Source organism: Telluribacter roseus (genome assembly GCF_017355915.2).
Classification (GTDB): Bacteria; Bacteroidota; Bacteroidia; order Cytophagales; family Spirosomataceae; genus Telluribacter.
The window spans coordinates 173,015-230,685 of record NZ_JAFEUV020000008.1 but is presented as its reverse complement, the minus strand read 5'-3'; the positions used below and the strand labels follow the sequence as shown (position 1 = coordinate 230,685).

At 51.7% G+C, this 57,671-nt stretch carries 47 protein-coding genes (2 of these 47 running past the window's edge); 27 read left to right on the top strand and 20 right to left on the bottom strand.

Annotation, left to right across the window (positions count from 1 at the left end):
* Positions 1–532, bottom strand: partial view of a MotA/TolQ/ExbB proton channel family protein gene (locus JTN23_RS16260; RefSeq protein WP_247236039.1) — the 5' portion only. The gene continues 143 nt to the left of window position 1, outside the view; 532 of the gene's 675 nt are visible here — the first part of the coding sequence; it begins with the start codon at positions 530–532; the stop codon falls past the left edge of the window.
* Between the two features lie 337 nt (positions 533–869).
* On the opposite strand from JTN23_RS16260, the gene JTN23_RS16255 reads away from it, so the two are divergent.
* The 11 genes from JTN23_RS16255 (at position 870) to JTN23_RS16205 (ending at position 10,242) form a co-directional block, all read left to right on the top strand.
* Positions 870–1,220, top strand: coding sequence for a hypothetical protein (locus JTN23_RS16255; RefSeq protein ID WP_247236038.1), 351 nt, complete (start codon positions 870–872; stop codon positions 1,218–1,220).
* Between the two features lie 520 nt (positions 1,221–1,740).
* Positions 1,741–2,469: a hypothetical protein gene (locus JTN23_RS16250; RefSeq protein WP_247236037.1), complete on the top strand. Its 729-nt coding sequence runs from the start codon at positions 1,741–1,743 to the stop codon at positions 2,467–2,469.
* Between the two features lie 90 nt (positions 2,470–2,559).
* Entirely contained in the window at positions 2,560–3,003 is a 444-nt protein-coding gene (locus JTN23_RS16245; protein WP_247236036.1) for an ABA4-like family protein, read from the top strand.
* A gap of 90 nt (positions 3,004–3,093) precedes the next feature.
* Entirely contained in the window at positions 3,094–3,495 is a 402-nt protein-coding gene (locus JTN23_RS16240) for a hypothetical protein (protein WP_247236035.1), read from the top strand.
* A gap of 132 nt (positions 3,496–3,627) precedes the next feature.
* Complete coding sequence (locus JTN23_RS16235) at positions 3,628–4,461, top strand: MbnP family protein (protein ID WP_247236034.1); 834 nt, start codon at positions 3,628–3,630, stop codon at positions 4,459–4,461.
* 4 nt (positions 4,462–4,465) lie between these two features.
* Positions 4,466–5,554 carry a cytochrome-c peroxidase gene (locus JTN23_RS16230; protein WP_247236033.1) on the top strand — a complete coding sequence of 363 codons (1,089 nt, stop codon included), beginning with the start codon at positions 4,466–4,468 and terminating at the stop codon, positions 5,552–5,554.
* 42 nt (positions 5,555–5,596) lie between these two features.
* On the top strand, positions 5,597–6,535 hold the full coding sequence (locus JTN23_RS16225) for a transporter (RefSeq protein ID WP_247236032.1): 939 nt from the start codon (positions 5,597–5,599) through the stop codon (positions 6,533–6,535).
* A 91-nt stretch (positions 6,536–6,626) separates the two neighbouring features.
* Positions 6,627–7,847, top strand: a complete 1,221-nt coding sequence (locus JTN23_RS16220; protein WP_247236031.1) for a thioredoxin family protein — start codon at positions 6,627–6,629, stop codon at positions 7,845–7,847.
* Positions 7,848–8,063: 216 nt separating this feature from the next.
* Complete coding sequence (gene ffh / locus JTN23_RS16215) at positions 8,064–9,386, top strand: signal recognition particle protein (RefSeq protein WP_247236030.1); 1,323 nt, start codon at positions 8,064–8,066, stop codon at positions 9,384–9,386.
* Positions 9,387–9,447: 61 nt separating this feature from the next.
* Positions 9,448–9,915, top strand: a complete 468-nt coding sequence (locus tag JTN23_RS16210; protein ID WP_247236029.1) for a hypothetical protein — start codon at positions 9,448–9,450, stop codon at positions 9,913–9,915.
* Positions 9,916–9,924: 9 nt separating this feature from the next.
* Positions 9,925–10,242: a DMT family transporter gene (locus JTN23_RS16205; protein ID WP_247236028.1), complete on the top strand. Its 318-nt coding sequence runs from the start codon at positions 9,925–9,927 to the stop codon at positions 10,240–10,242.
* Between the two features lie 62 nt (positions 10,243–10,304).
* Here the strand turns inward: JTN23_RS16205 and JTN23_RS16200 are convergent, their stop codons facing one another.
* Together JTN23_RS16200 and JTN23_RS16195 are read right to left on the bottom strand one after the other, a co-directional pair.
* A complete protein-coding gene (locus tag JTN23_RS16200; protein WP_247236027.1) occupies positions 10,305–12,008 on the bottom strand; it encodes a S41 family peptidase in 1,704 nt (567 codons plus the stop codon).
* 135 nt (positions 12,009–12,143) lie between these two features.
* Positions 12,144–14,123, bottom strand: coding sequence for an acetoacetate--CoA ligase (locus JTN23_RS16195; protein ID WP_247236026.1), 1,980 nt, complete (start codon positions 14,121–14,123; stop codon positions 12,144–12,146).
* Positions 14,124–14,415: 292 nt separating this feature from the next.
* On the opposite strand from JTN23_RS16195, the gene JTN23_RS16190 reads away from it, so the two are divergent.
* Entirely contained in the window at positions 14,416–16,158 is a 1,743-nt protein-coding gene (locus tag JTN23_RS16190; protein ID WP_247236025.1) for a pseudouridine synthase, read from the top strand.
* 92 nt (positions 16,159–16,250) lie between these two features.
* Here the strand turns inward: JTN23_RS16190 and JTN23_RS16185 are convergent, their stop codons facing one another.
* The 4 genes from JTN23_RS16185 to JTN23_RS16170 form a co-directional block, all read right to left on the bottom strand.
* Positions 16,251–17,060: an FKBP-type peptidyl-prolyl cis-trans isomerase gene (locus tag JTN23_RS16185; RefSeq protein ID WP_247236024.1), complete on the bottom strand. Its 810-nt coding sequence runs from the start codon at positions 17,058–17,060 to the stop codon at positions 16,251–16,253.
* A gap of 232 nt (positions 17,061–17,292) precedes the next feature.
* Positions 17,293–17,949 carry an endonuclease III gene (nth, locus tag JTN23_RS16180; protein ID WP_247236023.1) on the bottom strand — a complete coding sequence of 219 codons (657 nt, stop codon included), beginning with the start codon at positions 17,947–17,949 and terminating at the stop codon, positions 17,293–17,295.
* Positions 17,950–18,049: 100 nt separating this feature from the next.
* Entirely contained in the window at positions 18,050–18,298 is a 249-nt protein-coding gene (locus JTN23_RS16175; protein ID WP_247236022.1) for a hypothetical protein, read from the bottom strand.
* The gene (locus tag JTN23_RS16170) at positions 18,273–18,872 is read right to left on the bottom strand and encodes an RNA polymerase sigma factor (RefSeq protein ID WP_207507275.1); all 600 of its coding nucleotides are present in this window, start codon (positions 18,870–18,872) and stop codon (positions 18,273–18,275) included. The genes JTN23_RS16175 and JTN23_RS16170 overlap by 26 nt, the downstream gene beginning before the upstream one ends.
* 552 nt (positions 18,873–19,424) lie before the next feature.
* Between JTN23_RS16170 and JTN23_RS16165 the strand changes: the two genes are divergently transcribed.
* Positions 19,425–19,730: a (2Fe-2S) ferredoxin domain-containing protein gene (locus JTN23_RS16165; protein WP_247236021.1), complete on the top strand. Its 306-nt coding sequence runs from the start codon at positions 19,425–19,427 to the stop codon at positions 19,728–19,730.
* Positions 19,731–19,786: 56 nt separating this feature from the next.
* Positions 19,787–20,482, top strand: a complete 696-nt coding sequence (locus tag JTN23_RS16160) for a YjjG family noncanonical pyrimidine nucleotidase (RefSeq protein WP_247236020.1) — start codon at positions 19,787–19,789, stop codon at positions 20,480–20,482.
* A gap of 12 nt (positions 20,483–20,494) precedes the next feature.
* On the opposite strand, the gene JTN23_RS16155 is transcribed toward JTN23_RS16160, so the two are convergent.
* Positions 20,495–20,893, bottom strand: a complete 399-nt coding sequence (locus JTN23_RS16155; RefSeq protein WP_247236017.1) for a group III truncated hemoglobin — start codon at positions 20,891–20,893, stop codon at positions 20,495–20,497.
* Between the two features lie 199 nt (positions 20,894–21,092).
* Between JTN23_RS16155 and argB the strand changes: the two genes are divergently transcribed.
* The 6 genes from argB to JTN23_RS16125 all read left to right on the top strand — a co-directional run bounded on the left by argB (position 21,093) and on the right by JTN23_RS16125 (position 33,522).
* Complete coding sequence (gene argB / locus JTN23_RS16150) at positions 21,093–21,881, top strand: acetylglutamate kinase (protein ID WP_247236015.1); 789 nt, start codon at positions 21,093–21,095, stop codon at positions 21,879–21,881.
* Between the two features lie 118 nt (positions 21,882–21,999).
* Positions 22,000–23,355: a cytochrome c gene (locus tag JTN23_RS16145; RefSeq protein ID WP_247236013.1), complete on the top strand. Its 1,356-nt coding sequence runs from the start codon at positions 22,000–22,002 to the stop codon at positions 23,353–23,355.
* Positions 23,356–23,373: 18 nt separating this feature from the next.
* Positions 23,374–26,808: a VCBS repeat-containing protein gene (locus tag JTN23_RS16140; protein ID WP_247236011.1), complete on the top strand. Its 3,435-nt coding sequence runs from the start codon at positions 23,374–23,376 to the stop codon at positions 26,806–26,808.
* A 12-nt stretch (positions 26,809–26,820) separates the two neighbouring features.
* Positions 26,821–28,140, top strand: coding sequence for a vanadium-dependent haloperoxidase (locus JTN23_RS16135; protein ID WP_247236009.1), 1,320 nt, complete (start codon positions 26,821–26,823; stop codon positions 28,138–28,140).
* 283 nt (positions 28,141–28,423) lie between these two features.
* A complete protein-coding gene (locus JTN23_RS16130) occupies positions 28,424–31,777 on the top strand; it encodes a SusC/RagA family TonB-linked outer membrane protein (protein WP_247236007.1) in 3,354 nt (1,117 codons plus the stop codon).
* Positions 31,778–31,815: 38 nt separating this feature from the next.
* On the top strand, positions 31,816–33,522 hold the full coding sequence (locus JTN23_RS16125) for a SusD/RagB family nutrient-binding outer membrane lipoprotein (protein ID WP_247236001.1): 1,707 nt from the start codon (positions 31,816–31,818) through the stop codon (positions 33,520–33,522).
* 84 nt (positions 33,523–33,606) lie between these two features.
* Here JTN23_RS16125 and JTN23_RS25930 read toward each other — a convergent pair whose 3' ends face one another.
* Both JTN23_RS25930 and argH read right to left on the bottom strand, forming a co-directional pair.
* The gene (locus tag JTN23_RS25930; protein WP_247236000.1) at positions 33,607–35,133 is read right to left on the bottom strand and encodes an FG-GAP repeat domain-containing protein; all 1,527 of its coding nucleotides are present in this window, start codon (positions 35,131–35,133) and stop codon (positions 33,607–33,609) included.
* Positions 35,130–36,467 (bottom strand): argininosuccinate lyase, encoded by a 1,338-nt coding sequence (gene argH, locus JTN23_RS16115; RefSeq protein WP_247235999.1) that lies wholly within the window; start codon positions 36,465–36,467, stop codon positions 35,130–35,132. The genes JTN23_RS25930 and argH overlap by 4 nt, the downstream gene beginning before the upstream one ends.
* A 678-nt stretch (positions 36,468–37,145) precedes the next feature.
* Here argH and JTN23_RS16110 point away from each other — a divergent pair.
* Complete coding sequence (locus tag JTN23_RS16110; protein ID WP_247235998.1) at positions 37,146–37,334, top strand: hypothetical protein; 189 nt, start codon at positions 37,146–37,148, stop codon at positions 37,332–37,334.
* A 143-nt stretch (positions 37,335–37,477) separates the two neighbouring features.
* Positions 37,478–38,398 carry a DUF1338 domain-containing protein gene (locus JTN23_RS16105; protein ID WP_247235997.1) on the top strand — a complete coding sequence of 307 codons (921 nt, stop codon included), beginning with the start codon at positions 37,478–37,480 and terminating at the stop codon, positions 38,396–38,398.
* Positions 38,399–38,473: 75 nt separating this feature from the next.
* On the opposite strand, the gene JTN23_RS16100 is transcribed toward JTN23_RS16105, so the two are convergent.
* Positions 38,474–40,435, bottom strand: a complete 1,962-nt coding sequence (locus tag JTN23_RS16100; RefSeq protein ID WP_247235992.1) for an SGNH/GDSL hydrolase family protein — start codon at positions 40,433–40,435, stop codon at positions 38,474–38,476.
* 280 nt (positions 40,436–40,715) lie between these two features.
* Between JTN23_RS16100 and JTN23_RS16095 the strand changes: the two genes are divergently transcribed.
* Positions 40,716–41,798, top strand: coding sequence for a glycoside hydrolase family 43 protein (locus tag JTN23_RS16095; RefSeq protein ID WP_247235988.1), 1,083 nt, complete (start codon positions 40,716–40,718; stop codon positions 41,796–41,798).
* 77 nt (positions 41,799–41,875) lie between these two features.
* On the opposite strand, the gene katG is transcribed toward JTN23_RS16095, so the two are convergent.
* From katG to JTN23_RS16080, 3 genes are all read right to left on the bottom strand, one after another.
* Positions 41,876–44,146, bottom strand: coding sequence for a catalase/peroxidase HPI (gene katG / locus JTN23_RS16090; RefSeq protein ID WP_247235986.1), 2,271 nt, complete (start codon positions 44,144–44,146; stop codon positions 41,876–41,878).
* A 342-nt stretch (positions 44,147–44,488) separates the two neighbouring features.
* Positions 44,489–45,079, bottom strand: coding sequence for a hypothetical protein (locus JTN23_RS16085; RefSeq protein ID WP_247235978.1), 591 nt, complete (start codon positions 45,077–45,079; stop codon positions 44,489–44,491).
* Between the two features lie 65 nt (positions 45,080–45,144).
* Entirely contained in the window at positions 45,145–45,663 is a 519-nt protein-coding gene (locus JTN23_RS16080) for an outer membrane beta-barrel protein (RefSeq protein ID WP_409049455.1), read from the bottom strand.
* On the opposite strand from JTN23_RS16080, the gene JTN23_RS26045 reads away from it, so the two are divergent.
* Positions 45,616–45,747, top strand: coding sequence for a hypothetical protein (locus JTN23_RS26045; RefSeq protein ID WP_409049456.1), 132 nt, complete (start codon positions 45,616–45,618; stop codon positions 45,745–45,747). The two genes, JTN23_RS16080 and JTN23_RS26045, sit on opposite strands and share 48 nt — an antisense overlap.
* 53 nt (positions 45,748–45,800) lie before the next feature.
* Here the strand turns inward: JTN23_RS26045 and JTN23_RS16075 are convergent, their stop codons facing one another.
* The 5 genes from JTN23_RS16075 to JTN23_RS16055 form a co-directional block, all read right to left on the bottom strand.
* Positions 45,801–46,394, bottom strand: a complete 594-nt coding sequence (locus JTN23_RS16075; RefSeq protein WP_247235976.1) for an outer membrane beta-barrel protein — start codon at positions 46,392–46,394, stop codon at positions 45,801–45,803.
* A gap of 180 nt (positions 46,395–46,574) precedes the next feature.
* Positions 46,575–47,453 (bottom strand): NAD(P)-dependent oxidoreductase, encoded by an 879-nt coding sequence (locus JTN23_RS16070; RefSeq protein WP_247235974.1) that lies wholly within the window; start codon positions 47,451–47,453, stop codon positions 46,575–46,577.
* Positions 47,454–47,598: 145 nt separating this feature from the next.
* Positions 47,599–49,212 (bottom strand): acyl-CoA carboxylase subunit beta, encoded by a 1,614-nt coding sequence (locus JTN23_RS16065; RefSeq protein ID WP_247235973.1) that lies wholly within the window; start codon positions 49,210–49,212, stop codon positions 47,599–47,601.
* A 173-nt stretch (positions 49,213–49,385) separates the two neighbouring features.
* On the bottom strand, positions 49,386–50,378 hold the full coding sequence (locus JTN23_RS16060; RefSeq protein WP_247235971.1) for an MlaD family protein: 993 nt from the start codon (positions 50,376–50,378) through the stop codon (positions 49,386–49,388).
* Between the two features lie 50 nt (positions 50,379–50,428).
* Entirely contained in the window at positions 50,429–51,229 is an 801-nt protein-coding gene (locus JTN23_RS16055) for an N-acetylmuramoyl-L-alanine amidase family protein (protein WP_247235963.1), read from the bottom strand.
* A gap of 47 nt (positions 51,230–51,276) precedes the next feature.
* On the opposite strand from JTN23_RS16055, the gene JTN23_RS16050 reads away from it, so the two are divergent.
* The gene (locus JTN23_RS16050) at positions 51,277–54,300 is read left to right on the top strand and encodes a putative LPS assembly protein LptD (RefSeq protein ID WP_247235961.1); all 3,024 of its coding nucleotides are present in this window, start codon (positions 51,277–51,279) and stop codon (positions 54,298–54,300) included.
* 107 nt (positions 54,301–54,407) lie between these two features.
* Here JTN23_RS16050 and JTN23_RS16045 read toward each other — a convergent pair whose 3' ends face one another.
* The gene (locus JTN23_RS16045; RefSeq protein ID WP_247235959.1) at positions 54,408–54,812 is read right to left on the bottom strand and encodes a DUF1573 domain-containing protein; all 405 of its coding nucleotides are present in this window, start codon (positions 54,810–54,812) and stop codon (positions 54,408–54,410) included.
* 225 nt (positions 54,813–55,037) lie between these two features.
* On the opposite strand from JTN23_RS16045, the gene JTN23_RS16040 reads away from it, so the two are divergent.
* Entirely contained in the window at positions 55,038–57,446 is a 2,409-nt protein-coding gene (locus JTN23_RS16040; RefSeq protein ID WP_247235957.1) for an alpha-ketoacid dehydrogenase subunit alpha/beta, read from the top strand.
* Between the two features lie 11 nt (positions 57,447–57,457).
* Positions 57,458–57,671: the beginning of a sugar transferase gene (locus JTN23_RS16035; RefSeq protein WP_247235955.1), read on the top strand. It continues 389 nt past the right edge of the window; the window shows 214 of its 603 coding nt (coding positions 1–214); its start codon is at positions 57,458–57,460; its stop codon lies beyond the right edge, outside the window.

Below are 57,671 nucleotides of genomic sequence, written 5' to 3'. Positions count from 1 at the left end.
ATGTAATCATCTTCTCGTACATACCACCCGCGATCGTACTGATGTTGAAGTCGTTGGAGATAGAGATATCGTAGAAAATACGGATGATGCCCGAGATCGTACCTACGAAACCAAGCATGGGTGCAATACCGGCAATAACCCCCAGGTAAGGCAGGTTACCTTCCATCCGCTGCAGCTCGATCTGGCCCGCGTTCTCTATAGAAGTTTCAATGTCTTTGATCGGGTAGCCGATCCGGCCGGTAGCCCGCTCGAATATACGCCCGGCGGCGGTACGCTGGTTACGGCAGAGCGACTCAGCTGATTTGAGGTTACCCTGCTGAATAAAGTCTTTTACGTTATCGACAAAACCCTGTTCGATCTTTCCATTGGCAGTAATAGCCAGAAAGCGCTCAATGATCAGAAATAGAGTTCCCAAAAACAGCAAGCCAAGAGGAAGCATTACCCAGCCTCCTTTCATCAAAAGGTCAATGACGGAAAGGCCTTGCTCTGCAGCCGGAGCTGCCATGGTAGAGTCGACTTGAAGAAGCATCATATAAACAATAAAAGTGAAAAGTTTAAGACTGAATGGTACGTATCAATACATTTCAAAACAACTTCTGACAATAAACGGACTACTCCCGCTCTTATTGTTCAAAGTCCAAAGATAGAGATTTTACTTTTCAGGAGGAATGTAACCTGTTCTTTCCTCACGTCTGTTCTGATTTTTTGTCACCACTACCGGATTTCCGGGTTGATGAAAAAGGCTATAAAATCCGTTCCTGCCCCTGTACTACGCAACTTGTGGGCAAGGATTACTGGAACGCTTTTTTACCTTTGTCCTGATCAATTATTTACCAACTGGTAATATTCATACGTCTAAATCATATCTGATGAAACCATTCTTCACTCCGGACCTGGTACGTCAGCTGCCCGTAGCAGTTGTAAGCGGTGGTATCATAGCCATGGTCTGCTTCAAGAGTACGACGGTCCACCTGCCGTTTTTTATCAATGTTCTTCTAAGCTTCGGGCTTGGATGGCTGCAGCCTCGTAAGGGCTGGGTGCTGGCGCTGGTTCAGGTACTTACCCTGCTGGTAGCCTATTCGCTATTCAGCAACAGCGACATAGTGGTTGCCACTGATCCACGAATAGCCAAGTTTACGACTTATATGGGTATATTCCCTACGCTGACAGGTGCTTTCGTAGGTGCTCTGCTGGGACGTACCCTGAAGGAGAGTAAGTAGACCTGTACCGGCCTTACTCTTCTTATTTATATCCTCCTCCTATCTGAACATATATGATTAAACTTCTACGTATCCTTATCCTGCTGACACTACCCTGGATCACGACTAGTTGCTACGACTGCGGTCCTATGGGCGAGCCCTTTGTTGAAATAAGCCTACCCCAAAAAGATCAATTGATACGAATAAGTGCATTGGGGGCTAAATCTGACTCTATATTTAATAGGGATACGATGTCGCTATATTTCTCCTATAGTAGATTTCCCATTTCCCTGCTTCAGGATAGCACTACCTTTCTTTTCCACTTTCCCGACCACGTTGATACTCTTACTCTTTACTACCAAAGAGTATTTGATACAAGTAAAAAATGTGGCTACTATAATGACATCAAAGCACCGGAACGTGGACCGTACTACCGAAGTACCTTTCCAAAGGTACATGTAGAATATCACTCGTACCTGGGCTCACGGGAACCCGGACATTATGCTCTAAGAGGCATATACATCCAAATCCAGAATCAGTGATGAAGAAAAATATACATGCACTACTTTGGACGCTGCTGTGGCTCCACTTCCTGATTGGGCAAGTAGTCCATGGGCAAGTAACTGAGGTTGATACCAGCTCAAAAAGTACCCCAACCGCCCCTACTTTCAGAGAGTATTCGGTAGGTATAGACGTATTCAAGAATATTCCCTTCTGGCTGCAGGGTAATAAAGCTCCTGTTATTGAGTATGCCAATGGTACCCAGCGTAACCGGGGTATTTATGAGGTTACGTTTCGTAAAAGAATAGATAGGTACTACCACCTGACTGGCTTGCTTGGCTACACCCACCTAACGATCAACTATCCGAGCGGCGTAGAGGAGGCCAACCAGATCAATGGCTGGTATCTAAAGGCAGGCAGGGAACGGGCAACCGGCGATCGGCAGCGAACCCATTTTGGAATACTTGGTATCGTCACCTTCTGCCAGTATCGCACCGACCTCCGCTATGCGGGCCCTACCTACGGTGACTATACGGAGCGCCGCCTCGTCAACAACATAGGCGTTGGGGCGGAGCCTTACTTTGCTTTTGACTTTTTTCCGCAGTCCCGCTGGATGCTCCGCTGGGTTACCCGCCTGAACTATCACTACCGCCTGTTTGGTGAGGGATATACCCCCTACTACCCCGGAATTGGCATTGCAGGCGGCTATCACTTTACTATGTCGGCAGGTACCAGCCTGCAACTACATTATCAATTTAGAGGCCGTTAATCAGGTAGCGATTACTTTACTATTTATCTATTGCTGCAATACATTTTATTTAAGTAAATTTCTCATGTCACACCCCCTACTCTTCATCCTATGACTCCCGATCAGGCTTTTCAGATCGCTAACCTGCTGGTACTGCCGCAGTGGCTGCTTATGGCGGTAGCGCCCCGCTGGCGCTTTACACAATGGCTGGTGAGATCTTTTGTGATACCGGTACTGCTGGCGGTACTGTACGCCCTGTACCTGTTTGGCGGTGGTCCGGTAGATTTCGGAGCATTCAGTACGCTGGCGGGCGTGAAAGGACTTTTTCAGAACGGAGGCGATGAGGTTATGCTGGCGGGCTGGATCCACTACCTGGCTTTTGACCTGGTAGCGGGTAGTGTGGTGCTGCGCGACGCGCAGGAAAGAGAGGTGCCGCACTGGCTGATCGTGGTACCGCTCTTGTTCTGCTTTATGCTGGGACCAGTCGGTCTGCTGCTGTACTGGATTATCCGTACCATCCGACAACCCGGTACCGTACTTGCCCCTGAAAAGTAAAACAAAGTACCTAGGGTAGGCTCCCCCGGATTTCGTTACTACCTTTGCGCCGTACATACTGACGCCGGGTAAAGTAGCGTTACTCCTTTAATGAAAGACTTCAGCAGACAATGGATGGCCCTGAGCTTACTGTTTCTGATGCTTGTGAAAGCATGGGTGATGCCCCTGTTGTACCTTGACTACGAGCTTCGCCGCGACTACATCATCAAGAATCTGTGCGTCAACCGCAACCGGCCCCAGCTACGCTGCAACGGCAAATGCTACCTGGCCAAGCGCCTGGCCGACAGCCGCAAACAGGAAGAACGCCAGGCTGAGCAAAGCTTCATGTACAGCCTGCTTGTTCAGGTAGCGGAGGGATGGGACCATCCAACGCTCTTTCAGCCCCCCCAGACACAAGTGCTGGATCTTCCTACTCCCAGCTATTCGTATACTGCCTCTCTGGTAGTCTCTACGGCCGTTGATGACATCTTTCATCCGCCATCAGTAGCCTAATATCTCCCTTTCTATTTTTATCAAATGCACCTGCTGCGTAGTGGCTGTCACGGCCTTATACCGTGACCGGCTTATCCACTAGCGCCGGGTACTACTCTTTTTTTATTTCTTCATTACATTACCTGCATTACCATGAAAGGTCTCTCTTACTTTATATATAGTCTTTTTGCTGCCCTTGCTTTCTCGGCACTTCTACTAGCCTGTACCAACTCTAATGAGATAGCTCCTACCGGTACGGGTGAGCTGACGCTGGAATTTGACAATGTAGCCGGCACCAAAAATGTTGTCCTCGGCAGTGGTACCTACCAGAATGCCGCGGGCGAAAGCTTCACCGTAGACCTCCTCAACTACTTTGTATCAAACATCAAGCTACTGCGCGCCGATGGCACCCACTATACCGTACCGCAGGACTCGAGCTACTTCCTGATCCGGGAAGCGGAGCGGCAGTCGCAGTTTGTGAAGCTGAAAAATGTACCCGCCGGAGAGTACGTGGGCGTAGAGTTTGTGGTGGGTGTGGATAGTCTGCGCTCCGTGTCGGACATCAGCAAACGTACGGGAGTACTTGACCCGGCGGATGCCTCACACGAAGGCAACAGCATGTACTGGTCCTGGAACTCGGGCTATATATTCCTGAAAATGGAAGGTACTTCTCCGCAGGCTCCGGCCGACGCCGCGGGCAACCGCAAGTTCAGGTACCATATCGGCGGCTTTGGTGGGTATAGCACGCCTACCTTTAATAACATACATACCGTACGGCTCCAGTTTGGTTCCGATAAAGCGCAGGTAGGGCCTAGCTCCTCCCCCGAAGTACACCTGCTGGCAGATGTACTTAAAGTCTTTAACGGTCCTGCTCAGGTAAGCTTAGCCACCAATCCGACGGTCATGGTGTCGCCGTTTTCGACAACAATTGCCAACAACTACGTCAACATGTTCAGCTATGACCACATGCATAGCCACAGCCACTAGTGATATGATAAGCCTACTTCGTCTTACCCTGTACAGCTTTCTGATGGGTACTGGTCTTACTCTGCTCTCCTGCCAACCCGAGCGGGAGAGCCCCGAACCGGAGCCGGCTACTAAGCCTACCCCTTACAACTGGACCAAGCCCCGTCACTTTCCGGAGCCGGTGTACGATTTCCAGGCCAATCCGCTGACGGCGGAGGGCGTGGAGCTGGGCAAATTCCTGTTTTACGACGGTATCCTGTCCCGCAATGGCCTCATTGGCTGCGGTACCTGCCACCAGCAGGCTTCGGCCTTTACGCACCACGGCCACGACCTCAGCCACGGCGTAGATGATCGGCTGGGTAAGCGCAATGCGCAGTCCGTACAGAATATGGCCTGGAGCCCGGTGTTCTTCTGGGACGGGGGTGTCCATGATCTGGACTTTGTGCCCTTCAATGCCATCGAAAATGAGGTGGAGATGGACGAAAAGGTAGGTAATGTACTGGATAAGCTCCGCAAGACTCCTGACTACCCCAGGCGGTTCAGGTCAGCGTTTGGTAGCGACGAGATCACTACTGAGCGCATGATGAAGGCGCTGTCGCAGTTTATGCTCACGATGGTGTCGGCTACCTCACGCTACGACTACTACACCATGGGCGATGCCTCTGCCCTCAACACGCAGGAGCGGCAGGGACTGACTCTATTCAAGCAGCACTGTAGCTCCTGCCATAGCGGTGAGCTATTTACCGACCACAGCTTCCGGAACAATGGCCTCCGGCCGCTGCCCGGTAACGACCTGGGGCGATATGACGTTACACAGGTCGAAACAGATCGTTACACCTTCAAGGTACCCAGCCTGCGCAACGTAGGTCTTTCCTCGCCTTACATGCACGATGGGCGCTACTATACGCTGGAAGAGGTACTGGATCACTATACGGACAGCGTGTTCAGCTCCCTGACACTCGATCCCATCCTCAAAAACGACACGGGTAAAGGGGGCTTGACGCTCTCCCCCACCGAGAAGCAGGCCATCATAGCCTTCCTGAAAACGCTGAACGACGACCAGTTTATCCGGGACCGTCGCCTCTCTGACCCCGGTATCGGCAATGCATTCTAATTGTTATTTATTCTAACACTTCTACGTGATCTCTACGTCACTATGACTACTTATATACTCCTACGCACCAGGCGCTGGTGCGTACTGCCCCTCCTGCTCGTCCTGTTGCTGGCCCCAGGTATTGCCTTTTCGTGTGATGTGTGTGGCTGCGCCAACGGGGGCTCCTACTTCGGCATGATGCCGCAGGCGCATCGCGCTATGGCTGGTGTGCGCTACCAGTACCTCCACTTCGATACCCACCCTACCAGCCAGGTACTTCATACACAGGAAACGTTTCGTATCACTGAACTATACGGCCGTTTTTTTCCGGTGAAGCGGGTGCAGGTGCTGGCGTTTCTGCCCTACCGATTCGACGAGCAAATCACTACCTCGGAGGTAAAGCAGCAGCAGGGCTTTGGCGACGCTACGGTACTGGCCTCTTACAATGTACTCAACACATTTATGGACAGTGACGAGTCGCGGCGCTTTAACCATACACTGCTGATAGGAGGAGGCATCAAGCTTCCGACCGGGCGTTTCCGCTACAACGCCGAGAATCCTCTGGAAGTAGCCAATGCCAACTTCCAGCCCGGTACCGGCAGCACGGATTTTATCGCCAACGCATTTTATACTATTACTCAGGACAAATGGGGGCTGGCGCTCAACGTGTCCCGGAAGTTTAATACAACCAACTCGCAGGGGTACCGCTTCGGCAACCAGTGGTACGGGACGGCCGAGCTGTACCGTACCTTCTCACTCGGCAACCTTTCGCTGGTGCCGCATCTGGGGGTATACGCGGAGCATTCGGCGCACGGTAGCCAGGATCAGAAACTACTAACCGAAACGGGCGGCAGCCTGCTGAATGCCACGGCCGGCGCTACCCTGTTTGCCAACCACTGGATGCTGGGGATCACGGCCCAGCGGCCCCTGGCTCAGAACCTGTCGGGAGGCCACGTGGTAGCCCGGTCACGGGCGCTGGTGCAGGTAGCGTGGCTTTTTTAAAATAGGGTTAACAGAGGGTGCATGGGCTGGTTTCATGGTTTTTGTTAACTTGCCCATGTTATCTATCACCCTATTTACTATCCACTCTTCTATGATTCGTACCCTCTACCTCCTCTTGCTTTCAGTATGTTTAGTATGCATTGGTATTCCGGCCTCCGCCCAGATCAGGTTTGAAAGAGGCTCCTGGGAAAACGTGAAGGCAAAGGCCAAAGCTGAGAAAAAACTGATTTTTGTAGATGTCTATGCTATCTGGTGCGGCCCCTGCAAGGTACTCAACCGGCAGGTATTCAGTACCAAAGAGGTCGGCGAGAAAATGAACTCCTTCTTTATCAGCTACAAAGCGGATGCCGAAGCAGGTGGTCGCCCCCTGGCGCTCCAGTACAGTGTCAAAGCCTACCCGACGGGCCTCTTCCTGGACCATGAGGGAAAAGTAGTACACCAGTTTGTCGGCTTCCGGCCTGTACACGAGTTTCTGGCCGAGGCCGACCGCGCCTTCCGCACTACCGAAAACGGTCTGGTATATAGTTTATATAAAGAAGCGTTCGACCAAGGAAGAAGAGACGCGGAGCTGCTACTTATCTACTTCAAGTTCCGGCGGATCTACAACCTGCCTACCCACGAGCAACTGGAACAGGTACTGGCCGACACTCCCGCCGACTCACTCCAGGTACCCAATTGGCAGAAGCTCATTGCTCAGAATACGGAGTGGGCCCGGGGCAAAGGCTTTGAGTGGTTGCTGACACAGAAGCAGACGCCGAACATCAAAAATCGGCTCGAGTTTATTATCAGTAATAGCATCCGCGTGGCTCAGGAGAAAAAAGACCTTGAGGCATTCCAGCGCACTCTAGCCTACCTGGATGAGATTGAAGAACCCAGAGCTGCCCGTGAGCTGAAAACCAGGTACGAAATAGGCTTTTATACCGAGACCAAAAAGCTGGATAAGCTAACCCAGTCGGCGGAGCGGTACCTGCAGGAAGAAGTCACCCCCTACCTCACCGAAGAAACCCAACAGCACAACCCGGAAGCCTACAAAAAGGCCCAGGACCGGCTTAGCTCTCTCTGCTGGACCTACATCAACCACATCAACAAAGACAAGCTATCCCGGATATGTGACTGCATGGCGGGCCTGATCCAGAAAGAGCAGAACCCCCACATACTGAACCAGTATGCTTCGCTCCTCTACAAGCAGGGCAACCGGCAGGAAGCGATTGAGGCACAGACACAGGCCCTAACCCTTGCGCAGGACCTCAACCTCGAGGAGGCAAAAGATTTTGAGAGTACCCTGAAGCAAATGAAGCGTAACAAGCTATAAGCAGGCTCCTTAGCAGGTTGAGCAGCGGCTTCTGCTGACAAAAAATCAGCAAAAAACGTCTACTGGCTACGATGTACTTATACTTCTCACGATTCTTCGTAACTTTGTGAGTTAATAGAACTTGTTACTATTCGTAGGAGGAACAGAAACAAACAGTTTCAGAAATTGTACCTCTTATATATCCAACAGATAACCGGGCAGTAGCTCAGCATAACCATGTTTGAAAGCTTACAGGATAAACTCAATAACGCCTTCCGCACGCTCAAAGGGAAGGATCGTATATCGGATATTAACGTAGCCGCTACGACCAAAGAAGTACGCCGTGCCCTGGTCGACGCCGACGTAAACTTTAAGGTAGCCAAAGAAATTACGGACCGCATCAAGGATAAGGCCCTCGACCGGAAGATCCTGATTTCGGTAGAGCCGGGTCAGATGTTCGTGAAGATCGTGCAGGAGGAGCTGACCGAACTTATGGGTGGACAGGCCGAGAGCATCAACATCAAAGGTGACCCGGCCGTGATCCTGATCGCAGGTCTGCAGGGATCGGGTAAGACTACCTTCTCGGGTAAACTAGCCAGCATGCTCAAGAAGCAGGGCCGTAACGTACTCCTTACCGCCTGTGATATTTACCGTCCGGCGGCGATAGACCAGCTCAAAGTACTGGGTGAGCAGATCGGAGTAGAAGTATACGCCGAACCCGAAAACAAAAATGCGGTAGAGATTGCTCAGAACGCCATTGCACAGGCTCGTAAAACTGGCAAGAAGATCGTGATTGTGGATACGGCGGGTCGTCTGGCGGTGGATGAAGCCATGATGCAGGAGGTAGAAAACATCAAGAAGGCCATAAATCCCAGTGAGATCCTGTTTGTAGTGGACTCCATGACCGGTCAGGATGCGGTAAATACAGCTAAGACCTTCAACGACCGCCTCAACTTCGACGGCGTAGTACTTACCAAGCTCGACGGAGATGCCCGTGGTGGAGCGGCTCTGTCTATCCGCCAGATCGTGGATAAGCCGATCAAATTTATCAGTACGGGTGAAAAAATGGAGGCTCTCGATGCCTTCCACCCCGATCGTATGGCGAGCCGTATCCTGGGTATGGGTGACGTGATCTCACTCGTAGAGCGCGCTCAGCAGGCCTTTGACGAAGACGAAGCCAAGCGCATCAACGCCAAGATGCGTCAGAACAAGTTTGACTTTGACGACTTCCTGGGGCAGCTGCAGCAGATCAAGAAGATGGGTAACGTGAAGGACCTGATCGGGATGATTCCCGGTATGGGCAACGCCATCAAAGATCTGGACATTGACAACGACTCCTTCAAACCCATTGAGGCCATTATCCAGTCTATGACCAAGAAGGAGCGCGAAAATCCGGACATTATCGATGGCAGCCGGAAGAAACGGATTGCTACCGGTAGTGGTACTTCTATCCAGCAGGTTAATAACCTGCTCAAGCAGTTTGACGAGATGCGCCGGATGATGAGAAAGATGAATACCATGCAGGCAGCCGGAAAGGTTGGCAAGATGCTGAAAAAATAATATCCTTTGTATCAATAGCTGACCTCCAGGACTTACTCATTCTGGAGGTCTCTTTTTATCTATGAAACGAGCTTTTCTCCTTTTCCTTTTTGTATTGGCGGCCAATGGTGTATTTGCACAGGCATCCGTAGGCTACTACCCATGGAGCGGGTTATTATCGGTAAGTACCAATCCCAATCGCCCCCTGTGGCTGGACACCCGCGTCCAGACCAACTCCCTATTCAGCAGCCTCAGCCTAGACCTGCTACCGCTCGTCACCATCAAACGGACCGAGGTAGTGCAGTGGTATGCGGGGGGCGGTCTGCGTCTGAACCCGCTCTACCGGATTGCGGACCCGCGGGCCAGCTTGATCACCGTGGATGGCTACTCGATCAATGCCGGAGTACGGGCGGCTCCTTTTGCGGCCAACCGCCGTATCCAGCTCGCGCTCGAGCTCAATCCCTACGTAAAGGATGACCTGGCCAGCGGAGTGCTCAAAACGCACTTCGGCCTCATCTATGTTTTTGATAAAAAAGAAAAAGACCAGTAGGTACTGACGATGAGCTGGGTGTATCTGATTATAGCGGGTCTTTTTGAGGTAGGGTTCACAACCTGTCTGAAGCTATCCAATAACTTCTCCAACCACAAGTGGAGTACCGGCTTTGCGTTGTGCATTGGCCTCAGCTTTTACTTTCTGAACAAAGCCATTCAGCACATTCCTATGGGTACGGCCTATGCCGTATGGACAGGTATCGGCGCGGTAGGTACCGCTCTGCTGGGGATTATTCTCTTTCAGGAGCCTGCCACCTTCTGGCGGGTGTTCTTTATCTTCACCCTGATCGCCTCTCTGGTAGGTCTCAAACTGGTAGCTTCCTAGAAATAAAAAAGCGGTGCGGAACAAAGGTCCCGCACCGCTTTCAGTATAAACTACTCTTCTTATTAATCCTCTTTCTTTGGCAGATTCAGGCTGCTGAAATCTCCCTTTTCCAGCGCTTCGGCCTTGCTGAACTGACGCATGGCTTCGCGATAGATATTATCTATAGGATTAAGTACCTGGTAGATCTCGTTGCTCAATCCATCCTTGCGCTGACGGCCCCATACGTAGCGGCCGATAAGTGCCTTCGTCTGAGCGACGATGACCGGCTTGGACCGCGACAGTTCGCTGTCGTTACGCTTGATACCTGCCTTCGAGGCCTCCTGTACCAGATCAGCCACCATGGCATCTGTTACGCTGAAGGTAGTGAGGTACTCCTTAAACGACATCTTCTCGAGCTTTTTCTGATTTGCACTTACATAGCGAAGCGCATAATCACGTATGATGTTCTTGGCGTACAGCTCAAACAGGTACTTGCTGTTCATGCTGGTATCTCGGGGAACGAATACATCGGGCATAATACCACCGCCTCCGTATACCACACGTCCGCCTTCGGTCTTATACCGCAGCTTCGGATCAAACTTGATGCTATCCTGTACGAAGAGCTCGCCGCTCTCGAAGCGCTTCTTCATATCTCTTTCGTACTCGTCGCCTTTACCCAGTTCGTAGGGTTTCTGAATACTGCGTCCGCTCGGAGTAAAGTAGCGCGAGATGGTCAGTCGCAGCTCGGATCCGTCCGAAAGCTTAACCGGCATCTGCACGAGTCCTTTTCCAAAGCTCCTGCGGCCTACTACCAGGGCACGGTCATGATCCTGCAGGGCTCCGGCCACGATCTCAGAGGCGGAGGCACTTCCTTCATCTACCATGACGATCACCGGCCCCTCTTCGAACATACCCGTAACATGGGCGCGGGTCTGGCGGTCAAAGCGGCTGTCTTTGCCATCGGTATACACCAGTAGTTTGTTACCGGCTATCATCTCGTCGGCAATGCTGGTAGCACGCTCCATGTAGCCGCCCGGGTTACCACGCAGGTCAAGCATCAGCTTTTTCAGTCCGCTGGCTTTCAGCGACGACAGCGCATTCTTGAACTCATCGTAGGTAGTTTCGGAGAAACGACTGATCTTGATGTACCCGATTTCTTCGTCCACCATATAGGCTGCCTCTACAGAGTAGGTAGGGATACGATCACGTTTTACGTTAAAAACCATAGGATCCTTAACGCCCGTACGGCCAATCTCAAGCTTTACTTCGGTACCACGGCGTCCGCGCAGCATCTTAAATACCTTAGCGTTGGTGACACCGGGTCCGGACAGCGGTTCTCCGTTTACTTTCAGGATCCGGTCACCGCTTTGGATACCCACCGTTTCCGAGGGGCCTCCGCTCAACGGAGTCACTACAAAAACGGTATCATTAAAGAGGTTGAACTCTACGCCAATCCCATCAAAGCCCGACTCCAGCTGCGACCGTGCCGCAGAGGCTTCGTCAGCATTGAAATACGTCGTATGGGGATCGAGCTTCTCGAGCATTTTCTGGATGGAATAATCTACCAGCTCGTCGGTATTGACCGAATCTACATAGTTATTCTCAATCAGCATCAGTACTTCTCTAAACTTCGCGTAGCCTTTGGCTACCTCAGTCAATTTTCTTCCTCCACTAAAAAAAGTAGCTCCCAGCAGCATTCCGGCTGCCATAGTTATACTCAAAATAATGGGCAAACGTACCACTGTACGCGAATTCTGAACCGGTTTATCGGGTGTAGGTTCGTTCATGCTATCTTCCTTTCATTGCTACTTAAACAATCACTTCCTTACAATACTATTCCTTAACGAGAAATAGAAGGTTTTCGTTGCGAAAAAAACAGGATATTCGGCGAGCAGCTAGCCAAATTCTATTTGGTTTGCAGCTCAACCAACAAACTTTTCTCCCGCCATTTCAACGAATAAGTCTAAAGCCTCCGGGTTGCGCATGGTATCGCGGCTAACTACCCGGGCTGGGTCATGGCCCATCAGTATTTTCTTGACGGGCGCTTCCAGCTTTTTGCCACTGATCGTATAGGGTATCTCAGATATCTCCAGAATAGCATCGGGTACATGGCGGGGACTAAACTGCGTCCGAAGCTCCTGGTTGATACGCGCCTTTAGCTCGTCGGTAAGCAGTACATCCGGCGCCAGCACTACAAAAAGGGGCATGTAGCCGCTCCCATCTTCCCGCTCAAGGTATATCACCAGGCTATCCTTGACCTCCGGTAAGCTCTCTACGGCACTGTATACCTCGGCCGTACCTATGCGCACACCACCCCGATTAAGGGTAGCATCGGAGCGCCCGTAGATAATGACCGAGTTGCGGGACGTGATCTTGATCCAGTCGCCGTGGCGCCACACACCAGGGTACATTTCGAAGTAGCTGCTCCGGTACCGCTCATTGTCCCGGTCGTTCCAGAAGTAGATGGGCATGGAAGGCATGGGCTGCGTAATCACCATCTCTCCCAGCTGATTCCGCACCGAGCGCCCGTCGTCATCGTAGGCTTCGAGCCGGCAGCCCAGCATGCGGCACTGGATTTCACCGGCGTATACGGGTAGCAGCGGACTGCCTCCGACAAAGGCGCTGCACACATCAGTACCTCCACTGAGCGATATCAGCCATACATCTTTCCTGACCTTCTGGTATATCCACTCGTACGCTTCGGGTATAAGGGGTGAGCCCGTAGAGCCGATGGTCTGCAGGTGGCGCAGGCGCTCGGTGGGTACCTGTACATCGGCCTTCATACAGGCAATGAAGTAGGCAGCCCCGCCTCCGAAGTGGTTGATCCGGGCCCGGTCGGCCAGCGTCCAGAGTACCTGCATAGTCGGATAAGCTACGGCTCCGTCGTATACCACCAGTGTAGCTCCCATCAGCAGAGAGGCTACCGAGTAGTTCCACATCATCCAGCCGGTAGTAGAGTACCAGAAGTAGCGGTCGCCGGCCTTGACGTTCTGGTGCAGGGCCAGTGCCTTAAAGTGCTCCAGCAGGCTACCTCCTACGCTATGGGTAATGGCCTTGGGCTTACCCGTGGTACCGGACGAGTAAAGTACCCAGATGGGATGATCAAACGGTACCGCCTCAAACTCAAGAGCGGCCGAAGGCGTGTCCAGTACATCATCCCAGTTGGTGACTCCTTCCATCTCGGCATTCTTGTCGAGGTAGTTGACCAGTACGGCCTCCTCTACCGAGGGCAGGGCGTTGAGCAGGTCCCGTAAGGCAGAGGTCTTATCAAATGATTTACCGTTATAGGTATAGCCGTCGGCGGCAATGAGTACCTTGGGCTCGATCTGCCGAAAGCGGTCAACGACGCTGGCGTGCCCGAAGTCGGGCGAGCAGCTGGACCATACGGCCCCTACGGCATTGGCAGCCAGAAACGCCACTACCGACTCCGGAATATTGGGAAGTACGGAGGCTACGCGGTCGCCGGGCTTTACACCTCGCTTGCGCAACCAGGTAGCTACGGCCGCAACCTGCTGCTCCAGGGTAGCCCAGGATACCTCAGTGAGTGACTGCCGCTCCGACTGGAACAGCAGCGCTGGCCGGTCTTTGGTTTTATTACGGAATACGTGTTCGGCGTAATTGAGAGTGGCCCGCGAAAACCAGCGGGTACCGATCATGTCGTTGCTATCGGACCGCCGCAACACATCAAGGTATATATCGTGTGATTTGATCTGGAAGTACTGCCAGATACTCTCCCAGAAGTCTTCTATATCGGTTACTGACCACTCCCACAAATCATGATAATCGCGGAAATAAAGTCCTTTTTTGACAAACAGCCAGTCCATATATTTTTTCAGGTTCGACTGCTCTATAAAGGAACCTCTGGGCTTCCAAAGAGGTTGTACTGATACATTCTGAGACATATAGGTTAGTGAAGGTAGGGGTGGACTAAATACCACGTATGAATTACAGTTAATACTAACGACAATTCCTAAGTTTTAGGATAAATATAGATTAAAATTCTTCGTGCTGAAATTTATCCTAACTTTGCACGCCCATTACAAAACGGGCTATAATTTTCTGATAGTCAGCCCAGTCACAAGCCACTAGATTTTGCAACAGCATTAAACTTATCAATTATATTCCTCCTACTGTATTAGCTAATAAAAAAATTTGGAAAGAGGACCAACTATCCAGTAGTGATACTGCATTCCTATGAAAAAACAAAATCGCAACTCCAAGAACACAAGATCATCGGGCCCGCGTAAATCAGGCTTCGCTCCTGCCCCGGAAAGCCGGTTTAGCAAACCCAGTATAAAGAAATCAAGCCTTAGACCGGGAGCTGCCCCTGCTAAGCGTAATGAAGATAACCGTACCGACCGGCCCCGACGGGACTACGATAATCGTCCCGAAGGAGAAAAACGTTTTGGAAAGTCGGGCTTCGGGAAGCCGGGTTTCGACAAACCAGGCTTTGGCAAGTCGGGCTACGGTAAGCCAGGCAACGATAAGCCAAGCTTCCGAAAAGATCGTCCTGAGCGTGGTGGAGACACGTTTAAACCTAAGGGTGAGTTTAGACCACGCCGGGAAGAAGGCTCTGACCGACCCGCTCGTCCCTTTGACCGCGAAAGGAATTCCGGCTTCAGATCAGAAGGCGGTTTTAAGCCAAGAAGAGAGGGCGGCTTTGATAAGCCGGGCAACGACAACCCAGGCTTCGATAGGCCCCGCCGTCCATTTAACCGTGACAACAACTCACAGGACGAACGCCCCCGCGGCGACTTCAAACCCAGACGCGAAGGCGGTTTTGATAAGCCGGGTTTCGACAAGCCGGGCTTCGACAAGCCTCGTCGTCCATTCAACCGCGATAACAACTCGCAGGATGAGCGTCCACGGGATGATTTCAAGCCAAGAAGAGAAGGAGATTTTGATGGCCCCCGTCGCCCATTCAACCGTGACAACAACTCACAGGATGAGCGCCCACGTGGCGACTTCAAACCCAGACGTGAAGGCGGTTTTGATAAGCCGGGTTTCGATAAGTCAGACTCGGACAAGCCCAGATTTGGCCGATCAGGATCTGATAAGCCCAGGTTTGACCGTCAGGACCAGGACCGTCCATCGCGCAGGAATAGTGATGAACCCTCTACCGAAGGACTCAGTCGTCGCGTAGGTCGTTTTGATAAAGCTCCCCGCTATGACTTCAGCCGCTACGAAGACAAACCGCGCGAAAAGCGTAAGGAAGGTGAAGGTGGCGAAGATCTGATGCGTCTGAACCGCTATATATCCAATGCGGGTATCTGCTCACGTCGGGAGGCTGATGATCTGATCGCATCGGGACAAATCTCGGTTAATAGCAAGACCATCACCGAAATGGGGTATAAAGTAAAGCCCACGGATGTAGTAAAGTACGGCAAGAAAGCGCTGAACCCGGAGCGGATGGTGTACATACTGCTCAATAAGCCGAAGGATTATATCACCACCACCGAAGATCCGGAAGATCGCAAGACGGTAGTGGACCTGATTGCAGGAGCTTGTCAGGAGCGCGTATATCCCGTAGGGCGTCTGGACCGTAACACCACCGGACTGCTGCTGCTTACCAATGACGGAGAGCTGGCCGAAAAGCTAACGCACCCATCAAGCGGTGTGAAGAAAGTATACCAGGCCGAACTGGATAAGCCCATTACCAACGAAGACTTTGAGGCTCTGCAGCAAGGTCTGGAGCTGGAGGATGGCTTTATCAAACCGGATGAGGTAGGTATCGTAACACCCGACGCCATGGTAGTAGGCCTCGAGATCCACAGCGGACGCAACCGCATCGTACGCCGGATGTTTGAGCACCTGGGCTACGAGGTAAAGAAGCTGGATCGTACCGTGTTTGCCGGTCTGAACAAGAAAGACCTGCCTCGCGGTAAGTGGCGGTTCCTGACGGAGAAAGAAGTGATACGACTGAAATTCCTTTTGTAGTAGTACTTTAAGGATATAAAAGGGAAAGCCCCGGCACATACGTCCGGGGCTTTCTTGTTGTATTACTCTCAATTGGCAAGCACTCTCTGGTATTACTTCACGCTTACTACCTCTACCTCAAAGGCCAGCGGTGCGTAAGGCATAATTGTGTACTGGCCTGTCTGCTGGTTTACGCGGCCACTGCGGCCATAGCCTAGATTAGATGGGAATATCAGTACGGCTTTCTCGCCGGTACGTAGCTTACGGATTCCCTGGTCAAATCCCGGGATCATAGTACCCAGGCCTGTCACGTACTCGAGGGTACCCTTGTCAAACTCAGTACCCTTCATCAGCTTACCGGAGTAGTTCACTTTTACCGTCTTACCCGCGCCGATCGTATCACCACTTACTGTATTCAGACGGATGATGTGGAGGTTATTGGCCATCTTTTCGGTTCCGCTATACTCCTTCGTCGCTATGTAATCATGTATCTGCTTTAACTCCGTCCGCAGCGCAGCTATCTCCATCTCCACCCGAATCACTGAGTAGGCCGGAATACTTCGGTATTCCACATTTCCAAACGCCAGGTAGTATGGTAGCAACAAGGTAGCTTTTTCGCCCGTACGCAACAGACCTATGGCCCGCTCCATACCGGGTAGTAATAAACCAATACCTGCCGGAAATACCAAAGGCTTCTGCTTCATGGTTTCTGTACTATCGATGAGTGTTCCGTCCAGGGTATACATTCTGAAATATATACTGGCTTCATCCCCGATCTGAGCTTTCTGTCCGGAGGGATTGGTCTGCTGCATGATATAGTGCAAACCCGACGAATCCGCTACCGCCGTTAGGTTCCGTGCTGTCAGATACTTCTTAATCTGATCTTCATTCTCCTGTATCTTATTAGATTCCTGATTAGTCAAAAAATCATTACAAGAACTTAGCATCACTGCCAGTGCCATACACACTACTGCTGTCCACTTTTTAAGCATAAAACAATGTAAAGTAAAATAAGGTAAAATTTGGGTTAATAAGGGATTGCGTTACTGCTTCACTCTAGTACGTAGCTTCGGGCAGGTTTGTTGCACCGGCCCGAAGCTATCTACTCTAAGAGTATAACCAACGGGGGAAGGTTGGAAAGCAGTCCGAAAATAATCAGGCTGCCTTCTTTTTCTGAAGTTGCTCGTAGTATTTACAGAAATGAGTCAGCGGACACTCGTGACACTTGGGGGTACGGGCCAGGCATATGTACCGGCCGTGCAGGATCAGCCAGTGGTGCGACTTAGGTACCAGCTCCTTAGGAATATATGGCATCAGGCTCTTCTCCACCGCCAGTGGCGTAGTGGCCGTACGGGGTACCAGCCCCAGCCGGTGCGACACCCTGAACACGTGCGTATCTACAGCCATAGTAGGCTGGTTGAATATAATAGAAGTTATGACGTGGGCAGTCTTGCGTCCTACGCCCGGCATACGCTGTAGCTCCTCCACGGTAGCAGGTACTTCCCCGCCAAACTCCTCCACCAGCATACGAGCCATACCTACCAGGTGCTTGCTTTTGTTGTTGGGGTACGACACCGACCGTATATAGGAGAATACCTCCTCGGCCGTAGAGGCCGCCAGCGACTGTGGGTCCGGGAAACGCTCAAACAACGTGGGGGTAATGGCATTGATTCGTTTATCAGTACACTGCGCCGACAGGATCACCGCCACCAGCAATTCATACGCATTACCGAATTGTAGCTCTGTCTCAGGTTGGGGGAAATGGGTAGTAAAGTAATCGAGGAAAAGTCGAAAACGCTCTTTCTTCTGCATGCTAATTATACTCTAACGGTAAGGCAATAAAAATCTACCTTCCTGCTTATGCTGTTGAAGCAGGAAGGTAGTGTACAAACAAAACAACCGACAGAAATATCTATACAGACAGTTCGGCCGGTTGATTTATAGTATATTGACAGGAATAATCCAGCACCCTTTCGATCACCCGATCGGATGGCGTTCGGGTGATGCGGTTCATCTGATGCTGTATCTCGAGCGCGTCGAGGTAGAAGTTCATCAGTTCATCGTCAAGGGCGAGTGCCTCAACAATCAGGGCGTTTTCCTCTTGGGTTGTTTCGGCATACAGATACCGTACAACATCATCGTAAGTAAAAGTTTTGGTCATATTGCGGAGTACGTTGGCTAAATTGCTTGCGCAAATTAATCAGCGCGTAACGCATCCTCCCCAATGCCGTATTAATGCTCACCCCTGTGGCATCGGCGATCTCCTGAAAGCTCATGTCCTCATAGTGGCGCATGATGAGTACCTGCCTTTGCACGTCGGGTAACCGCTGGATCATCTCCCGCAGCTGCTCATGTGTTTCCTGACGAATCTGGATCGACTCTACCGAATCTTCCGAAAAGTCAAGTGTATTAAACACATTGCTTCCATCTTCAAACACTACATTGGGGTAGCGTTTATCACGTCTGAAATAATCAATTGCGAGGTTGTGAGCGATACGAATAATCCATGGCAAAAACTTACCCTCTTCGTTGTACTTACCTGACTTTATAGTATCGACTGCCTTGATCAGTGTGTCTTGCAATAGATCTTCGGCAACGTATTGGTCTTTTACAATCAGATAAATAGTCGTATAGATTCTGGACTTGTGACGCTGAACCAGCTTTTCAAAAGCTTTTTCATTGCCACGGATGTACAGCGATACCAACTCACTGTCGCTAACTAGGACTTTATCCATTTAAGTTGTTCGATTTAGTTAACGTAGAGCCGTGTATCGATATTGTACCTCCTTTCGTTTTTAGTCTGGGTAATTAAGAAGCTTATTTTATTGGGCCTTTTTCTTTAGGTATATCAAAGAAATATATTAGATCATTGATTTGCAAGCATTCTATTTGCTTTTTTTCGATTAACGCCGGGGATTAACAATTGTTAACAAGTTTTGGGCCCGATTTTTATGGTTGCACCTCTACTTGGGCATTTTGTACTCATTCGGCGAAAAACTAGAACTATTGCAACTTTTCCGCAAATATCTAAACTCTGAACTACTACCGATAGTTCAGAAAGTAAGACTCAGGTTTTATGACTATTTAGTAAACGGTAAAAAAGCTACCCGGATCGGAGCGCTGGTTACTGGTACTTCGTATCTGTTCCCAAATTACTACCTTTGCCGGAGTAGCTGATGGCAGGCATCCGGGTGTTCGGAATGTATATACGAAGATTGACCTTCCTAAGTTCAATCAAATCCTAATTTATAGTTATAATCTTAGTCATATTTAATACAAATATCTTTATGAAATATAGTAAGCACGTTTTTATCTGTACAAACCAGAAAGATGCTCCCAAGAAATGCTGCGGACGTGAACATGGACTCGCCCTGGTAGATGCTTTCAAAACAGGGATGAAAGAGCGTAAACTGATGCCTGAGATGCGTGCGCAAGGTACCGCCTGCCTGGATATGTGTGCCTTTGGACCGGCGGTAGTAGTGTATCCCGAGGGAGTATTTTATGGAAATGTACAACTTTCGGATGTAGAAGAGATTATAGAAAGCCACCTGGTAAATAATACGCCTGTAGAGCGGCTCAAGCTGGACGTTTAGTCCGTAAGCCGACTTTCTGCCATAAGTGAGGTAAGAGGAGATAAAAAGAATAACCTGTGAAGTATAAGCATCTGTTTTTTGACCTGGACCATACCCTGTGGGACTTTGAGCGTAACTCGTCCGAATCACTCCTGGAAATATTTGAACGGTTTGAACTGGCAGGCCATGGCGTAACCTCCTGCGACGAGTTTATCGGTACGTTTTCCCGCATCAACCTGGCCCTCTGGAAGGCCTTTGATCAGGGTACTTATACGCATACCTACATTCGGGAGAATCGTTTCCGGATGGTTTTTGAGGAGATGGGACTGGTAGCCCCTACCTGCTGTTCCGAACTCGGTGAGTGCTACCTGGAGCTACTGCCCCAGAAAAAGTACCTGCTCGAAGGAGCGCTGGATGTACTGGATCATGCGGCCGGGCAAGGGTATGTGCTGCACATCGTCACCAATGGCTTTGACCATGTGCAGGCGAAGAAGATGCAAAACTCAGGAATATTCCACTACTTCACCCATATCATTACCAACGAAAAGGCACAGGCTAAGAAGCCCGATCCGCGCATATTTGCCTACGCGCTGGAACTGGCCCGCGCCCGGCACGAAGAGTGCATCATGATCGGTGATAACTGGGAAGCGGATATACTGGGGGCCAAGCGCTTCGGACTGGATACCGTCTACTACAACCCGCTGGGCCTGCAGTACGACGAGGTACCCACGCACGACATCCGTCACCTTCACGAGCTGAAAGCGATAATCTAAACACGAGGCGGCCTACTGGGCCGCCTCATTCATATTATTGAGCTGCTCCACCCGGAACTCCATCATAGAGGCAATATTCAGCGCCCGTACCTTCACTTCGGCGGCTTTTTCGCCTTCAAACAATTCATCTACCGTTTCGTAAAACAGGACCAGCCACCGATCGAAGTGGTGGGGCCTCAGCGGATGCTGCTGGGTAAGCCGGAAGTGCGGCGGCATGGGCCGGCCACGGTACCCTCCCGTTCCGAACAGGATGTTCTCCCAGAAGTCATACATCTTGGGCAGGTGCAGGTCCCAGTTCACCCGGGCTACTTCACTAAACAGCGGCCCGATCAGTTGGTCCTCCCGGACCTTGCCATAAAACGTATTAACCAGTAGCTCTACATCGGCTCTGGTAGTTATATCAGGAAGCATAGTACGTAGTTATATACATAGTAGGGTACTACCATGGGGTAGTACATCTCTCTCTTCAACACAACAAAGGTACTTCTGCGTTCGGAATCAGCGAATGACATTCATCAGCCTCGGTTTGATTCGGCAAATCCGGAGGCATTTATATACCTTTGCTTCCCAAATTCCAGGAACACATCTAATCTCATTTTCGCAGCGTCCTATGTCTGGTACTCTACTGGTTGTAAAGATCGGCGGCAACGTCATTGATAATCCCGAAGCCTGCTCCCGATTCCTGCAGGCCTTTGCCCAACTCCCCTCTCCCAAGATACTCGTACACGGTGGTGGTAAAGTAGCTACGCAGGTAGCCGCCAAGCTGCAGATCGAAACCCAGATGGTAGACGGCCGCCGCATCACCGACCGCCCCATGCTTGACGTAGTGACGATGGTATACGGAGGACTGGTCAACAAGAATCTGGTGGCGCAGCTACAGGCGCAGGGCTGCAATGCCATCGGTCTCACGGGAGCCGACGGGGGCATTATCCGATCGGTAAAGCGCCCGGTGAAGGAGATAGACTATGGTTTTGTGGGAGATATTGAAGCCGTTAATACCACTCAGGTAGAGGCTCTGCTGCAAAGTGGGCTGGTACCTATTATAGCCCCGTTAACTTATAGTGCCGAAGGTGTACTACTCAACACCAATGCCGATACCATGGCCTCCGCCATGGCCGTGGGTATGGCGGAGCGCTACGAGGTGAATCTGGTGTACTGCTTTGAGAAAAAGGGTGTCCTCTCCGACCCTGATGACGACAATGCCGTCATCTCTTCCCTGAATCCGGACTCATACGCCAGCTACAAAGCGGAGGGCGTCATCAACAAAGGAATGATACCTAAGCTGGACAATGCATTTAAGGCGCTACAGGAGCAAGTCAGCCGCGTGACCATCTGCCATGCTGATGATCTGGCCGCCGCTACGAGCGGTTCAGCGGGTACTATTCTCTCACTCCAATAGGAGGCTACACAAGTGTAACCGATTGATACATTTGGAATTAGTTGTTATGCTTTTTAAAATTTTTTAATTTTGAGGAGGTAATCATGTGTAGATAGGTAGAAGTAATCCTCCTCAACGAATGTCTCGTCTAAAAACCAAGCTTGCTGCTATACTCCTGATAGGTAGCCTCCTTTCAACTCTGGAAGGATACTCCCAATCCGTGACCTTTTATAAGGATGTGCAGCCCATTATTCATAACAACTGTTCAGTGTGCCATCGTCCGGGTGAGGCCGCGCCTTTTTCCCTTATCACGTACGATGATGTAGCCAAGCGATCGAAGTTTATCCGGAAGGTGGTAAGCAGCCGCTATATGCCTCCCTGGAAAGCCGACGACCACTATACCCAGTTTGCTAATAACCGCTCGCTGAGTGATAAGGAAATAGAAACGCTGGTAGCTTGGATAGACGCTGGCACTCCGAAAGGGAAAGTAAAGCAGGATGCCGAAAAAGCCCTGCTGGAACGAGCCATCGCTGGTACGGCTTACCACCGCAAGCCCGACCTGACCCTCAAAATGAGCGAAGCCTACGTACAGAAAGGCGACGGTAAGGAGCGCTTCATCATGTTCAAGGTTCCTTTTGAGCTGGCGCAGCGGGCCAACATTGAGGCCATTGAATTTACGTCCAACGACAAAAAGATCATCCACCACGCCAACTTTGCTATTCACCCCGTGGAGGACACAGTCATAAATTTACATAATACGGTCAATGTCGTAGATATGAACGGCGAGTCGGCCAGCCAGTACTACCAGTGGGTGAAGTACAAGAAAGAAATGAGCTACTACGGGGGCTGGGTACCTGGTGCCTCTCTCGAGACGTACCCCAAAGATATGGGCTGGGAAATGCCCCGCCGCGGTGTTATGCTCCTCACGGTACATTACGGGCCTTCGGCTCTGGATGCCGAGAGTATCAATGGTGTTAACTTTTTCTTCAAGAATACCCCTATCAAGCGAAAGGTAAAGGTGATCAGTCTGGGATCGGGGGGCATCGGTGAGAAAGACATCACTCCGCCCTTTATGCTCTTTGCGGATGAAGTCAAGACCTTCACCCTCCGGATAGCCAATAACCAGCCCGACGTGTCGCTGCTCTCGGCCTGGCCGCACATGCACCAGCTAGGCAAGACATTTAAGGCCTATGCCACCCAGGCCAACGGAGATACTATACCGCTGGTACGGATACCGGACTGGGATTTTCGCTGGCAGGAGATATACCGTTATCAAAAGCCGGTGCTGCTACCGAAGGGTGCTGTTGTGCATATAGAAGGTACTTACGACAACACGGCCCAGAACCCCATGAACCCGAACAACCCGCCCAAGCTGGTACTTTCGGAAGGTAACATGCGGAGTGATCAGGAAATGATGACACTGCTGCTGATGTATGTAGTACGTGAGGAAGGCGACGACCAACTGACGTTCGACTGGCAGATCTCTTCCAAATAGCTCTAAAAAACTTTCCATATGGCTGCTTGCGCACCTGATATGTACCGGAAGAGAATAGGCTCTTTCCTTGTGGGAGCTATGGTACTCATGGGGGTAGAAGCCTCTGCCCAGTCCCTCTTTACCCGCCTCACACCCAAAGCCAGTGGTGTTGACTTCGTGAATAAGATTCAGGAAAACGACTCCCTGCACATATTCCGGTACGAGTACCTCTACAACGGCAATGGCGTAGGCATCGGGGACTTCGACGGGGACGGACGGCCCGACCTGTTCGTGTCGGGCAATACGGTAAAGAACAAGCTGTACCTCAACCGCTCGGCCCAGACGCCCGGCAGCATCCGGTTTGAAGATGTGACTCGCAAAGCCAACGTAGCCGGCAACGGTACCTGGAGTACAGGTGTCAGCGTGGTGGATGTCAATGGTGACGGACTGCTGGACATCTACGTCTGCCACTCGGGCTTCTTCCGTGACTCTACCAGGCTCGCCAACGAGTTGTACATCAACCAGGGTGTAAAGAATGGGGTACCTGTATTCAAGGAGATGGGAAAACAGGCGGGCCTGGATGCGCCCGGTACCTTGTCTACTCAGGCGGCCTTCTTTGACTACGACCGCGACGGCGATCTGGATATGTTTCTGCTGAACCATTCTAACCATACCGTTAATCCGCTGCTGAACACCCGGCAGATACGTCGTACCCCGAGCCGCCACTTTGGCAACCGCCTCTTCCGGAACGACAGCCAAAACGGCCAATTGAAATTTACGGATGTGACGCTCAACTCCGGTATCATCAACAATGCCCTCAACTTCGGCCTGAGCGTGACGGTAGCCGATATCAATCAGGATGGCTGGCCCGACCTGTACACTACCAGCGACTATACCGAAGTGGACTGCTACTACGTCAACAACCGCAATGGCCGTGGCGACGGACCGACCTTTACCGAGTCCCTTAAGCAGTCGTTCGCGCACGTTTCCAAGTTTTCGATGGGAGCGGATGTAGGTGACTTTAATAATGACGGCCGACCGGATGTACTTACGCTGGACATGCTCCCCGAGGACAACCACCGGCAGAAGCTCCTGAAGGGCCCCGATCAGTACGACCAGTACCACCTGCTGCTCGACAGCGGCTATTACCACCAGCAGATGCGGAACATGCTCCACCTCAACGTGGGACTGGATGCAGAGAAACGGGTCCGATTTAGTGAAATAGGACAACTTGCGGGCATCTCCAACACCGACTGGAGCTGGGCCGGCCTTATGGCTGACTTTGACAACGACGGCTGGAAGGACATCCTGATCACGAATGGCTACCTGCGCGACTTCACCAACATGGATTTCCTGAAGTATACTGTAGCCGATGAGCAGCTAAAGGAAGCCGCCAAGGGCAACCTGAACTTCAGGACCTACGGACTGGTGCAGAAAATGCCGTCCAACAAGCTACGCAACTATATATTCCGTAACCGGGGAGGCGAAACCGCCAACCTGCTGGGATTTGAAGATGTGTCGCAGTCGTGGGGGCTGACGGAGGCTACCGTGTCAAATGCCGCCGCCTATGCCGATTTCGACGGGGACGGTGACCTGGATCTGGTAGTTTCCAACATCAATGAGCCACTCCACATATACCAGAATAACGCTGCCCAAAAGCAGTACCTGACCGTCCGGTTGGAAGGCAAAGCCTCTAACTCGCAGGCCCTGGGGGCGAAGGTATGGGTATATGCCGGGGGGCAGCAGCAGTACAAAGAGCTGTATCCGGTACGGGGTTACCAGTCCTCGGTCACGACTGATCTGCATTTCGGGCTGGGTAAAGCTACCGCCATCGACTCCGTGGTGATCGTCTGGCCTATGGGCGCGCGTTCTGTACTACCGGCTCCGGCTCCCAATCAAATAGTAGAAGTAAAGGAACCGGCTACTGGCACTCCTGCCAAGGCTCTTGCTCAGCAGGTAGCCAAACCTACCCTATTCGAGCAGCTCGCGCCGGAAGCAACGGGGCTGGATTTTTACCATCAGGAAAATGATTTTGTAGACTTCAAAGTAGAAGTACTCCTGCCCTACCAGCTTTCGCGTATGGGACCGGCTCTGGCGCGGGGCGACGTCAACGGCGATGGTCGGGAAGACCTGTACTTTGGCGGTGCGGCCAATCAGTTTGGGGTACTGTACCTCCAGACAGCCAATGGCAAGTTCATAGCTGCCTCTGCCCAGCCGTGGCGACAGCATGTGGTATCAGAGGAAGTAGGGGCGCACTTCTTTGATGCTGATCAGGATGGGGATCTGGACCTGTACGTAGTTTGCGGCGGGAACGAATACGAGGATCAGTCGCCCGAGTACCAGGACCACCTCTACCTCAACCAGGGTGATGGTACTATGCTCTACGCCCCGGCAGCGCTTCCGGCCATGCTCAGCAGCAAGCAGTGCGTAGTGAGCGCCGACATAGACGGTGATGGCGACCTGGACCTGTTTGTGGGAGGACGGGCCGTACCCGGCTCTTACCCCGAAGCCGCCCGTAGCTACCTGCTGCGCAACGATGGTACACCCGGACAGCCCCGCTTCACCGATGCCACAGCCGAGTGGAGTCCCCTCCTGCTCAACCCGGGCATGATCACCGCCGCTACCTTTGCCGACCTGGATGCCGATGGCCGCAAGGACCTGGTGCTGGCAGGTGACTGGATGGGGATTCGTACGTTCCGTAACAAATCCAATGGCTTTGAAGAGGTAAAAGACAAGAGCCTGCTCAATACCGAAGGGATGTGGGCCTCCATTACCGCTACTGACCTGGATGGGGATGGGGATATGGACTTCATAGTGGGCAACAGCGGGCTGAACAACCAGTTTAAGGCTTCGGTGGGTAAGCCCATGATACTACACTACGATGATTTTGATAAGAATGGTGTCATTGATCCAATCACCAGCTACTACGTGGGCGACAAGAGCTTCCCGATGTTTTCGAGGGATGAGATGCTGGACCAGATGGTACCACTCCGCCGTAAGTATACCTCCTACGCCTCCTACGCCGATGCCACCACCGAAGACCTGTTCGGTAAGGCTGCCGTTGAGAAAGCCCGGAAGCTCTACTGCCGCCAGCTATCCAGTGTAATTCTGGAAAATAAAGGGGGCTTCACCTTTGCTGTTCATGAACTACCCCAGACCGCCCAGGTATCCCGCATCAGCGGTATCGTGGCAGATGATGTGGATGGCGACGGAAAAACAGACCTGGTTGTGGCGGGTAACTTCTTACCCTACCGGGTGCAGTTGGGGCCTTGTGATGCTTCCTTCGGCCTTTTTCTTAAGCAAATAGGGCCTATGCGTTTTGAGCCGGTAGGCCCCGAGCAGTCCGGACTATGGGCGGGTGGCGATGTGCGCTCCATGACGCTTATCAACTCCGGAGCCCAGCAGAAGTGGCTGGTTGTGGGGCGCAACGAGGACGAAGTACTGGTATTCAGGATCAATCAACCCCATAAATAGGGACAGCAGGAAATGAGCTACATCCGACGTTTACTTTTGTTACTGCTCTGCTCCTCCCCGGCGCTATGCCTGGGAGGTGTACATCCGCAGGGGCCTGCTCCCTCTACGGCGCTGCTGCACCGGGCTCAGAAGAACCTCACCCGCACTATAGTCCACGACATATTCTCGCCCCCGGTAGCCAGCCGCATTTACTTATATGCCAATGCTGCCGCCTATGAGGCTCTCATTCGCGAGAAGGAGAGCTACGCTAGTCTACATGGCCAGGTGGCAGACTTTCCCGCTATTGCTCAGATACCAACTCAGGGAGCCGTCAACTACCAGCTGGCGGCCCTATATGCTTTTTCGCGGACGGGAGGGTTGCTCGTATTCTCCGAGCACCTGCTTAAAGACAGTGTAGAAGTACTGCTGCGGGAAGTAGGCGAGAAAAATCCGGCTACCTACCAGAACTCCCTCCGTTACGGACAGGCAGTTAGCGACAGCATCATGAAGTGGGCCGCTGGGGATAACTACCTGGCTACCCGCAAGCGGCGCCGCTACTCGTACAGTAAGACGCCCGGCAAATGGATGCCTACGCCTCCCGGCTTTATGGATGCCATCGAGCCTCATTGGGGCAAGATCCGCCCGGTAGTTCTGGATTCGGCCCAGCAGTTCAAACCCGTCCCACCCCCGGCGTTCAGCACTGACAGAGATAGTGAGTTTATGAAGCAGGCGCGTGAGGTGTATGACGTAACCCGTCAGATGACCGACGAGCAAAGGCTGATCGCCAGCTACTGGGACTGCAACCCTTTCTTCCTCAATACGCAGGGCCACCTCAACTTTGCTACTAAAAAACTCTCGCCCGGCGGGCACTGGATATCCATAGCCGGTCAGGCGGCCGCGTCCGCAAAACTGGACTGGCCTGCTACGTCGGCTGCTTACGTACTTACGTCTATTGCTTTGTTCGATAGCTTTATTAGTTGCTGGGATGAAAAGTACCGCAGCCAGATGATTCGCCCCGAAACGGTCATTAATGCACATATTGATGAAGCCTGGCACCCGCTCCTGCAGACGCCCCCCTTTCCGGAGTACACCAGCGGGCACAGCGTGATCTCTACGGCGGTGGCTACGGTACTTTCAGACTGGTTCGGCCAGGACTTTACTTTTCTGGATACAACCGAGGTAGAATACGGCCTGCCCACCCGCCGCTTCACCTCCTTTAAGCAGGCTTGTGACGAGGCTGCCATTAGTCGGCTCTATGGTGGTATCCACTACCGGGCTGCCATTGAGCAGGGACAGACACAGGGGGCTAAAGTAGGCGAGTGTGTCCTTCAGAAAGTTCGTCTTAAGCAATAAGCAGAAAACTGATTACAATTTGTAACAATCGGGTACTTGCAACCTCTCCCCTATCTACATTTCTATTTCTTACTTCCTGTATTACCTAATTGTACACGTAGGGCAAGCATATTTTAAAATAATTTAAAATTCGGAAGCTTGTTTATAATAAAAGTATTTATATTTGAATCAATTATACTATATTTATATGTATTAGCAGTTACATCAACGTTCAGTAGGTGTTAAAAACACACAAAGCTGTTAGTCCATCTTTAACCAATCTAACCACTTTTTCAAACTATTTATGTTACCAAGATTTACGTCTTTACATCGTGTACTGATCGTACTTCTCCTGTTGCTAAGCAGCACGTTGAGTATGGCTCAGAACCGCAGAGCCGTCACTGGTACGGTGCGTGATCAGGAGGGATCCCCTCTACCCGGTGTTTCTTTCTTAGTAAAAGGAACTAATACAGGCGGTGCGACAGATGCCGATGGTACTTTTAGAGTAAATATCCCATCTGACAATTCTGTTCTGGTTTTCTCCTCTATCGGATATCTGAGCAAAGAGGTTCCGGTAGGTAATGCCAGTGAACTAAATGTAACGCTGGAAGAAGATACCAAGACCCTGAACGAAGTAGTTGTTACCGGCTTTGGTATGACACAGGAAGCCCGCAAGTTAGCTTATGCTGTACAGAGTGTGGCAGGTCCTGAACTGGCTCGTACCAACAACGCCAACCTGGTAAACGCCCTACAGGGTAAAGTTGCCGGGGTTATGATCAACCAGGGTACTGGTGGTCCTATGTCATCTTCTCGTATCCGTATCCGTGGTAACGCTTCACTGAGCCCTAACGCTCAGCCTCTTTTCGTAGTAGACGGGGTGCTGATTCGCCCGGGTACTTCGGGTGCTGACTCGTGGGGTGCTGCTCAGGATTTCGGTAATATCATGAAGAACATCAACCCTGACAACATCGAGTCAATGACGGTGTTGAAAGGTTCAGCGGCCAGCTCGTTGTACGGTTCAGAAGCTTTGAACGGAGTAGTTGTAATCCAGACCAAGAAAGGTCGTCAGGACAAAGGTCTTGGAGTTACCTACAACCATACGTCTTCTTTCGAAACAGCTTACCGCTTCCTGGATCTCCAGAACCGCTTTGGTGCTGGTCTGAACCCTACCTTTGCCAAAGGTGCTGATGGGGTAGACGAAGTAGATCGCCCTAACTATAACTATTCGTACGGTCCTGAGTTCAACGGCCAGCAAGTTCGTGACCTGGATGGTCGTATGGTAGAATGGAAAGCCAACGATCCTCTGAGCTTCTTCCAGACCGGTAAATTCATCAACCATAACGTAGCCGTAGAAGGCGGTACTGACCGTGGTTCTTTCCGGGCTGCGTTCTCAAGCCTGCGCAACTCGACTATCATGCCTGCCGGTACCGAAATGAAGCGTAACAACTTCAACATCCGCGGTACGCAGAAGATCGGTAGCATCTTCAACCTGGACGTGAGCGCTGACTACACAGACAACGACATGGTGAACCCAATCCGTCAGGGTGGTAACTTCAACCCTGTATTCCGCTTTGTATTCGCTCGTCCCCGCTCAATGGATATCAACTACTGGGCCAACAACTACATTGATCCTGTTGTCGGTGGACGTCGTCAGGGTGCCGCTGATCCCTATGGTATGACTGCCTTTATGTGGGAGACGTTCCAGTACAGACAACTACGTAACGAGAAAATCTTCCGTGGTAACGTGGATTTGAATGGTACTATCACTCCATGGTTGAGCTTCCTGGTACGTGGTAACGTACAGACTGAGCTTTATGCCGGATCTAACAATAACCGTGGACCTAATGCCGGATTTACGGGTGGTGAATACGGTGAATATACTGAAAACCGGAGCCAGTCGCGCTTCCAGGGTCTGTTGATGGCTAGCCGCCAGCTGGGTGAAGACTTCAATCTGAGCTTCAACGTAGGGGGTGAAACCAACTACCTCAACGGTGGCCGTTATTTCCGTGCTGCTACCAATGGTGGTCTTCGTGTACCAGATGTATTCTCACTGGCTAATACTACCAATACACTGATTCTTGAGAACAGACTTACACCTTCCCGCCGTATCGATGCTCTTTATGCGTATGGAGACCTGACTTACCGGGATGCACTTACGCTTAACTTCAGCTACCGCAATGACTGGTCATCAACACTGACCTACGCCGACGGAAGCGGTAACCACTCCTACTCGTATCCTGCGGTAGGTCTGGCCTGGATGGCTACTGAGTCGCTGTCTAACCTGCCTACCTGGCTTTCGTTCGGTAAGCTACGTGCCAGCTACGGTTTCACAGGTGGTGACACTGACCCATGGGTGACCAACTCAACCGGTAACTACGGCCCTCTGGATCCTTATACACTACCTGGTGGTGGCCTGCTCAACCTGTCAGGCTTCCGTGATAACACTCTTCCTAACTACGCCCTGCGTAACCGTCTGGCTCGTGAGTGGGAAGTAGGTGCTGACATTCGTTTCTTCAGCGGCCGTCTGGGCTTTGACGTAACGGTATACAACAAGCTTACCCGCAACGAAATTCTTAGCCTGAACACTACTCCTGAATCAGGTGTAGGCCGTCGCATCGTTAACGCCGGTAAAATTCAGAACAAAGGGGTTGAGCTATTGATCACTGCTACTCCGGTTAAGACCAACAAGTTTGAGTGGAATACCAACTTCAACTTTACCCGCAACCGCAACAAGGTACTTGAACTGGTAGAAGGTACTGATACCTACGAACTGGCCCTGGGCTTCGGTGCTGATATCGCGTCAGTAGCCCGTGTAGGCAAAGACTACGGTACACTGGTAACTTCGTATGCATTTGCTACCTACCAGGCCAAAGATGCCAGCGGTAATGCTATTTCGCACCCTGCCAATGGTCAGAGAGTGATTGGTGCTGCCAGTGGTACAGTAGGTGGTTATCCTTCCTACCTGCGTAGCGGTGCTTACGGACAGGGTTCTAAAGAGCTGGGTACTATGATGGAAAACTTCCTGGCGAGCAACGTCAACAGCTTCCGCTACGGTAACTTCAGCGCTAACGTACAACTGGATGCCAAAATCGGTGGTCTGATGGCTTCGGCTACTCACCAGTACGGTTCATCTTACGGTGCGTTTGACTTTACCCTGCCAGGTCGTAATGCCGAACTCGGTGGTGTAACCTTTACTGATGCTTCCGGCGTTGTTCGCAATGATGGTATCATTCCTGAAGGTGTACTGGCCGATGGCTACCAGGTACGTGTCAATGATCAGGTAGTTGACCTGGGTGGTATGACCTACGCTGAGGCAGTAGAGAAAGGCTATCTGACTCCTATCCCTGCTTTCGCTTACTACCAGAACCTAACCCAGTGGGGCTCGGGTATCCGTGAATTCTCTGTATTCGAAAACTCATGGGTATCTCTGCGTGAAGTATCAGTAGGATATGACATTCCTGCCTCAATCACTAACAAAGCTAAGATCCAGTCGATGCGTGTGAGCCTGGTAGGTCGTAACCTGATTTACCTGTACCGCACTGCCAAGGATGGTATCAACCCAGAAGGTCTTTACAGCAACCGTGCGGGCGAATTCATGGAGTACGGTGGACTTCCATTCACTCGTAACCTGGGTGTATCGGTTAACATCGGGCTCTAATAACCCATACTTACTAAGAATACAACAACAGAAGCAACATGAACTATTTCAAACATAAAATTCTGCTACTGGCGGCCGCGGGATTTCTGATGACCTCTTGTGAGAAGCAGGCGTTCGTGGATATCAACACTAATCCCGATGCACTCTCGGCGGTGCCCCCCCAGAATCAGTTCCTTAATGCAAGCAAGAGCATCCATGACCAGGACTTTGAGGCTTACTACGATTTTTACCGTCGTATTATGCCCTGGATGCAATACACTACCGACCTGAACGGTAACCAGGGAGCCTTTACCCAAACCTGGGATAACTTCTCACAGCGCTACGGAAGGCTGTACAACGGTATCGGTGACCGTCTGTATGATATCGAAAAACTGGTAGAAAAGATGCCGACCGAAGAGCAGGCTCGCTATCAGCACATGATCCGTATTGCCCGGATCCTGAGATCATACTATACGTTCTACGTATCTGATATCTTTGGTAGCATCCCTTATTCAGAGGCTTTCCAGGCACGTTATGGTGGTACTCTACAGCCAGGCTATGACAGCCAGCAGGAGATATTCGCCCAGCTGGACACTGACCTGAAAGAAGCTATCAGTACTCTGAAGGCCGCTCCATCGGCTCCTCAGGTAAGCTTGGGACAATACGACCAGTACTACGGCGGTAACGCTCAGCAATGGGTGAAAGCCGGAAATGCGCTACGTCTGAAGATAGCCCTGCGTCAGGTGAATGCTGATCGCACGAAGGCTGAGACTATCATCAAAGAGGTACTTTCACAGCCTGCTGGTGATCTGATGGCATCTAACGAAGATAGCTGGGTGTACAGAGCCAATGCCGCCTTTACCGGTGGTGGTAACTTTGATCCTACAACGTTGCGTGCTCCCAAGCCTATGGTTGACTTTATGTGGGAAAACAAAGATCCTCGTCTGGATGCGTTCTTTACGCCTAACTCCTACTCACAAGCCAACGTTGATCTGCTTGTAGCGAACAATATGCTGCCAGCTGGTACTCAGGCTCCTGCCCGTCGGTACGTAGGTAGCTTCACCAATCCTGATGAAGTAAGAAGCCAGACGGTTATCCAGCGGTACTACACGCCTCGTATGGTAACATCGAATGGTCAGCAGCTGTCGATAGATACACTGTCTTTCATCCAGCCTCGCCTTTTCAGTGCTACCATAGCTGATGCTAACGGCAACGCCGGTACCGGATTCTCTTATCTGCCGGTTATTACCTTCGCTGACTTTGCGTTCATGCGGGCCGAGGCTGCTGCTCGTGGTATCACCGCCGAAAGCGCTAAGACTTGGTATGAGACAGGCGTAGTGAGCTCTATCAGATGGTACGACACTATCGCTCAGGGAGCTAATCTGACTAACTATACTCCTGTAACGCAGGCTGAGATTGATGCGTATATGGCAGAGCCCGAAGTAGCCTTCAATCCTGCTAAAGCACTGGAGCAGATCGCCAGCCAGGCTTACCTGCACTTCCTGAAGCAGCCTACCGAAGGATGGGCTACCTGGAAGCGTACCGGTTTCCCTAACGCTAACTCGGTAGTGCCTATGCCTACTCTGACCAACAACGGCGCTACGCTGGTACTTCCCCGTCGTGCTCCGCTTGGATTAATCAACCCGAACGATCCTAACTTCGCTAATAAGCAGGCTGCTTACGAAGAGATGTCAAGGATCCAGGGCTTCGGTCGTGATCCACAGGATGCTACCGGCCGCGTATGGTGGGACCGTCTTGGATTGTAATAGATTGATTGTGGTGTATATATAAAAGCCGGGCGGATATCCGCCCGGCTTTTTTTATTGTAGCAGTAAGTACCTGATGCTTACCTAGCGTAGCGTATTTCTGAGAAGTACGACTCCCCTGTTTTCCCGGTTCCAGCGCTCTTTTACTTCTTTAGGTGTAGGAGTAATAGTCAGAGAGAATGAACCCAGCAGAATATCCAGGTCACCATCCTGATCCACATCGGCGATATCCATCGTCAGCCAACGCCCCAGGTTGGTATCGCTGAAAGTGCGGGGCAGGTACTTGCCCCCTCCCTGGTTTTCCAGGTACACAAAACTCTCCACCGGTTTCTTATCATAATCAGGAAAGAAAGCAATGGCTGCAATGTCCAGATCACCATCACCATCAAAGTCGCGGGCCTGCGCTTGGGTAGCCCCGTTCATTGGGTAGAAAAAGCTCTCCTTAAAAACTCCCGAACCATTGTTGAGGTAGATGCGGATACCGTGGTAAGGCTTCATAGTATGTGAAAGGTCCGCATTATCCCCGTTGACATACAGGATATCCATGTGGCCATCCTTGTTGAAATCAGCCAACTCAAAGTACCCTGACCCAAACACCGGCGAGAAGCGGAGCAGTACTTTCTTGACAAAGTTTCCCCTGTCATCATTCAGGTAGACAGCTATCTGTTCGTCGCCCTGCGCCCACAGTACCCACAGGTCTTTGCGGCCATCCCCGTTGTAGTCGTGCCAGTAGGTCTGGCGGGCTCCGGGCCGATTCTCAATAATATGCCTGCGCATACTGTCATTGGCCATAGCTTCGTACCAGGCCAGGCGGCCTACGTAGTTGCCGTACTCAGACACCACCACATCCTCCCGACCATCTTTGTTGATATCGGCATAAGACATATGTACCGGACGACGTAATCCCTCTACCAGCGCTTTTCCCTTCCACTTCCCCTCCTCCTTACTTATATGGAACAAGTCTCCAGTGCTCTTATCGTTCGGGTCCATGATCCCCATACTTAGTAATTCCCATTCGTTCTTCCGGATACGTATATCGGAGAAGGGACTGCGGGATCGGAACAGAGAGTCTACCGGCCGAAGAGTGGGATCCAGTACATAGATGGCCCCTGAGCGTAGCCCCGCCCAGATCCGCTGGTGCAATGAATCATAACGTACCGCCGTCACCATGGCCTGTATAGGATGCGGCGTGGCACGTACCTGAAAACCATTCAATGGCTGCGGTGCCTCCTTTCGCACGGAATCCGTCAGCTCATCAGGAGCGTTCTGCAGGTAGTAGGCGATGATACTCTCCCACTCCTTCTGGCTCACCACCGGCTCCACCGGGAATACGCCGGCATCTATGACCTCCTGCTCGTTGGCACCCTGCAGGCTATCCAGATTTAGCCCCCCATAGGCGATACCCAGGCGGGCCGCCATGTGCGGAAGTACCCCCTCGTCCCATACCTTTTTGGGAAGCTGCGAAGGTTGCGGAAATACGTGACATCCACCGCAGTGCGTACGAGCCAGCGCCTCTCCCCGCTGCTGTCCTCCCGTACTGCACGACCAATACCCTATCGCTCCGGTACTCAGCGCAACCAGAGCGAACCAAACTTTACTAAATGGGATCACGCGTTGAGGAGATTTTTAAGAGCAGTGTCTACTTTACCAAATTCAAAACGCGACAGCTCCTGCTCCATACGCGCTCTGATCTCCTCGTTCTGTAGGTTCCCGATGCTGCCCTCATGGGTATGCTGCAACGCGCGTGGGGCCTGATAGGTACCTTCGCCTATTTCCTTTCCTACCTGCCGGTAAGCATCGCGGAAAGGTACTCCCTGCATCACCAGCTCATTGACCCGCTCCACACTGAACAGCAGATCGTACTTCTCGTCCTTCAGCAGGTCAGGCTTTACCTGCATGTGCTCCAGCATAAAGGCCGCAATGTCCAGGCAATTGAGTGTTTCTTCAAACGCAGGCATCAGGATCTCCTTAAGCAGCTGCATATCCCGGTGGTAACCCGAAGGCAGGTTGCTCAATACCAGCGTCACCTCCATCGGCAGGGCCTTCAGGCGGTTAGTCTTAGCGCGAAGCAGCTCGGCCACGTCCGGGTTCTTCTTGTGGGGCATGATGCTACTACCCGTAGTCAGGTCGTCGGGGAGTATGATAAAGCCGAAGTTCTGGCTGTTGTAGAGGCACACGTCCATCGCCATCCGCGACACGGTAGCCGCCAGGGAAGCTATGGCCGTAAGAGCCGCCTGCTCGGTACGTCCGCGGCTCATCTGAGCATACACCACATTATGATGCATGCCTTCAAAACCCAGCAGCTGGGTTGTAAGGGTACGGTTGAGCGGGAACGACGATCCGTAACCAGCTCCTGATCCCAATGGGTTGCGGTTGGCCAGACGATAGGCGGCATTGAGTTGTACGACATCATCAATGAGGGCCTCGGCGTAGGCGCCAAACCAAAGACCAAACGACGACGGCATGGCAATCTGCAGGTGCGTATAGCCGGGCAGCAAATCATCCTTGTGCTGATCCGAACGGCGAACGAGTACGTCAAACAGCTTCTGCGTAGCCTGTACTACTTCCGTAAGCTGATCGCGCACGTAAAGCTTCATATCTACCAGCACCTGATCGTTGCGGGAACGGCCGCTATGTATTTTCTTACCAACATCACCCAGCTTACGCGTCAGCATCAGCTCGACCTGCGAGTGTACATCTTCCACGCCTTCTTCTATTACAAACTCCCCGCTCTGTATCTGCTCGTGGATGGCTTTTAGCTCAACACGCAGTGCGGCCAGATCGTCGGCTGTCAACAGTCCGATGGTTTCGAGCATGGTCGCGTGAGCCAGATTACCCAACACATCAAATTCGGCCAGATAGAGATCCATTTCACGATCACGTCCTACGGTGAAGCACTCTATTTTATCAGAGGTAACGGTATTTTCCTTTTGCCAGAGTTTCAAAGTACTTATTGAATTACAGATGAATACTAAATGAATCGCAAATTTCGAAAGGTTTTGGGGATTATCCGATTAATTCTAAGCAAAGCCGCTCGTTTGCTGTTAATAGAGTAGTAGGTACTGACCTGTGGCACCGTTGTAAACAGTGCCACAGGTCAGGGAGAAATAGATTCATATGCTTTTACAGTAGAAAAAGAACCGAAACGCACCCGTGCCACGGTTTCAAACCGTGGCACGGGTCACAGCTTGGGCATAAATCAAAAACCAATAAGCTTAATGGCATTACAGGAGGGACACCTATATCATGTTTACAATAGGGGGAATAATCGGGAGCCGCTTTTCTTTAAGCCAGAAAACTACCTATTTTTCCTTCGGAAGTTTCGGATCTATCTGCTCCCCCACTGTGATGTATTGGCTTATTGTCTGATGCCAAACCACTTTCATCTTTTAATCTATGCTAACTCATATACAATAAAACCTGTCGGGAATCATCCTATCAGCCGCAATGTGTTTAGCGAAGGTATTCGTAATCTATTAAGTTCTTACACGCAGGCTATCAATAAGCAGGAGGCGCGCACCGGCTCCTTATTCACGCAGAACACCCGCTTTAAATGCCTTACCGATACATTACACAAAGAGCTATACAGTACTACCTGCTTCCACTACATTCACCAAAACCCAATGAAAGCACAACTGGTAAGCCGTCTGGAGGAGTGGCCTTATTCATCCTTCCGTGATTACGCAGGGTTAAGGAAAGGTACCCTCTGTAATCAAAAATTGAGTCATCAGTTCCTGCAGGTTAACTTTAACAACTTCTACCAGGAGTCATACCAAGTGATTACTGATGAGCTGGTGCAGCAGATCTTATAGATGGACACTGTACCCGTGGCACGGTTTGAAACCGTGCCACGGGTCATCGGATCATTACCACAATTTTCTCAAATCAATCCACCCCTATTCTCGTTTTTATAGAAACAAACTACCAAATTAGCGTAGTAGCAGACCATATGGATATGAACAACACTTCATCGCAGCAACTACAAACCCTGGATACCGTCCTGGAAGGGCTTATGAGCCGCTATCAGGAGCGGGTACCTGATGTAATGGGCATCATCAACGCCATGATTGCCGAAGGCCTGATCGAACAGCCTAACGATATTGAAAACGATCATATTGCCTTCCGGACCATGGGCGTGCCGCACCTGGGTATTCAATCGTTCGAGAAGATATTCTTACACTACGGCTACCAGAAGCGCGACTACTACTACTTTGAAGGCAAAAAGCTGGATGCCTACTGGTACAGCCCCCCCCAGCCGCACCACCCGCGCATATTCGTCAGCGAACTGCGCGTAGGTGAACTGTCGGAAGAAACCCAGCGCATTATCCGCAGCTATACGGATGAAGTGACCAGCGATCCGGTGGATAGTCTGGACCTGAATGATGGTGCTGCCGTGGATGGATTCCTGCACCAGCCCCTGTGGCGTACCCCTACGCTGAGTGATTACCTGACGCTACTCAAGGAAAGTGAGTACGCCGCCTGGGTGATCTACAACCGGTACTACCTCAACCACTTTACCATCAGTGTACATAACCTACCCGAAGGCTATAACACCGTCGCGGAGTTCAACCAGTTTCTGGAAAAGCACGGCTTCAGGCTCAACGACTCTGGCGGGAAGATAAAGGAGAGTCCAGACGGAGGACTCTTGCAAAGCTCAACCGTGGCCGAGATGATTGAAGCCGAATTTGCGGGGGGTGAAACGCATCGTATCTCCGGCTCTTACGTGGAGTTTGCCGAGCGACGGGTGCTTCCTGAATTCACGCACCTCCCTGCCGAGCAGATAAAGCGCCAGCACCGCCGTGATGGCTTTGAAGCGGGCAACGCGGATAAGATATTCGAAAGTACCTACACTAGCCAAACTTCGAGCAGGCAGTAGGCTTTGCGCTGTAAGCTTTAGGCTAATAAAAAAATAGCTTATAGCTTATAGCCTAAAGCTTACAGCATACAGCCTCTATTCATTCACCAGAAAGTACACGATCCGGCAGGCATTCCCCGCGCTTGCCGGATTTTTTGTATCGGCGATTGTTAGTTTTAGCGTATGCTTACCGGGTTTCAGTTCATCGGCCAGCATCAGGTACCAGGGTAGGTGTAGTTGCTGGCTCCACTGCGTAAACAGATCAAGCTGCTGCGGCTTTTTGCCATCAATGCTGTACGAGATGGTACCGGCATCGGGGCCGGATACAACGGCTATGCCTACGGCTCTTCCGTTGAAGTCAAAGGTTAAAGAAGCACCAGCCTCTTCGCCCACCAGCACAGGTACCTCCACAAATCCGGCCCGGGTCCCGCCGGGTTTAGTCCCTACCTGACCCTGTGGCTTCCAGGAGGGGTTCAGCGAAAATCCTTTCGTATCTCGTGCTTCGCTTACCGGACGGTAGTTCCCTTTTTCATAAGCAAAGCGATCCAGTGGGGCAGGTAGGGTGATAGATTGCACAGCCACACCAGCGGGAGGCTCCTGCTTGAGTAAGTCCTTCATGGTTTGAAAGTAAATCTCCTGCCCGAAAGGTGACGGGTGCAGATCTTTGAAGTCGTACTTCCACGAAAACTCTGCGACCTTCAGCCGATCGTATACCTCCTGCGACAGGTTGATGAAGGGAGCGCCATAGTAGGCGGCGACCCGCCGGTGTACCGCTACCTCCACGGGCTCCTTGCCCTGATCATAATCCCCAAATTTATCCGGATCCGCAAAGGCCATCAGTACTACGTTCAGTTTGGGATTGGCGGCATAGGCCTGGCGCAGGATACCCTCCAGCGCCCGCACCTGGGCCTGCTCGCTGAAACCATTGGTACGGTCGTTCACCGCTGATTCCACAAACAAGAGGTCAGGGGTACCTTTCGCCAGTACATCGCGCTGAAAACGGTGGGCGTGTGGCGTACTACCCAGGGAGGGAATACCTGCTGCTATAAAGGTAAACTGGGTACCAGGAAAACGCTCCTGTAGGTACCTGGATACTTTATCGCGCCAGCCCGGATTATGCGTGATAGATCCACCCAGGAAGGCGACGGTACCTTTGCCGGTAGAAATAAAGGTCTGGTAGGCATTGGTAAGGCCCCGGTTCGGGACCAGGTAGGGAGTGGTAGCTAGTACTTTCTGCACAGGTACCGAATGCTGGTATATAAAGTCCGCGAATTGCTCCGGCCTCTCGATGGGGAAGTGGTGCCCATCCAGCTTTTGTTCGCCGCGGGTCATCGGGTACACGCTGATGGGGCCACCCAGCCTCAGGTAGTTCTGCACCAGCGGAAAGGTATTCTCTTCGGGCGGGACTATCTTGTCATTCAGCCCTATCACGTGCACGATGGGTATCTTAAAAGCTGCCAGTCCGGCCAGGTCGTTGAGGGGTATGTCAGTAAACTGAGCCGCCTCTTCCTCTGTCAGCCCATACAGCTCCCGCCAGCGGGTCCAGTCCTGCGGTGAGCCGCTGCCCTTCCCTTTGCCGCCGGGCCAGCTGCGCGGATCGCAGACTGGGGCTTCGGCGTAGATGCAACTTACTTTAGCCGGATTGCGCTTGGCCCAGCCGTACACGTACAGCCCGCCCCGGCTCACGCCTTCCAGCGCTACTTTGGGCGCAAAGCCTTTTTCCTGCGTCAGATAGTCATAATACCTGTCCCATAGCTGCATAGCCCTGGGGTGACTAAACAGGTCGTTGGTATTGATATAGGCCACGTGGAAGCCCCGGCTGAGCAGGATGCTGTCCATTTCGGTATGCCAGGTAGGGAAGTGCGCGCGCCACACCCACGGCTTACCCGGCAGTGCCTGCCGGGGCTTTACGTAACAGGCAGGGGTATCGCGGAAGGTAAAGTCTACTTTCTCAAATCCCTTCCAGAAAGTAGTCGTTTCGTTGGATTGGGCGTAAGCGGTAGTGGCGCCTACCAGCCAAATGAGCAACAGGTAAAGGAGTGGAGCGTAACGTTTCATCTGACTAAAAAAGGTACTGAATAAAGTACTAGGCGAATGGGATTTAATCAAAGTTCTTAACCTACCCTACATGAGACGCTTTTTACGGGCTACTACCCTCTTTACTATGTATATTTTACCTCTCACTTCCCTTCCCAAAGCATTCCTACTTCTTTGGCATACCTAAAACTTTAAGAACTACTGATAGGAGCAAGTGAGGCATTTTCCAATAATTTCAATTTGATGGTTAGAAAATAGCAGTAACTCTCCTTGTTATAGACCACTATAACATTTCACAGTAATGAAACTCTCCTTAGTCATTGCCTTGCTTATCTCCTTTACGGGGGCCTGGGCCCAATCTAAAAAAGAGACAGCCTCCGCCGATATAAAGGCAAAGGAGCAGCTCAAAATAGATAAAGATAAAAAGGTATATATGCTGACTTACTTTCGTCAGCGGTATCCTACGCGCATTGAGATTGATGCGCAGGGGAAAACAGTGGAAGTGCCCCTAGAGAATCCTATGCTGGTAGCAAAGTTACACATAGCCTTATCCACTGATGGCCGCCATTGGACTGCTCTCAATGACAATAATCCGGTATGGGAGCAGCAAATGCGTGATCCCTACGTTCGGCGGGGACCCGATGGGCTTTGGCGCCTGTTGGCAACCGGTGGGGGAAGAGGTAACGACCGGGAGAAAGTAGGGCCTAGCTGTCTTTTTGCCACCTCCAAAGACCTAATTCACTGGCAGGTTGAAGGTGCTTTGCCCCTGATGAAAGACGCACGGGATGAGTCAGGAGCTTTAGCCAAAAATATTTGGGCACCCGAATGGTTTTATGACGACGAAACCAAAGAGTATACCCTAGTCTGGTCTTCATCCTATAAGGATGCGGGATGGAAGGAGAGTCGGCTTTGGTACTGTAAGACCCGTGACTGGAAAACCTTTACACCGGCCAAAGAGCTTTTCAATCCTGGCTATTCGGTAATAGACGGAACGATACTGAAACACGAAGGAACCTACTATCTCTATCATAAGGAGGAGGAATTCGGTGCCCGAACCGGTGAAAGGAGAGCCCTCCGGGTAGCCACCTCCAAAAACCTGGAAGGGCCCTATACCAATATAGATGGACCACTGAATAACGGGCAGATTGTACCGGTCATCACCGAAGGCCCCACCGTCATGCCAGATCCCACCAAGCCAGGATGGCTACTGCTCTATGACTACTGCATGACGAACCGTTTTGGTGCTTCTTATTCCCCTGATTTGATTAACTGGAAAGTGGAAGAGGACGTAAGCTTTCCGTCAGAAGCCCGGCATGGTTGTGTATCGTTATTAACCCCCGAGGAAGCCAAGACTTTGGTTAAAGCTTATTCCAGTAAAAATTGAGGTAAGTACCCAGTCAACAAAAAGAGGGTGGCCTGTTTCCAGGCCACCCCTAGAGGAGGATTTACGATAACTTATAATCAGGCCAGATCAAAACGATCAAGATTCATCACCTTGGTCCAGGCGGCTATGAAGTCACGTACAAACTTCTCCTGCGAATCGCTGCATCCGTAGACTTCGGCAATGGCGCGCAGTTCGGAGTTAGAACCAAAGATGAGGTCTACGCGGGTACCCGACCACTTAGGCTCTCCGGTTTTGCGGTCGCTGCCTACGAACACCGTCTGCGCATCGGAAGTAGCCCGCCAGGTAGTACCCAGGTCGAGCAGGTTCACGAAGTAGTCGTTGGTCAGAGCCTCCGGACGGTGGGTAAAAACACCATGTCGGGAGTGGTCAAAGTTCGTATTAAGTACCCGCATTCCTCCAACGAGCACGGTCATCTCAGGTGCCGTCAGTGTCAGAAGCTGCGCTTTGTCGATCAGCATGTCTTCTGCCGAGGCCTTATGCTTAGCGCTAGCGTAGTTGCGGAACCCGTCGGCTGCGGGCTCAAGAGCATCAAATGACTGCACATCCGTTTGCTCCTGCGAGGCATCAACACGTCCCGGTGTAAAGGGTACTGTTACTTCAAAACCGGCGTTACGGGCCGCCTGCTCCACACCTGCACAACCAGCCAATACGATCAGATCGGCAAGTGATACCTTCTTACCCCCAGACAGCGTGCTTTCCAATTCCTGCCGAATCACCTCAAGCGTTGCCAGCACGGTCGCCAGCTGTCCTGGGTTATTGACTTCCCAATCTTTCTGCGGGGCCAGACGAACCCGGGCGCCATTGGCTCCACCACGCTTGTCGGAGCCACGGAAGGTAGAGGCTGATGCCCAGGCGGTAGATACCAGTTGAGAGATGGGTAGTCCCGAAGCCAGTATTCTTTTCTTGATAGCAGCAATATCCTGATTATCAATCAGCGGATGCGTAACGGCCGGAAGGGGATCTTGCCAGATCAGGTCTTCGGCGGGTACTTCTGAGCCCAGGTACAGCACTTTGGGTCCCATGTCACGGTGCGTCAGTTTGAACCAGGCGCGGGCAAACGCGTCGGCAAACTCATCCGGATTCTCTAAGAAGCGTCTTGCTATTTTCTCGTAGGCCGGGTCTACGCGCAGGGCAAGGTCGGTCGTAAGCATGAAAGGTGCGTGCTTTACAGCAGGGTCGTGCGCATCGGGTACTGTACCGGCACCGCCGCCATTTACTGGCTTCCACTGGTGCGCTCCGCCGGGGCTCTTGGTCAGCTCCCACTCAAAGCCAAAGAGGTTCTCAAAAAAGTTGTTGCTCCATTGGGTAGGCGTGGTTGTCCAGGCTCCTTCCAGACCACTGGTAATAGTATGCGCTCCGTGACCACTACCATACGAGTTCCGCCAGCCCGTGCTTTGCTCTTCTATGGTGGCTCCAGCTGGTTCAGAGCTTACATATTTGTTAGGATCGGCAGCTCCGTGGGTTTTACCGAAGGAGTGTCCACCCGCGATCAGCGCTACAGTTTCGTAGTCGTCCATAGCCATGCGGCCGAAGGTTTCACGAATGTCCTGGGCAGCCGCCAGCGGGTCAGGCTTTCCACCCGGACCTTCGGGGTTGACGTAGATAAGTCCCATGTGTGAGGCCCCAAGTGGATGCTCAAGCGTACGTTTATGTTCTGTGCTACCCGCATACCTGGCGCTGTCACCCAGCCACTCGGTTTCGGATCCCCAGTACACGTCTTCCTGAGGCTCCCATACATCCGCCCGTCCGCCGGCAAATCCAAACGTTTTGAAACCCATGGATTCAAGGGCACAGTTACCAGTAAGGATCATCAGGTCAGCCCACGAAAGCTTGCGGCCGTATTTCTGCTTTACAGGCCACAGCAACAGGCGTGCCTTGTCGAGGTTGGCGTTATCAGGCCAACTGTTGAGGGGCGCAAAGCGTTGCATACCGGCACCCGCGCCACCCCGGCCATCGCCGATGCGGTAGGTACCCGCGCTGTGCCAGGCCATCCGGATAAAGAACGGACCGTAGTGACCGTAGTCGGCAGGCCACCAGTCCTGCGAGGTGGTCATCAGCTCAAAAATATCTTTCTTTACCTCCGCCAGATCCAGGGTCTTGAACTCTTCGGCGTAGTTGAAGCCTTCATCCATCGGGTTGGACAGCGAAGAGTGCTGGCGCAGAATATTCAACTTTAACTGATTGGGCCACCAGTCATGATTTCTGGTACCTCCGCCAGCACTTTTGTTAAGAGCTCCACTCGAAAATGGGCACTTGCCTACGGTGTTGACTTTGCTGTCGTCATTTACCTCCAGTACGTTGGTGTTTGGGCCTATGCTATTAGACATATGTGGTAGATTTAGGGTTAATGATGCGACAAATCTAAATCAACCCACATCATAATGAAAATCTATATTTTCTATGACTTAATAGACAAAAGCTATTAGACAAGATACCATTATAGCATTGAACAGAAGGAACACTTTGATGCTTCGCTATCATTAGGCAGACAATAAACCTCCAACCATATTTAACAGGGAAGAGAGGTAGATGTATTAACGAGAAAATATTAGAAGGTTTAGGAAAGACTATCGTAGGAGTGTGGCATTCGAACATGATTTACTACTACGAATACAAGCTACGTAGAGTGTATTCGTAGTAGATCCCATAAATAGATAAGTAATGCGGATTTAAAATTGATACCCTACGTTCAAGCCTATGTTAGCTACCATTCCGCCACTTGTATAATTCTGGAATGATGCCCTTATACCAGTACTCCACCCGCGGTCAAGGGTTACTTCGCCTTCAAGTGCTACGGTATATCCCATAGCCCAATAGTTCATAGGACGCGTATAATTCAGATCAATGGCATAGGTAGCCTGATCGGTGGGACGATCCGGAATTGGGCCTACGAGTGAATACCCATAGGAAGTTGGCAATGAACTGGATGTATAGCGTAGTGAGGGACCAATACCCAGACGGATCTTGCTCCGATCAAACCGCATGGGTGATACAAAAAAATTGGGATCAAGAGAGATAGAAGCCTTCGTGAATCGTGCATACCCCTCATCTCTGGAACCATACCCCACGTGCAGGGATGGGGCAATGGTCATATATGGGGTAATACTTTGGTTATACTCATTGTAGTAGTTAAACCCTACCAGATCACCACTTCCAAATTGTACATAGGATACACCTGCTTTGACACTATGGGTACTCATCTGACAAATACCCCAATAGCTGTTGAATAATAGAGCAAGAACAAGGAATAGCTTCTTCATGAAGTAGATTTTATTGGTAGTTATGGGTTGAAAATAATGCGGCAATACGGGATATTAATGCTCTATCAAAACCGGCACACCAGCTGCGTCTGGAGGCTGTACTGGAAGACGCGCTTACCTCTCTCCTTTTCTACTTCATACATAATAACTGGCTGCGTAATGAGCGACAGGTGTTCGTTGAGCCGATACTTTATGCCGGCTCCCAGCAGCAGACGCGGGAGTATCGGACTGTAAAAGTTGGACCCATGTTCGGTTTCCTCCCCGGTTGTGGTTCTAATTACTATATAAGAGTACTTAGCTTTATGTAATACCAAGCCGGCTGAAAAGTACGGCGCCAAACGTTTTGTAGTAGTCTGGTAGTTCAGTAGAATGGGTATCTGAAAGTTATGATGGAAAGACCTTTCAAATGCAAGCGATCCAGGTACAGCGTCATAATACTTACTCGGAATTTGGTTCCATTCCAACCACAGTCCCGAAGAAACTGACCACTGATCGGAGAAGTGATAATACAGCTGTGTCCCCAGTTGGTAGCCTAGTTGTTTATAGGGGTTACGGGTAATAAGATCTGCTTCATCCTGATGCACTACTCGGGTAAGACTGGGCGCGACCGTGAGGGACGCAGAAAAACGGCTCTGGGCATGGCCGCTGTGCATCACGGCAAGCAGTAGAGCCGCTAGAGCCCAGGCCACTCCTTTTCTTAGAATTACACTATTTATTTTCATTACTCCTTCTGTTTTGGTCTGGCTAAATGGTATACTAGTTGCGTCTGTAGGCTAAGGAGCCGCTTGGGCGGGTAGTGCCGCGCGTATTTATCGGAGCCAAGTACCAGGGTAGGTTGCACTACCACTGCGAGTCGCTGATTTAGCTGATACGACACCCCCGCACCCAGTTGTACCTTGGATACCAGCGATCGATAATAACCCGGTTGCTTGGAGAGCAACATACCTGCCGAGAAATAGGGAGAGACTTTTCTAGCCGTAGGACGGTAGTTGAGCAGCAGCGGAAACTCGAGGTACTGCTCCTTAATTCGAAAAAGCTCAAAATTTGTCCCTGTCTGGCCATTAACATAGGCCCACTGATACCAAAGTCCTGTAGCCAGCGACCAGACAGGCGAAAAATGATAGTGTGCTGTAGCTCCTAGCGAAAGGCCGGTACTATACTGGAAACGATGCGGCTCTTTCAGGCGTGCTTCTGCATAGGAAGAAAAGGGAGCTACTACAGGAGCGACGGAAAAGCGGCTCTGCGCCCAAGCACTATTGAAAAAGAAACCGGTAAAGAACAGAAGTAGTACGGGCCAATGGCGTAGAGATAACATGTAGAGCAGCTTTGGTTATACTCAGTTAAAGTAAGTACAAGCCCAAGAACTAACTTTTTGTCACTACGACCAACTATTTTATACAAAAGTTATTTAACGGCGTTGATGAGAGGGCAGCTGATAAAAAAGCAGGCTCCCAGCCTATTAACTGCTGGGAGCCTGAGTAATTTTAAGAGATCCTTAAAGACCCGCGTCGTCTGAGACGCCTTGCGCGAGGGCGGTCCAGTCGAGGTGGTCGCGGCCTTTGGCGCGGGCCGAAATGAGCCGGTCGCGGAGCATACTTGCCAGGGGCATCGGCGACTGTACCTCCGATGCGGTTTCGAGTACCAGGTTGAGGTCTTTCAGACCGAGAGGTAGTTTGAAGCCTACGGGCTCGTAGGTATTCTGCGCAATCATGCGGCCGTAGTTCTGAAAGATAGGAGCCGCAAAGAGCGTTTGCGTAAACATATCGTAGATAGCCTGCCGGGCCACTCCGCTCTTTTCGGCCATGGTGAAGGCCTCTGCCATCATCTCCATACTGGCGGCAATCATGTAGTTACCAGCCAGCTTGACCACGTTGGCGGCCCCTACCTCTTCGCCAAAATCAAACACGCCTTTGACCAACGGCTGTACCACGGTCCGGGCCCGCTCCTTAGCCGCAGCTTCACCTGATAAGCACAGGTTACCAACACGAGCCGATACAGCGTCGGGACGGGCAAAGATGGGAGCCGCTATGTAGGCTACGCCGTACTGCTGATGGAGCTTAGCGAGGCGACGGGCGGTAGCTGGCGCAATGGTACTCATAGAAATATGTACACTGCCTTTACCCAGTCGCTCCAGGACTTCCTTACTGAAAGTAGCCTCCACGGCGGCATCGTCGGCCAGTACCGATACCACTACTCCACCGGGTGTTACGGCCTCCTCGGGACTATCGGCTTCTCTGGCTCCCTGATCCAGCAGCGACTGGGCTTTTCCTTTGGTACGGTTCCAGACAGTCAGCTCGTGGCCATCCTGTATGAGGTTAGCCGCAATGGGAGTACCCAAGGTTCCCAGACCTATAAAGGCAATTTTTTCAGACATGTATGCTAGGTGGTTAGGTTGATAGCTTTTAAGGTTTTAGCTTCTGGATTTGACATTGACCGGTGCCACGGTTCAAACCGTGGCACCGGTAGTAGTAGACCTATGGCACTGTTTAGAACTGTGCCATAGATATCTAAATGACATCCTACACTTGTATCACCCCTACGTTGAATGGCTTGGTAATAGGAGCGTGATTGGCCGCTTCGATACCCATAGATATTACCCGCCTTGTTTCGACGGGATCAATGATACCATCTACCCACAGGCGGGCGGCGGCGTAGTAGGGCGATAGTTCCCGGTTATACCGGTCGGTGATTTCTTTCAGTAGCTCCTGTTCGGCTTCGGGGGTGATTACCTCTCCTTTGGCTTTGAGCGAGGCCGTCTCTATTTGCAATAAAGTTTTGGCCGCTGAGGCTCCACTCATTACCGCCATTTGGGCCGTAGGCCAGGCGTAGATCAGGCGCGGGTCGTAGGCTTTGCCGCACATGGCGTAGTTGCCGGCCCCGTAAGAGTTACCCACAATGAACGCAAACTTGGGTACTACCGAATTAGCCACGGCGTTCACCATCTTGGCTCCATCCTTGATAATACCTCCCTGCTCGGCCCGGCTGCCTACCATAAAGCCTGACACGTCGTGGAGGAACAGCAGTGGTATTTTTTTCTGATTACAGTTCATGATAAAGCGGGTGGCTTTGTCGGCCGAGTCGGCGTAGATCACACCGCCCATCTGCATCTCCCCCTTACCTGATTTCACCATCTTACGTTGGTTGGCTACGATGCCCACCGCCCAGCCGTCTACACGGGCGTAGGCGCAGAGGATCGTCTTGCCGTAGTCGGGTTTGTACTCGTCCAGTTCGCCTCCATCCACGATGCACTCCAGTATATGGCGCATGTCGTAGGGCTTGATGCGGTCGGTGGGCAGCAGGTCGTACAGTTCCTCCGGCTTTCGAGCGGGTGCTACCGGCTCCGTGCGGTTAAAACCCGCTTTCTCCGCCCCCCCTATCCTATCTATGTGCCGCTTTATGGCATCGAGGCAGCTTTGGTCGTCGGGGTACTTGTTGTCGGTCACACCGGATATTTCGCAGTGCATGGTGGCTCCTCCCAGCGTTTCGGCGTCTACGTCTTCGCCGATGGACGACTTGACCAGGTACGGCCCCGCCAGGAATACTGAGCCGGTACCTTCCACAATGAGAGCTTCATCGGACATGATGGGCAGGTAGGCACCACCGGCTACGCAGCTTCCCATAATGGCAGCTATCTGTACGATACCCATTGCCGACATCTGCGCGTTGTTGCGGAAGATGCGTCCGAAGTGCTCCTTGTCGGCAAATACCTCCGACTGCATAGGCAGGTATACGCCCGCGCTATCGACGAGGTAGATGATGGGCAGGCGGTTTTCCATGGCTATCTCCTGGGCCCGCAGGTTCTTTTTGGCCGTGATCGGAAACCAGGCTCCGGCCTTGACGGTAGCATCGTTGGCTACTATCACACAGGAGCGGCCCGACACATAGCCTATACCTACCACTACCCCACCCGAGGGGCAGCCGCCCTCGGCTTCGTACATCCCTTCGCCCACAAAGGCACCTACTTCGAGTAGCTCTGTGCCGGGATCAATAAGGTACTGGATGCGCTCGCGGGCGGTAAGCTTTCCTTTCTTGTGCTGGGCTTCGATCTTCTTGGGTCCTCCTCCCAGCTTGACTGCTTCGTACTTCTGGTTTAATTCTTCTACTAGTTGCGGAATAGTCTTCTGATTGGTCATTGGGCTTGATGAAGTGTAATTGGAACAAAAGAACTTGGTAGCGCCATCGGATGACGCACCTCGTGAATATATTATAAATCGATATCCTTTTCCATTGTTCTAAAATAAAGAAGACGTCCGGCTCTCACCAGACGTCTTCTTACTGTATCTATACATGTTGACCAACCGGTAGCTTATTGTGTCGGCTCCGGGTCCAGCGATTTGATCTTTACCGTAGTATCGATAGCCGTTTCGGCAGTTCCCTTGTCCTTTTTACCAAACACCGAGAAGTGCAGGTACCGGCTTGGATTCTCGCGTAGGTTGGTCATCAGCTTGTTCATGCTGAGCAGGGTGTAGTTCAGGTTGTTGTAGAGCGCCTGATCATTGGCCAGCTTACCTAATGTACCATCTCCTGACTTGATCTCAGTCAGGATCCCCTTCATCTCGTTAATGGTCTGACGGGTAGCCGCCAGCGTTTCACCCAGTCGCAGGGCGTTGAGCGAGTCGGCAAAGGTGTTGGTTTTAACCATCAGCGGTTTCAGTTCCTTTTCGGTCTGTACCAGTGAGGCCGTCAGCTGGTTAAGGTTTGACGTCAGCGCCGCCAGATTAGCGCGATTATCCTGTAGCGTACCCTGTAGTACCTGGCCGGTCTGGTCGTAGTTGCGAAGTACCTGATTAAGGATGGTACCCGTCTCGCGGAATCCCATAGCTACCATATTCAGATGAGCCATGAGTGAGTCGGCCTGATCAATCACGGGCAGGGCCTTCTCCTGTAACAGGGCAGAGATACCGGCCTCTCTTCTACCTACGAGCGTATCCTGGCCTTCCAGCAGAGGTCCGGTTGCGGCCATATCCAGCCGGATCACCTTGCCACCTAGCAGACCTCCGTCGTCCAGTACCGCTACGGTACCTTTATGTACCTGTATGTCTTTGTTAACATCAAGAGTAACCAGCAGACGGTTACCTCTGTTCTGCATGATACTGATCTCGCTCACCTGCCCTATTGATAAACCGTTCAGGAGTACAGGGTTAGACGCGGCAAGACCATCTATATTATCGTAAACTACGTAGTACTTGTTAGTGCGGGAAAGTAGATCAGAACCTTTTAAAAAATTAAAGCCGAAATACAGCATCGTCATAGTAACGATAGCCAGTAGTCCGACTTTTGCTTCCTTTGATAATTTCATGGACAGTAGTGATGACAGAACTAAGTGCTATTTTCGCTACGAAAATACGACTAATATCGTTCCATCTCACGCTTGTATTGTTTAAATGCGGCGTAAAGCGACTCCGCCACCTCGTCCTGTCCCCGATCCGAGTTCAGATACGCCTCTTCGGTAGGGTTGCTCAGGAAGCCGGTCTCTACCAGTACGCTAGGCATGGTTGTACGCCATAGTACCAGGAATCCCGCCTGCTTAACGCCGCGGCTGGCGCGCTGGGTGATGGTCTGGAACTGATGCTCGACGTGGTCGGCATAGCGCAGACTGCTGGTGAGGAAGGCACTCTGGTAGTTGGCCAGCATGATATGCGCCAGCGGCGAATCAGGATCAAAGCCCTTGTATTTTTGCTTGTAGTTAGCCTCCTGCAGAATAACGGAGTTCTCTCGCTTGGCTACTTCCAGGTTGCCTTCGGTCTTGTGAAGTCCCATCACGTAGGTCTCGGTACCATGGACGCGGCTGGAGCCCGGTGCGTAGTTACAGTGAATGGATACGAATAGGTCGGCCTTGTTACGGTTGGCAAAAGCGGAGCGATCGGCCAGATCGACAAAAACATCTGACGTCCGGGTATAAAGTACTTTCACCTCCGGCATTTCTGCCTTAATTTTACGTCCCAGAGCCTGAGCTATTTTGAGGGTCGTACGTGACTCGCGGGCTACCCGTCCGCGGGTGCCAATGTCATGGCCTCCATGACCGGCATCGATCACAACTACATCAATTTTCCGCGGGTCGTTTTCAGGCTCGGGTTCTTCTTGAAAAGCAAAGGCTACACTCAACATCAAACAACCTGCTGCGCCTACGATTTTAAGAACTTTTAACATTAAATTTAGGGTTGGTGCGTTACTTGAAAGAGAATTCTCTGCTAATTTTGGCTTCCTTTTACAAAAATAATCTATTTACACAACTGAAAAAACAAGCTATTATTATATGGCTGGGCCTGTTGATGGTGATGCTGATGGGGCAGGCAAACGCCCAGCAGCGGAAACCTCGTCTACCAGGCCTCTCCCGCCAGCCTCAAACCACTCGTCCGGTTATACGTCCGGCGGATGGTACAGGTATACCCCGTGCTACGGCACCCGGTACAGCGGTACCCGGTACGGCAGTACCCGGTACGGCAGTACCCGGTACGGCAGTACCCGGTACGGCAGTACCCGGTACGGCGGTACCCGGTGTTAGTGTACCCAGAACTGATACGATCCCGGCGGATACCAGCGGAACTCCCTCAGGTATAGCCGTTACCACTGACTCCACCCAGACCGATACGCTGGCCCAGCAGAGCGACCTGCAGGCCGTAGTAGAATATGCCGCCGAAGACTCCACCATTATGGACGTTGACGGCAAGCAGGTGCATCTGTATGGTAATGCACAAGTTACGTACGGAAGCATAAAATTGCAAGCAAGTTACATAAGACTTAACTGGGTAACGAACGAAGTGTTTGCAAAAGGCACTTACGACTCAACGGCGAAGAAGGTAGTCGGGGACCCGGTATTCCAGGATGGACCGGAGACTTTCAATGCCCAGGAAATGCGCTATAACTTCAAGAGTAAGAAGGGAATTAGTCGCGGGGTAGTGACCCAGCAGGGTGAGGGAAATATACGGGGAAACCGGGTCAAACGGGACGACGAAGGAAACCTGTTTATTCACGGCTCCATCTATACCACCTGTACCCTTACGCATCCGCACTTTCATATCAACGCGCCTAAGCTGAAAGTCATTGAGAACAAGCAGGTCGTGTCCGGCCCCTTTAACCTGGTGATAGCCGATGTACCCTTACCTATAGGCTTGCCCTTTGGTTTTTTCCCGTTTCCCAAAAAGAAAGAGATAGGTACATCGGGGATCCTGTTCCCGCAGTACGGTGAAGAACCCAACGGCCGCGGCTTCTACCTGCGCGACGGAGGCTACTACTTTGCCATCAGCAAGTATGTCAATGCCGCCATTACCGGGCAGATCTACTCTACCGGTAGCTGGGGAGCCGGGGTGGCCTCTACCTACGCCAAGCGCTACCGCTACAACGGTAACTTTGCGTTCCGCTTTAACCGCAACCGCTCCGGCGACGAGATCGACCGGATCATGCGGGTACCTGGCCGTAATGACTTCAGCCTGCTGTGGTCGCATGCGCCGGTGCCACGAGGTACCTCTACCTTCTCGGCCAACGTCAACATCACGAGCAACAGCTTCAACCAGTTTAACGCCATCGAGACGCAGCGGTACATCTCCAACATCGCGACCTCGTCGGTGCAGTACAACCGCAACTTCGGACAATACGCCCGGGCGGGAGCCAGTGTACGGGTTAACCAGAACTTCGGACAGTACAACCAGCGGACCGGCCTGCGTGAAGGAGGCAAAACGGCCGTATCATCCGACTTTAACTTTGGTATTAACCAGATCGCTCCCTTTGCCCTCAACGGCGGTATCGGGCGCTGGTACGAGAGCTTCCGTCTGGGTATGGAATTCACCGGAAACTATACCCTGTCAAACGCTCTTGCTCCTATTGATACTTCCTCTGCCCGGCTTGGCTTTACCATTGCCAATCCGATAGATACGTCAAGAATCAGAAGTACCGAGGTAGTCATTCCGTTTGAGTTTGCCAATCTGCCTACCATGCTTCGCGATGCGCAGTTTGCGGGACGGTACTCGCTCCCTATCTCGCTGCCTAACTTCAAGTTGATGCGCTACATCAACTTTACACCCAGTATCTCACTGCAGGGGGAGGTATTTACGAAGAAGTACAACTACACGTACCTGGGCAACAACCAAGTCCGGATTGATACCGTCAATACCATCGCTACCCAATACACGTACGGTTTTGGAGCGGGCATGAACACCCGTTTCTACGGTACCTTCTTTGTGCGGGGGCGTCGACTGGAGGCTATTCGGCATACTGTTATCCCCTCACTCTCGTTCAGCTATACCCCTGATTTCTCTACCAATAATAGCTTCTATCAGCAGGTAACCATCAACGATATGGGCGAAACGCGTATGTTGTCCCGCTTTCGGGGGTTAAATGGTGGTGTTGGGTCGGGCTCATCCCGAGCGGCCGGTGTGGTATCGTATAGTATCAACAACTCCTTTGAAATGAAGCTCCGGTCCAGGAGTGATACGGCAGCGACCCAGTTCGAAAAGGTATCCCTGCTCGACAACCTGAGTATTGGAGGGTCGTACAACATGCTGGCCGACTCGCTCAATCTGTCCAACGTCAACGTCAACGCCAACGCCCGGATCGGTCAGAACCTGAACCTGAACTTCAACATGAACTTTGATCCCTACGCCTATGTACCTGACACGCGCACGGGCAGTACCTTTATCAACTCTCCCGGGATCAAGATCAACGAATTTGCCATTACCAGAGGACAGGGCCTGGCCCGGCTGCAAAACCTGAACCTGGCGGTAGGTACCAGTTTCTCTCCCAAAAAGGGGAACAACAGGACCCAGCCCACTCCAACCGGGGTTAACAATATCAATACGCCTCCTAATAGCCCTACAGCTACCGAAGAGCAGCTCGAGTTTATCGAACGGAATCCTGATCTGTACGTAGACTTTAATATACCCTGGAACGTAACCCTGAACTACAACTTCGGCCTGTCGCGCATAGGTCTGCAGGATCCCAGCCTCATTCAGACTGTAAACGTAACGGGTGACCTGAGCCTGACGCCCAAGTGGAAACTAAGCGTACAGTCGGGCTTTGACTTTGTGGCCTTCAAGCCCTCGATTACTACCCTCACGCTCTACCGCGACCTGCACTGCTGGGACATGAGCTTCAACTGGACTCCCTTCGCGGGTAGCCAGTTCCGGGTTAGCAACTACAACTTTACGCTGAAGGCCAAGTCGTCCATCCTGCAGGATCTCAAACTCACCCGCCGTCGCTCCTTCTACGACCGGGGCGGATATTAAGACTATCAACTACTTTGCCTGACGGAAAGTACCCTACAAAACAAGAGCGGCCTCCCCACATGGGGAGGCCGCTCTTGTTGAAATGCTATATAAATAACCCGGAAGGCTTATTTCTTAGTCGATGCTTTGACAGCCTGCTCTTTCGGAACTACCTCACCTTTCAGGAACAGTGTAATGCTTGGTGACTCTGAGTTGCTGAATACGGTTACGGACTTATTGAAAGAACCCATAGCAGCGGCATTGTAGGTAGCTTTGATCGAACCAGTCTTACCAGGTAGTACGGGATCTTTGGTATAGCTAGGCGTAGTACAGCCACATGAGGCACTTACGTTAGAGATAACAATTGGATCAGTACCTGTGTTGGTAAAAGTAAACTCATGCGTAACAGGCTTACCCTGCTCGATTTTTCCGAAGCTATGCGTTTCTGCCTTGAACTTCATTACTCCTTTCTGCGCATAGCTGAACGTTGCTACTGATAACAACACTACCAAAACCGAAAAAAATTTTTTCATGATACCCTCAAAATTTAGTTGTGAAAAATTTGTTTGCTAAGACAACACTTGGTTAGTATACAAAAGGTTTGCCAAACTTTTGACTATTGTAGCACCTTTCCAACAAAGAAACATAAGAATTCGTTTTTTTGAAAGGAGAAGGATTTTAATTTATTTTTGACCTAAAACGTTCTAATCCGTATATTAACTACACGATTATTGAACGTTGCAGTTACCCGAAATACTATGCTTATAAACGATATTCTGCCCGAAAATAGTGTACTGACACAGGAGAAGATACTTGAAGACTACCGCATAGCCTGCGAGAGTCGACAGGTGAGCCTGCTGGGACGGAAAGATGTGATGGGCGGCCGGGCAAAGTTCGGAATATTCGGTGATGGCAAGGAAGTAGCGCAGGTAGCTATGGCACGGGCCTTCCGGCTGGGTGACTTCCGGTCGGGCTACTACCGTGACCAGACAGTCGAAGCCGCTTTGGGCAACCTGACGTGGCAGCAGTTTTTTGCTCAACTATACGCACATGCTGATATTGCCCACGACCCGCATACGGGCGGGCGCTCTATGAACGGGCACTACGCCACCCGCTGGCTTGACCACGAGGGACACTGGCGCGACCAGACCAAACTTTACAACTCAGTATGTGATATTTCGCCAACGGCCGGGCAGATCCCCCGCTCTCTGGGGTTGGCCTACGCTTCCAAGCTATACCGCTATAACGAAACGCTGCACCAGCTCAGCACTTTCTCCAAGCAGGGCAACGAGATTGTATTCGCCACCATCGGCGACGCCTCTACGTCGCAGGGGATGTTCTGGGAAACCATGAATGCAGCCGGTGTATTACAGGTACCGCTGCTGATGTCGGTATGGGACGATGGCTACGGTATATCCGTACCTATCCGTTACCAAACTACCAAGAGCAGTATTTCCAAAGCTCTGGCTGGCCTGCAGCGTACCGAAGACGAGGCCGGTATCGAAATATTTACCGTAAAGGGCTGGGACTACCCCGCTCTTATTGAAACGTACCAGAAGGCCGCCGCGCTCTGTCGCAACGAACAAGTACCAGTGCTGGTACACGTGCAGGAGCTTACCCAGCCGCAGGGGCACTCTACCTCGGGCTCCCATGAGCGCTACAAAAGCCGGGAGCGCCTGAAGTGGGAAGCGGAGCACGACTGCAACCAGCGGTTCAGGGAGTGGATCCTGAAAAATGGCTATGCTACCGAGGAAGAGGTAATGGCTATCGAAAAAGAAGCCAGAGAAACCGCCCGCGATAGCCGCAACAAGTCGTGGAAAGCATTTCGTCAGGATATCGAAGAGGAGCATCGCCAGATGATAGGCCTGCTGGAAAAAGCGGCCGAAGAAACTCCTAACGGGGAAGCGGTACGGGAGCTGGCTACCGAGCTACGCAAAACCTACCAGCCCCTGCGCCGGGATAGTGTGTCTACTGTTCGTAAAGCCCTACGTATAATGGCTACGGCTACACCGGAAGTGCGCCGCCCCCTCCAGAACTGGCTGCACCAGGAGTTTGAAAATAATACATTGCGGTACAGCCATAACCTGTACAGCGAGTCGGACGAATCGCCCCTGAAGGTAGAGGCTGTGGCCGCTACCTATGAGGAAGCCGGCCCCCTGCTGGACGGACGTGACATTATCCGCTCGTACTTCGATGCTCTCTTTACTAAGGACCCCCGCGTGGTGGCTCTTGGTGAAGATGTAGGCCATATAGGAGATGTAAATCAGGGAATGGCTGGCTTGCAGGAAAAATACGGCGAGATCCGAATTACCGATACGGGTATCCGCGAAACGACCATCATCGGTCAGGGCATAGGACTGGCCATGCGTGGCCTCCGCCCTATCGTAGAGATTCAGTACTTCGACTATATATTTTACGCGCTGGCTACCCTTACCGACGACCTGGCTACCCTACGCTACCGTACGGCAGGCGGCCAGAAAGCCCCGGTCATTATCCGGTCGCGGGGACACCGCCTGGAGGGCATCTGGCACTCCGGCTCGCAACTAGGCGCTATGCTGGGCAGCCTCCGGGGCATGCACGTGCTGGTACCCCGCAGCTTTACCCAGGCCGCTGGTTTTTATAACACCCTTATGAAGGGTGACGATCCGGCCCTGGTGATAGAACCGCTGAACGGGTATCGTCTGAAGGAGCGCCTGCCTTCCAACATAGGTGACATGTGTCTGCCACTGGGCGAGCCTGAAGTACTCCGTGAAGGTACTGACGTTACCGTAGTGACCTACGGCTCGATGTGTCGTATCGTGCTAGAGGCGGCCGCGCAACTCGAGCAGCAGGGTATAAGTGTAGAAGTCATAGATGTACAAACGCTCCTGCCTTTTGACATCAACCACCGCATTGTGGAGTCCGTAAAGAAAACCAACCGGGTGCTGTTTGCGGATGAGGATGTACCGGGAGGCGCGTCGGCCTACATGATGCAACAGGTAGTAGAGGGACAGAACGCCTACCGCTGGCTTGACTCACCGCCCCAGACCCTTTCGGCCAAGCCACACCGGCCAGCCTATGGTTCTGATGGAGACTACTTCTCGAAGCCCAACATAGAGGACATATTTGAGGCGGTCTATGCCATTATGCACGAAGCCGAACCGCAGCGTTTTCCTTCTTTGTACTGATCCATAGGCGCATGTACAGAGCGTTTGGCAAAAGACTATTAGATACCACGGCGGCGGCGGCAGGATTAATGGTCCTGTCGCCGCTTTTGCTTTTACTTACGCTGTTGCTCTGGCTTGCCAACCGCGGCTCTCCTTTTTTCCGCCAGCCGCGTCCCGGCCTTCACGAAAGGGTATTTACGCTGGTCAAATTCAAGACCATGAATGACCGCCGCGATGCCAGCGGCC

What these genes read in the sequence shown, in the direction of transcription:
- JTN23_RS16255 (WP_247236038.1), top strand. Translation starts at nt 870, where the DNA reads ATGAAACCATTCTTCACTCCGGACCTGGTACGTCAGCTGCCCGTAGCA.
- JTN23_RS16250 (WP_247236037.1), top strand. Translation starts at nt 1,741, where the DNA reads ATGAAGAAAAATATACATGCACTACTTTGGACGCTGCTGTGGCTCCAC.
- JTN23_RS16245 (WP_247236036.1), top strand. Translation starts at nt 2,560, where the DNA reads ATGACTCCCGATCAGGCTTTTCAGATCGCTAACCTGCTGGTACTGCCG.
- JTN23_RS16240 (WP_247236035.1), top strand. Translation starts at nt 3,094, where the DNA reads ATGAAAGACTTCAGCAGACAATGGATGGCCCTGAGCTTACTGTTTCTG.
- JTN23_RS16235 (WP_247236034.1), top strand. Translation starts at nt 3,628, where the DNA reads ATGAAAGGTCTCTCTTACTTTATATATAGTCTTTTTGCTGCCCTTGCT.
- JTN23_RS16230 (WP_247236033.1), top strand. Translation starts at nt 4,466, where the DNA reads ATGATAAGCCTACTTCGTCTTACCCTGTACAGCTTTCTGATGGGTACT.
- JTN23_RS16225 (WP_247236032.1), top strand. Translation starts at nt 5,597, where the DNA reads ATGACTACTTATATACTCCTACGCACCAGGCGCTGGTGCGTACTGCCC.
- JTN23_RS16220 (WP_247236031.1), top strand. Translation starts at nt 6,627, where the DNA reads ATGATTCGTACCCTCTACCTCCTCTTGCTTTCAGTATGTTTAGTATGC.
- ffh (WP_247236030.1), top strand. Translation starts at nt 8,064, where the DNA reads ATGTTTGAAAGCTTACAGGATAAACTCAATAACGCCTTCCGCACGCTC.
- JTN23_RS16210 (WP_247236029.1), top strand. Translation starts at nt 9,448, where the DNA reads ATGAAACGAGCTTTTCTCCTTTTCCTTTTTGTATTGGCGGCCAATGGT.
- JTN23_RS16205 (WP_247236028.1), top strand. Translation starts at nt 9,925, where the DNA reads ATGAGCTGGGTGTATCTGATTATAGCGGGTCTTTTTGAGGTAGGGTTC.
- JTN23_RS16200 (WP_247236027.1), bottom strand. Translation starts at nt 12,008, where the DNA reads ATGAACGAACCTACACCCGATAAACCGGTTCAGAATTCGCGTACAGTG.
- JTN23_RS16195 (WP_247236026.1), bottom strand. Translation starts at nt 14,123, where the DNA reads ATGTCTCAGAATGTATCAGTACAACCTCTTTGGAAGCCCAGAGGTTCC.
- JTN23_RS16190 (WP_247236025.1), top strand. Translation starts at nt 14,416, where the DNA reads ATGAAAAAACAAAATCGCAACTCCAAGAACACAAGATCATCGGGCCCG.
- nth (WP_247236023.1), bottom strand. Translation starts at nt 17,949, where the DNA reads ATGCAGAAGAAAGAGCGTTTTCGACTTTTCCTCGATTACTTTACTACC.
- JTN23_RS16175 (WP_247236022.1), bottom strand. Translation starts at nt 18,298, where the DNA reads ATGACCAAAACTTTTACTTACGATGATGTTGTACGGTATCTGTATGCC.
- JTN23_RS16170 (WP_207507275.1), bottom strand. Translation starts at nt 18,872, where the DNA reads ATGGATAAAGTCCTAGTTAGCGACAGTGAGTTGGTATCGCTGTACATC.
- JTN23_RS16165 (WP_247236021.1), top strand. Translation starts at nt 19,425, where the DNA reads ATGAAATATAGTAAGCACGTTTTTATCTGTACAAACCAGAAAGATGCT.
- JTN23_RS16155 (WP_247236017.1), bottom strand. Translation starts at nt 20,893, where the DNA reads ATGCTTCCTGATATAACTACCAGAGCCGATGTAGAGCTACTGGTTAAT.
- argB (WP_247236015.1), top strand. Translation starts at nt 21,093, where the DNA reads ATGTCTGGTACTCTACTGGTTGTAAAGATCGGCGGCAACGTCATTGAT.
- JTN23_RS16145 (WP_247236013.1), top strand. Translation starts at nt 22,000, where the DNA reads ATGTCTCGTCTAAAAACCAAGCTTGCTGCTATACTCCTGATAGGTAGC.
- JTN23_RS16140 (WP_247236011.1), top strand. Translation starts at nt 23,374, where the DNA reads ATGGCTGCTTGCGCACCTGATATGTACCGGAAGAGAATAGGCTCTTTC.
- JTN23_RS16135 (WP_247236009.1), top strand. Translation starts at nt 26,821, where the DNA reads ATGAGCTACATCCGACGTTTACTTTTGTTACTGCTCTGCTCCTCCCCG.
- JTN23_RS16130 (WP_247236007.1), top strand. Translation starts at nt 28,424, where the DNA reads ATGTTACCAAGATTTACGTCTTTACATCGTGTACTGATCGTACTTCTC.
- JTN23_RS16125 (WP_247236001.1), top strand. Translation starts at nt 31,816, where the DNA reads ATGAACTATTTCAAACATAAAATTCTGCTACTGGCGGCCGCGGGATTT.
- JTN23_RS16110 (WP_247235998.1), top strand. Translation starts at nt 37,146, where the DNA reads ATGAAAGCACAACTGGTAAGCCGTCTGGAGGAGTGGCCTTATTCATCC.
- JTN23_RS16105 (WP_247235997.1), top strand. Translation starts at nt 37,478, where the DNA reads ATGAACAACACTTCATCGCAGCAACTACAAACCCTGGATACCGTCCTG.
- JTN23_RS16100 (WP_247235992.1), bottom strand. Translation starts at nt 40,435, where the DNA reads ATGAAACGTTACGCTCCACTCCTTTACCTGTTGCTCATTTGGCTGGTA.
- JTN23_RS16095 (WP_247235988.1), top strand. Translation starts at nt 40,716, where the DNA reads ATGAAACTCTCCTTAGTCATTGCCTTGCTTATCTCCTTTACGGGGGCC.
- katG (WP_247235986.1), bottom strand. Translation starts at nt 44,146, where the DNA reads ATGTCTAATAGCATAGGCCCAAACACCAACGTACTGGAGGTAAATGAC.
- JTN23_RS16085 (WP_247235978.1), bottom strand. Translation starts at nt 45,079, where the DNA reads ATGAAGAAGCTATTCCTTGTTCTTGCTCTATTATTCAACAGCTATTGG.
- JTN23_RS16075 (WP_247235976.1), bottom strand. Translation starts at nt 46,394, where the DNA reads ATGTTATCTCTACGCCATTGGCCCGTACTACTTCTGTTCTTTACCGGT.
- JTN23_RS16070 (WP_247235974.1), bottom strand. Translation starts at nt 47,453, where the DNA reads ATGTCTGAAAAAATTGCCTTTATAGGTCTGGGAACCTTGGGTACTCCC.
- JTN23_RS16065 (WP_247235973.1), bottom strand. Translation starts at nt 49,212, where the DNA reads ATGACCAATCAGAAGACTATTCCGCAACTAGTAGAAGAATTAAACCAG.
- JTN23_RS16060 (WP_247235971.1), bottom strand. Translation starts at nt 50,378, where the DNA reads ATGAAATTATCAAAGGAAGCAAAAGTCGGACTACTGGCTATCGTTACT.
- JTN23_RS16055 (WP_247235963.1), bottom strand. Translation starts at nt 51,229, where the DNA reads ATGTTAAAAGTTCTTAAAATCGTAGGCGCAGCAGGTTGTTTGATGTTG.
- JTN23_RS16045 (WP_247235959.1), bottom strand. Translation starts at nt 54,812, where the DNA reads ATGAAAAAATTTTTTTCGGTTTTGGTAGTGTTGTTATCAGTAGCAACG.
- JTN23_RS16040 (WP_247235957.1), top strand. Translation starts at nt 55,038, where the DNA reads ATGCTTATAAACGATATTCTGCCCGAAAATAGTGTACTGACACAGGAG.